General features: G+C 39.1%; 50 protein-coding genes (1 of these 50 running past the window's edge). 27 read left to right on the forward strand and 23 right to left on the reverse strand.

Going from position 1 to position 57,671, the window contains the following annotated elements; genetic code table 11:
* The 4 genes from CCY97_RS01365 to CCY97_RS01380 all read left to right on the forward strand — a co-directional run.
* The coding region (locus tag CCY97_RS01365) for a dihydroxy-acid dehydratase (RefSeq protein ID WP_258456804.1) at positions 1 to 776 on the forward strand (776 nt) is incomplete at its 5' end.
* 515 nt (positions 777 to 1,291) lie between these two features.
* The gene (locus CCY97_RS01370; RefSeq protein WP_258456834.1) at positions 1,292 to 3,001 is read left to right on the forward strand and encodes a DUF262 domain-containing HNH endonuclease family protein; all 1,710 of its coding nucleotides are present in this window, start codon (positions 1,292 to 1,294) and stop codon (positions 2,999 to 3,001) included.
* A 120-nt stretch (positions 3,002 to 3,121) separates the two neighbouring features.
* On the forward strand, positions 3,122 to 4,360 hold the full coding sequence (locus CCY97_RS01375) for an HNH endonuclease signature motif containing protein (RefSeq protein WP_112063706.1): 1,239 nt from the start codon (positions 3,122 to 3,124) through the stop codon (positions 4,358 to 4,360).
* A 91-nt stretch (positions 4,361 to 4,451) separates the two neighbouring features.
* The gene (locus tag CCY97_RS01380; protein WP_112063707.1) at positions 4,452 to 5,495 is read left to right on the forward strand and encodes a type I restriction endonuclease; all 1,044 of its coding nucleotides are present in this window, start codon (positions 4,452 to 4,454) and stop codon (positions 5,493 to 5,495) included.
* 200 nt (positions 5,496 to 5,695) lie between these two features.
* Here the strand turns inward: CCY97_RS01380 and CCY97_RS01385 are convergent, their stop codons facing one another.
* Entirely contained in the window at positions 5,696 to 6,394 is a 699-nt protein-coding gene (locus CCY97_RS01385; protein ID WP_146744486.1) for a hypothetical protein, read from the reverse strand.
* A 174-nt stretch (positions 6,395 to 6,568) separates the two neighbouring features.
* On the opposite strand from CCY97_RS01385, the gene CCY97_RS01390 reads away from it, so the two are divergent.
* On the forward strand, positions 6,569 to 6,907 hold the full coding sequence (locus tag CCY97_RS01390; RefSeq protein ID WP_112063709.1) for an AtpZ/AtpI family protein: 339 nt from the start codon (positions 6,569 to 6,571) through the stop codon (positions 6,905 to 6,907).
* Positions 6,900 to 7,340 carry a hypothetical protein gene (locus CCY97_RS01395; RefSeq protein WP_112063710.1) on the forward strand — a complete coding sequence of 147 codons (441 nt, stop codon included), beginning with the start codon at positions 6,900 to 6,902 and terminating at the stop codon, positions 7,338 to 7,340. Before CCY97_RS01390 ends, CCY97_RS01395 begins: the two co-directional genes overlap by 8 nt.
* A gap of 79 nt (positions 7,341 to 7,419) precedes the next feature.
* Here CCY97_RS01395 and CCY97_RS01400 read toward each other — a convergent pair whose 3' ends face one another.
* The gene (locus tag CCY97_RS01400) at positions 7,420 to 7,950 is read right to left on the reverse strand and encodes a phospholipase D-like domain-containing protein (protein ID WP_112063711.1); all 531 of its coding nucleotides are present in this window, start codon (positions 7,948 to 7,950) and stop codon (positions 7,420 to 7,422) included.
* Positions 7,951 to 8,043: 93 nt separating this feature from the next.
* Here CCY97_RS01400 and CCY97_RS01405 point away from each other — a divergent pair, with 93 nt between their 5' ends.
* The 10 genes from CCY97_RS01405 (at position 8,044) to CCY97_RS01445 (ending at position 21,947) form a co-directional block, all read left to right on the forward strand.
* On the forward strand, positions 8,044 to 9,276 hold the full coding sequence (locus CCY97_RS01405) for a hypothetical protein (protein WP_112063712.1): 1,233 nt from the start codon (positions 8,044 to 8,046) through the stop codon (positions 9,274 to 9,276).
* Positions 9,269 to 9,868: a guanylate kinase gene (gene gmk / locus CCY97_RS01410; protein WP_112063713.1), complete on the forward strand. Its 600-nt coding sequence runs from the start codon at positions 9,269 to 9,271 to the stop codon at positions 9,866 to 9,868. The genes CCY97_RS01405 and gmk overlap by 8 nt, the downstream gene beginning before the upstream one ends.
* 75 nt (positions 9,869 to 9,943) lie before the next feature.
* Positions 9,944 to 10,183, forward strand: a complete 240-nt coding sequence (locus CCY97_RS01415; RefSeq protein ID WP_112063714.1) for a twin-arginine translocase TatA/TatE family subunit — start codon at positions 9,944 to 9,946, stop codon at positions 10,181 to 10,183.
* Positions 10,184 to 11,821: an arginine--tRNA ligase gene (gene argS, locus CCY97_RS01420; protein ID WP_112063715.1), complete on the forward strand. Its 1,638-nt coding sequence runs from the start codon at positions 10,184 to 10,186 to the stop codon at positions 11,819 to 11,821.
* Between the two features lie 361 nt (positions 11,822 to 12,182).
* Complete coding sequence (locus CCY97_RS08145) at positions 12,183 to 12,575, forward strand: hypothetical protein (RefSeq protein WP_146744487.1); 393 nt, start codon at positions 12,183 to 12,185, stop codon at positions 12,573 to 12,575.
* A gap of 247 nt (positions 12,576 to 12,822) precedes the next feature.
* Positions 12,823 to 14,313 (forward strand): Na+/H+ antiporter NhaA, encoded by a 1,491-nt coding sequence (gene nhaA, locus CCY97_RS01425; protein ID WP_258456813.1) that lies wholly within the window; start codon positions 12,823 to 12,825, stop codon positions 14,311 to 14,313.
* A gap of 85 nt (positions 14,314 to 14,398) precedes the next feature.
* Complete coding sequence (locus tag CCY97_RS01430; protein ID WP_112063717.1) at positions 14,399 to 15,790, forward strand: TolC family protein; 1,392 nt, start codon at positions 14,399 to 14,401, stop codon at positions 15,788 to 15,790.
* A gap of 26 nt (positions 15,791 to 15,816) precedes the next feature.
* Positions 15,817 to 16,542, forward strand: a complete 726-nt coding sequence (locus CCY97_RS01435; RefSeq protein ID WP_112063718.1) for an HlyD family efflux transporter periplasmic adaptor subunit — start codon at positions 15,817 to 15,819, stop codon at positions 16,540 to 16,542.
* Positions 16,543 to 16,569: 27 nt separating this feature from the next.
* A complete protein-coding gene (locus tag CCY97_RS01440; protein WP_112063719.1) occupies positions 16,570 to 19,644 on the forward strand; it encodes an efflux RND transporter permease subunit in 3,075 nt (1,024 codons plus the stop codon).
* An 80-nt stretch (positions 19,645 to 19,724) separates the two neighbouring features.
* Positions 19,725 to 21,947, forward strand: a complete 2,223-nt coding sequence (locus tag CCY97_RS01445; RefSeq protein ID WP_112063720.1) for an NADP-dependent isocitrate dehydrogenase — start codon at positions 19,725 to 19,727, stop codon at positions 21,945 to 21,947.
* Positions 21,948 to 22,282: 335 nt separating this feature from the next.
* Here the strand turns inward: CCY97_RS01445 and kcuS are convergent, their stop codons facing one another.
* From kcuS to rpe, 12 genes are all read right to left on the reverse strand, one after another.
* The gene (kcuS, locus tag CCY97_RS01450; RefSeq protein WP_112063721.1) at positions 22,283 to 22,504 is read right to left on the reverse strand and encodes a KCU-star family selenoprotein; all 222 of its coding nucleotides are present in this window, start codon (positions 22,502 to 22,504) and stop codon (positions 22,283 to 22,285) included.
* A 71-nt stretch (positions 22,505 to 22,575) separates the two neighbouring features.
* Entirely contained in the window at positions 22,576 to 24,708 is a 2,133-nt protein-coding gene (locus tag CCY97_RS01455) for a carbon starvation CstA family protein (RefSeq protein WP_112063722.1), read from the reverse strand.
* Positions 24,709 to 24,904: 196 nt separating this feature from the next.
* Entirely contained in the window at positions 24,905 to 27,172 is a 2,268-nt protein-coding gene (locus CCY97_RS01460) for a TonB-dependent receptor (protein ID WP_112063723.1), read from the reverse strand.
* A 167-nt stretch (positions 27,173 to 27,339) separates the two neighbouring features.
* The gene (locus tag CCY97_RS01465) at positions 27,340 to 27,885 is read right to left on the reverse strand and encodes a hypothetical protein (RefSeq protein ID WP_181562782.1); all 546 of its coding nucleotides are present in this window, start codon (positions 27,883 to 27,885) and stop codon (positions 27,340 to 27,342) included.
* A 23-nt stretch (positions 27,886 to 27,908) separates the two neighbouring features.
* Positions 27,909 to 28,169, reverse strand: a complete 261-nt coding sequence (locus CCY97_RS01470) for a hypothetical protein (RefSeq protein WP_112063725.1) — start codon at positions 28,167 to 28,169, stop codon at positions 27,909 to 27,911.
* A gap of 166 nt (positions 28,170 to 28,335) precedes the next feature.
* Complete coding sequence (locus tag CCY97_RS01475; RefSeq protein ID WP_146744488.1) at positions 28,336 to 28,965, reverse strand: class I SAM-dependent methyltransferase; 630 nt, start codon at positions 28,963 to 28,965, stop codon at positions 28,336 to 28,338.
* Positions 28,966 to 29,117: 152 nt separating this feature from the next.
* A complete protein-coding gene (locus CCY97_RS01480) occupies positions 29,118 to 30,392 on the reverse strand; it encodes a metallophosphoesterase (RefSeq protein ID WP_112063727.1) in 1,275 nt (424 codons plus the stop codon).
* A gap of 9 nt (positions 30,393 to 30,401) precedes the next feature.
* On the reverse strand, positions 30,402 to 31,187 hold the full coding sequence (locus CCY97_RS01485) for a 3'-5' exonuclease (RefSeq protein WP_112063728.1): 786 nt from the start codon (positions 31,185 to 31,187) through the stop codon (positions 30,402 to 30,404).
* Positions 31,188 to 33,134 carry a methionine--tRNA ligase gene (gene metG, locus CCY97_RS01490; RefSeq protein WP_112063729.1) on the reverse strand — a complete coding sequence of 649 codons (1,947 nt, stop codon included), beginning with the start codon at positions 33,132 to 33,134 and terminating at the stop codon, positions 31,188 to 31,190.
* A 13-nt stretch (positions 33,135 to 33,147) separates the two neighbouring features.
* The gene (locus tag CCY97_RS01495; RefSeq protein WP_112063730.1) at positions 33,148 to 33,369 is read right to left on the reverse strand and encodes a hypothetical protein; all 222 of its coding nucleotides are present in this window, start codon (positions 33,367 to 33,369) and stop codon (positions 33,148 to 33,150) included.
* Positions 33,369 to 34,214: a class 1 fructose-bisphosphatase gene (locus CCY97_RS01500; RefSeq protein WP_112063731.1), complete on the reverse strand. Its 846-nt coding sequence runs from the start codon at positions 34,212 to 34,214 to the stop codon at positions 33,369 to 33,371. Before CCY97_RS01500 ends, CCY97_RS01495 begins: the two co-directional genes overlap by 1 nt.
* Before the next feature lie 41 nt (positions 34,215 to 34,255).
* Complete coding sequence (rpe, locus tag CCY97_RS01505) at positions 34,256 to 34,897, reverse strand: ribulose-phosphate 3-epimerase (RefSeq protein WP_112063798.1); 642 nt, start codon at positions 34,895 to 34,897, stop codon at positions 34,256 to 34,258.
* A 236-nt stretch (positions 34,898 to 35,133) separates the two neighbouring features.
* On the opposite strand from rpe, the gene CCY97_RS01510 reads away from it, so the two are divergent.
* Together CCY97_RS01510 and moaA are read left to right on the forward strand one after the other, a co-directional pair.
* Entirely contained in the window at positions 35,134 to 36,513 is a 1,380-nt protein-coding gene (locus tag CCY97_RS01510; RefSeq protein ID WP_112063732.1) for a glycosyltransferase family 2 protein, read from the forward strand.
* A gap of 125 nt (positions 36,514 to 36,638) precedes the next feature.
* The gene (moaA, locus tag CCY97_RS01515) at positions 36,639 to 37,604 is read left to right on the forward strand and encodes a GTP 3',8-cyclase MoaA (protein WP_112063733.1); all 966 of its coding nucleotides are present in this window, start codon (positions 36,639 to 36,641) and stop codon (positions 37,602 to 37,604) included.
* Positions 37,605 to 37,636: 32 nt separating this feature from the next.
* Here the strand turns inward: moaA and lon are convergent, their stop codons facing one another.
* Both lon and bamD read right to left on the reverse strand, forming a co-directional pair.
* A complete protein-coding gene (gene lon, locus CCY97_RS01520; RefSeq protein ID WP_112063734.1) occupies positions 37,637 to 40,000 on the reverse strand; it encodes an endopeptidase La in 2,364 nt (787 codons plus the stop codon).
* Between the two features lie 27 nt (positions 40,001 to 40,027).
* The gene (bamD, locus tag CCY97_RS01525) at positions 40,028 to 40,642 is read right to left on the reverse strand and encodes an outer membrane protein assembly factor BamD (RefSeq protein WP_112063799.1); all 615 of its coding nucleotides are present in this window, start codon (positions 40,640 to 40,642) and stop codon (positions 40,028 to 40,030) included.
* Positions 40,643 to 40,881: 239 nt separating this feature from the next.
* On the opposite strand from bamD, the gene fliW reads away from it, so the two are divergent.
* Genes fliW through CCY97_RS01545 form a run of 4 tightly spaced genes read left to right on the forward strand, consistent with a single transcriptional unit; the run spans position 40,882 to position 45,258 of the window.
* Complete coding sequence (gene fliW, locus CCY97_RS01530) at positions 40,882 to 41,331, forward strand: flagellar assembly protein FliW (RefSeq protein ID WP_112063735.1); 450 nt, start codon at positions 40,882 to 40,884, stop codon at positions 41,329 to 41,331.
* 45 nt (positions 41,332 to 41,376) lie between these two features.
* Entirely contained in the window at positions 41,377 to 42,237 is an 861-nt protein-coding gene (locus CCY97_RS01535; protein ID WP_112063736.1) for a pyrroline-5-carboxylate reductase, read from the forward strand.
* A gap of 3 nt (positions 42,238 to 42,240) precedes the next feature.
* The gene (gene ccoG, locus CCY97_RS01540; protein WP_112063737.1) at positions 42,241 to 43,647 is read left to right on the forward strand and encodes a cytochrome c oxidase accessory protein CcoG; all 1,407 of its coding nucleotides are present in this window, start codon (positions 42,241 to 42,243) and stop codon (positions 43,645 to 43,647) included.
* Positions 43,648 to 43,656: 9 nt separating this feature from the next.
* Positions 43,657 to 45,258: an ATP-binding cassette domain-containing protein gene (locus CCY97_RS01545; protein ID WP_112063738.1), complete on the forward strand. Its 1,602-nt coding sequence runs from the start codon at positions 43,657 to 43,659 to the stop codon at positions 45,256 to 45,258.
* 48 nt (positions 45,259 to 45,306) lie between these two features.
* Here the strand turns inward: CCY97_RS01545 and bioD are convergent, their stop codons facing one another.
* Positions 45,307 to 45,942 carry a dethiobiotin synthase gene (gene bioD / locus CCY97_RS01550; protein WP_112063739.1) on the reverse strand — a complete coding sequence of 212 codons (636 nt, stop codon included), beginning with the start codon at positions 45,940 to 45,942 and terminating at the stop codon, positions 45,307 to 45,309.
* Entirely contained in the window at positions 45,926 to 46,681 is a 756-nt protein-coding gene (locus CCY97_RS01555) for an outer membrane beta-barrel protein (protein WP_112063740.1), read from the reverse strand. The genes bioD and CCY97_RS01555 overlap by 17 nt, the downstream gene beginning before the upstream one ends.
* Before the next feature lie 167 nt (positions 46,682 to 46,848).
* On the opposite strand from CCY97_RS01555, the gene alaS reads away from it, so the two are divergent.
* Positions 46,849 to 49,512 carry an alanine--tRNA ligase gene (gene alaS / locus CCY97_RS01560; protein WP_112063741.1) on the forward strand — a complete coding sequence of 888 codons (2,664 nt, stop codon included), beginning with the start codon at positions 46,849 to 46,851 and terminating at the stop codon, positions 49,510 to 49,512.
* A gap of 15 nt (positions 49,513 to 49,527) precedes the next feature.
* On the opposite strand, the gene CCY97_RS01565 is transcribed toward alaS, so the two are convergent.
* The gene (locus tag CCY97_RS01565) at positions 49,528 to 50,130 is read right to left on the reverse strand and encodes an MBL fold metallo-hydrolase (RefSeq protein WP_112063742.1); all 603 of its coding nucleotides are present in this window, start codon (positions 50,128 to 50,130) and stop codon (positions 49,528 to 49,530) included.
* A 107-nt stretch (positions 50,131 to 50,237) separates the two neighbouring features.
* On the opposite strand from CCY97_RS01565, the gene CCY97_RS01570 reads away from it, so the two are divergent.
* From CCY97_RS01570 to CCY97_RS01585, 4 genes are read left to right on the forward strand one after another with little or no spacing between them, the layout of a single operon-like run.
* Entirely contained in the window at positions 50,238 to 51,344 is a 1,107-nt protein-coding gene (locus CCY97_RS01570) for a BatD family protein (RefSeq protein ID WP_112063743.1), read from the forward strand.
* Positions 51,341 to 52,531, forward strand: coding sequence for an aminotransferase class I/II-fold pyridoxal phosphate-dependent enzyme (locus CCY97_RS01575; protein ID WP_112063744.1), 1,191 nt, complete (start codon positions 51,341 to 51,343; stop codon positions 52,529 to 52,531). Before CCY97_RS01570 ends, CCY97_RS01575 begins: the two co-directional genes overlap by 4 nt.
* Positions 52,528 to 53,199, forward strand: coding sequence for a pimeloyl-ACP methyl esterase BioG family protein (locus tag CCY97_RS01580; protein WP_112063745.1), 672 nt, complete (start codon positions 52,528 to 52,530; stop codon positions 53,197 to 53,199). Before CCY97_RS01575 ends, CCY97_RS01580 begins: the two co-directional genes overlap by 4 nt.
* Positions 53,178 to 53,888, forward strand: coding sequence for a methyltransferase domain-containing protein (locus CCY97_RS01585; protein WP_181562783.1), 711 nt, complete (start codon positions 53,178 to 53,180; stop codon positions 53,886 to 53,888). The genes CCY97_RS01580 and CCY97_RS01585 overlap by 22 nt, the downstream gene beginning before the upstream one ends.
* On the opposite strand, the gene CCY97_RS01590 is transcribed toward CCY97_RS01585, so the two are convergent.
* The 4 genes in view from CCY97_RS01590 to CCY97_RS01605 are tightly spaced (at most 30 nt apart) and all read right to left on the reverse strand, a layout consistent with a single transcriptional unit that may run on beyond the window.
* On the reverse strand, positions 53,885 to 54,802 hold the full coding sequence (locus tag CCY97_RS01590) for a DMT family transporter (protein ID WP_112063747.1): 918 nt from the start codon (positions 54,800 to 54,802) through the stop codon (positions 53,885 to 53,887). The two genes, CCY97_RS01585 and CCY97_RS01590, sit on opposite strands and share 4 nt — an antisense overlap.
* Positions 54,803 to 54,832: 30 nt before the next feature.
* Positions 54,833 to 56,128: a (Fe-S)-binding protein gene (locus CCY97_RS01595; RefSeq protein ID WP_112063748.1), complete on the reverse strand. Its 1,296-nt coding sequence runs from the start codon at positions 56,126 to 56,128 to the stop codon at positions 54,833 to 54,835.
* Between the two features lie 11 nt (positions 56,129 to 56,139).
* Entirely contained in the window at positions 56,140 to 57,513 is a 1,374-nt protein-coding gene (gene hemN, locus CCY97_RS01600; protein ID WP_112063749.1) for an oxygen-independent coproporphyrinogen III oxidase, read from the reverse strand.
* Positions 57,514 to 57,528: 15 nt separating this feature from the next.
* On the reverse strand, positions 57,529 to 57,671 hold the 3' end of the coding sequence (locus tag CCY97_RS01605) for a DUF2603 domain-containing protein (RefSeq protein WP_112063750.1). It continues 310 nt past the right edge of the window; 143 of the gene's 453 nt are visible here — the last part of the coding sequence; its start codon lies beyond the right edge, outside the window; it ends in the stop codon at positions 57,529 to 57,531.

Below are 57,671 nucleotides of genomic sequence, written 5' to 3' on the forward strand. Positions count from 1 at the left end.
GTCAAAGGGGGGATAAGGGGAGCGACTTCGCAATTCAAGCCCCCTTGTCCCCCCTTGAAAAAGAAGCACAAGCAAGCGTTTTGCATCTTGACGCTTTAACAATCACCGGTGAAACACTTGGCAAGCGGATTAAAAACGCGCAAATCACCGATACCAAGATTATCCACACTAACGAAAACGCCTACTCACAAGTGGGAGGCTTGAAAATCCTCTTTGGCAATCTTGCAAAAGAAGGTGCGGTGCTAAAGGTCGCAGCTGTAGCAGAATCTATGAAAGAATTTAAGGGTAAAGCAATTTGTTTTAATTCCCAAGCTGAAGCATTAAAGGGCATAGCAGGTGGCAAAGTCAAGGCAGGAAATGTAGTTGTTATCCGCTATGAGGGACCAAAGGGGGGTCCGGGAATGCAAGAGATGCTAAGTCCTACAAGTCTTATTATGGGGATGGGGCTAGGTGAGAGTGTGGCGCTTATTACCGATGGGCGATTTAGCGGTGCAACTCGTGGCGCATGTATCGGACATGTGAGTCCTGAAGCGGCTGAAGGGGGGCTTATCGCGCTTATTGAAGATGGCGATGAAATCTGCATTTCTGTATCACAAGGAAGCCTAAAATTGCTTGTGGATTCTAAGGTTTTAGAATCTAGGCGGGCAAAATGGCTAGAGCAAGGCATAGCAAAGCAAATTATGCAGAATAAAAACATCACAAGCAAATGGCTCAAACGCTACTCCTTGCTTGTCAGCAACGCCGCAAATGGCGCAGTGCTAAAGACAGAGCTGTGAAGGGAGGAGTGAATGAATGGCGATCCTAGAGCAAAATATAAGTAAAAGAAATTTTGTCTACCTTATAAAAAAATAGTGCCAATTTTTTTCATCATAGCACTACTGCTTTACTTATATCTTAAACCAACTGTTAAAAAATACGAGATTGATGACATTGGTGTGCCAACTATCCTTTTTTAAAAGCGTACCAAAAAGCGAATGTTTTGAAATTTTAGACATAAAAACACAGCTTTAAAACACACATAATAAAGCATTTTTACAAAATACCCTTTTTAGCACGCTTGTTCTAATGAAGCGAAATGATATTTTGGGCGATTGAATAATCAAGGCGGTGCAAGGAAGAAGTGTATTTTAGCTGGATGTGTGGATTTTTGATTGCGGAGTATTTCAAAGAGGCAATTTGTGATATTTTTAGTGTGGATTAGAATCTAGATTCTAGCCTTATAACCCCTTGACTTACAAAAAAAACATTACAATAATCGGTAAAAAATTAGCAAGGAGTATTTGTGGCAGAAATGCAAGTAAATAAGCAAAGTGTGAGAGAGCTTTTAGCAAGCGGTAAAAGCTTTTTAGTCCCAGAATATCAGCGACCTTATAGCTGGAAGCAAGAGCAGTGCGAAACGCTGTGGGAGGATATAATGAACTTTTTTAAGAACACACAAGAAAACCAAGATTCTAGCGATGATGACGAGTATTTTTTGGGCAGTGTGGTGAGTTTCATTGATGAAAATAACAAAAATACCCTAGAAATTATCGATGGACAACAGAGAATCACAACCTTGAGCCTACTTTTTAGGGCATTGTATGAAAAGGCAAATGGGCAGGAGTATAAAAAAGACGAAACCAAAGGTTATATCAAGGCATTTGGCAAATGTTTATGGAAATATGATGAGGGGAGTGAGAATTTGGAATTTAAGAAGCCTCACCTCACAAGCCGAGTGGTTTTAGATTCTGATAATGAGATTTTGCAGCAGATTTTAAGCGAAAATATAGGTGATATAAAACAGAGTAAATCACTATATGCTAGGAATTTTATCTTTTTTTGTGAGAGAGTTGATGAATTTATATCAAGTAGCTTTGATATGTGGGGTGAGTTTTGTAAAACCATTTTAAACAAATTAGTGATTTTGCCAATTGAATGCAACAATCAAGAAAATGCGATGAGAATCTTTACCACGCTTAATGATAGGGGTATGCCACTTAGTGATTCTGACATTATCAAAGGCAGAATCTATGCAAGTATTCAAGATAAAAATGAGAAAGAAGCATTTGCTAGTAAGTGGAAAGAGTTAGAGTCTAAGCTTGTCATTGAAGATACAGGTGAAAAATACTTTGTTATGGATTTTTTGTTCGTTCAATATATGCATATCACAAGAGCTAGAAATCTGGATTCTAGTAATGAGGTTGGCTTAAGAAGATTTTATACCACAGGCAAATACAAAAATGTGCTCAAAGATTCACAAAAAGTTATGCAAGAAATTGAGGAATTACAAGAGTTGTGGCTTAGTATAGATAAGTTTGAAAATGAAAGATTAAATCTTCAAGCTACACAAATGTTTGATACACTATATTTTTATCCGAGCGATTATTGGAAAACATTAGTGAGTGTCTATTATTTTTATTGCAAAGATAAGGGATTAGACTTTTTTAGCGAGAAAAATATCTTGCCATTTTTGCGACACTATGTTGCAACCCTGTTTGTGCAGTATGTTCAAACTCCAAGTAGAAATAATATAAGAATCCTTATATTTAACGCCTATGTTAGCTTGTATAAAAATGGTTTATTAGACTTTGGGGTGGATTTGCAAAAATATCTTTCCGATGAGACTTTCGAGAATCTATTTTTTGAAAGACAAAAGATTTTTACAGCTTTTGTTACCTTGCATCTTTATGTTAAATATCCAGACCAAGAAATCATAGATGGAGAAATCGAGCATATCTTCCCACAAAAATGGCAAAACACCAACTATAATGGCTGGAATAAAGCAGACGCAAAAAAATATCTAGAGCAAATCGGCAATAAAATGTGGCTTGAGAAAAAAATCAATATCCAAGCGGGTAATGGCTACTTTGGCAAAAAGAAAGAAAAATATAAAAAATCTGGATTTTTGGAGGCTAGGGCATTGGCAGAATATCCTAAAGATGATTGGACAAAAGAAGATATTGAGAAGCGAAACGAGGAGATTTACATAACTCTTAAGGCATTTTTTGAAGAGAATGTGTAGGGTATCAAGGCAGGATATTGTTAAAAGATAAAATTGTGTGTGTTGGATTCTAGCTTTAGCAAGTATAAATGGCTTAATGAATGCATTATGATATGAAACTTGCTTTTTAAAGGAATCACAATGCCCGCAGACCCTAATCAAGACTTCACCAAAACCAAAGAATGTATCTATAAAAACGAACGATATTCAGTGCGGGATAATGGGGCAGTATTTCGCTATGCGAAAGAAGCCACAAAAATAGATAAAACAACACAAAAGAACACAATACAAAGTAACGCGACACAAGAGAAGCAACCCAAAGACAGCAAAACTCAAATTATAAAGACAAATGCAAAAAAACGCAAACTTGACAATCTTTGGACTTTTGGCACACCAAGTAAAAACGGCTATTTGCTTATCGGGGGAGAGCGTGTGCATAGAATCATAGCTTTAGCCTTTTTGGGAGAGCCACCTACAAAAGAACATATTGTAGACCATATTGACACCAATAGGCAAAATAATCGCCCAGAGAATCTGCGTTATATCACAAAGCTTGAAAATGCCCTGCTTAATCCCCTCACACGAGAAAAGATTATGTATCATTGCGGGAGTATAGAAGCCTTTTTGCAAAATCCACAGATTCTAAGGGATAAAGCTCAAGCAAATACAGATACAAACCTGCAATGGATGCGGAGCGTGACTAAGGAGGAAGCGCAAAACTGCCTTAAGAATCTAGAATATTTATTTTTACAAAAACCAAAGATAGAGAGTGCTAGAGATTCACAAGGTGGGGGCATTGGGGAGTGGATTTATAATAAGATAGATTTCAAGCAAAATACAGAATCTAAGCGAAATTTTGGATTCCCAAACTTTACGATTTATAAGGATTCTAGTTATACAGAATCTATGGAATCCACCCAAGCCCTTTCTCCCACAAACGCAAAACAACGAGATTGGAGAACACCAAGCAGCTTTCCCCTCTGCCCTACATCACTAAGCGACACGCCCTTAGAGAATTATGCCAAAGCTTTGAAAAATGGGGAGATATTTTCACAAAATGAGTATGGCAAATCGGTGATTATAGAATCTGCCCTAGTATCAGAAAATGCTACACAAGAAAGTGAAATGCAAAGAAGCGAAATGCGAAATAACCAAACGCAAGACAAAGAAAATCCAAATCACAAGGCAATTATTATCTTATCCAAGTTTGAACCAGAGGGCGTTAAGAAGTATGCCTTAGCTAAAGTAACTTTTGAGAATGCTCTCTTTATCCACGAGGCAATGGGGACATTTTTTACTATCGAGGGTGGCTATAAATATTTTACACTAGCACAAGGGCTAGAGTGGAGCGGTGGGGATACTTTTGATGATTATTGTTAGAAGCCATAAAATATACTTGTCTTAATTGTAATTTTTTTTTTTTTTTTTGATACACTATGGCTACAAACCGTAAAATTGGCAAGGAGTAGTAATGGATTTTGAAACCGAAATAAATAATATAGCTGATATAGTTATTGAAAGAAAGGCACTTGTAAAAACAGAAGAAGCAACAAAAATGACATTTATCATTCCTTTTCTCAAAGCTTTAGGGTATGATGTCTATAATCCAAGTATCGTTGTGCCTGAATATACTGCCGATGTAGGTATAAAAAAGGGAGAGAAAGTAGATTACGCTATATTTAAAGACGAAACCCCATTTATCCTGATAGAAGCAAAAAATCATTCTGAAAATTTGGATAATCACGGTAGCCAACTTATACGATACTTTAATGCTGTGCCGAGTATAAGATTTGCGATTTTAACAAACGGTATAGAATATCGCTTTTTTACAGACATAGAACAACCAAACATTATGGACACTCTGCCATTTTTGGTTATCAATCTTGAAAATTTGAGACCACGAGACTTGAAAGATTTGAAACGATTTATTTATGCAGAGCTTAATATTGATGATATTCTAGATATAGCAAAAGAGAAAAAATATTACCGTAGTATTCAAGAAATTTTTAAAACAGAAGTTAATAATCCAAGTGATGATTTTGTTATATTTTTTGCAAAACAGCTAACAAATCGTAGAATGACAAATGCTATCGTAGAGGAATTTCGTGCTTATATTAAAAAATCTTTTAAAGACATTATCAATGATTTAGCGTATGAAAAAATTTCAAGTATAAAAAATAATCTACAAAACTTAAATGACGATGAGGTAGATTCCAAAGATGAGAACGATGATGAAATTATCACAACACAAGAGGAATTGCAGGCTTTTTATATTGTGAAATCAATATTGGGTGGTATTGGTGCGGATTTAGAGCAAATTCAGTATAAAGATACCAAAAGCTACTTTGGTATTAATTTTAGAGGTATGGTTACTAAATGGATTTGTCGTCTTATGCTAAATGATAATAAAAAATCAATCACATTTCCAGATGGGACAACTCAAAAATTAAAAACAATAGAGGAACTTTATAGTTTAAAGGATAAAATCATAGAATCTTATCAAGCAAGACAATAGGTAATATTACCAAGTGTCAATAGATTGGTATATTAATCAAGATCACGGCTAAGTAGCGTGATTTATGGGTATATCGCATATACTACAGCCAAAATTTAAACTAAATTAAGGTGCATAATACATAAAATTATGTAAGCATTTTATACTCCAAAAACTACCAAAACCACATAAAATCATAATCCCCAAACACAATCTCGCTGTTAGCACAATATACTTTTAAGTTTCTGTACCAATAAGTCTTTTCTAGCCTCACAAAAGTCATTAAAAGATTCTAGCGACAAATCCACATCGGGTATCAAATGCCTTTCTAAAAAACCCTTTTTGTCATTGCTACATTGTTTTTCTACCCATTCTTGTAATGGCATAGCATTTTTAGACATATTCTCATTAGCATCAAGCATTTGTAAATTTGGCAAAGAATCATAATAGCGATACTCCCACACCTCAAGCCCTCTTTTTTCATTCAATCTTTTATATGCTTTATAGGCAGATTCTGGGTGCAGGTGGTCGATATGGAAATTATTGTTTTTATAATCTAGGTGTGGATACAAAAGTGAGAGTATTGCAAAGGTCTCTGGGCTATTTTTCCTACTATTCCAAATTATATCCTCTAAAAATTCCTCATTCATATCGCCTCTATAATTTGCCTCTTTTTCTATATCATCTAGCGGGAATGTATCTATAGTGCTATCAAAATATTTCTCGCTTCCTTGTTTAAAATCCTTGATAAAGACTCGCCTCATTCTAGCTAGCACCGCATCACCACTGCGACCAAAAGGCTTTAGAATTATCGTGCGTAAAAGCCATTTTTTTATGCTTTCTCTATTATCTTTTTGCCCCACAGAATCTACTATTGTTTCAGTAAGATTCTTATGATAGATAAAATAGAGAATAGGCAAAATGGCTAGAGCAAGGCATAGCAAAGAAAATTATGCAGAATAAAAACATCACAAGCAAATGGCTCAAACGCTACTCTTTACTTGTGAGTAACGCCGCAAATGGCGCGGTACTAAAAACGGAGCTGTGAATAAACATAAATAAATATTTCACAAAAACGCAAGATAAGGAGTTTTATGCAAAAAAAGGAACATGAATCTCTCAAGCAAGACCAAAAGCACCAACCAAGATTCCAGAAATTTATAGAAGGCGCGTATGACCTGAGTTTAGGAATCTCCATCATCGTGGCACTTATCTTAGGATTTTTGATAGGGCTTGGGTTAAAGAAACTCTTTGGATTTGAGTGGCTTCTATGGCTTGGGGTACTCTGGGGAATCTTAGCAGCACTTCTTAATGTCTATAAAGCATACAAGCGGCATAAAAAAGCATTGGATGAATTAGCACAAAACCCTCGCTACACAAGCAAAGAATTTTTGGAGCAAACAAAAGAGTGGGATAAAGAGGATGATGAATAGGATGCAATTTTTTATCTTTGCACTTATCTTTGCATGTGGTGGTGTTTGTAGTGCATATTTTAGTTTTGAGAGTTTTGTGAGTTTTATGTCTGGATTTGTGAGTTTTGCACTTATTTTATTGGGCTCTTTTTTGGGGATTTTAAAACAATCAAAAGAAGGAAAAGAGGATATTCCAAAACCCATAGACAACACTCTAAAATCCAAAAACATACCAAAGAGCGAAAACCATACCATATCTGACACTTCAAAATTTTTGACTGGATTAAAACTTAGCTTTTCCTTGCTGCGATTGCTCTGCTATGTTGGGCTTATCATCTGGGTGATTTTGCTTTTGGAATACAGAGTTTTTGATATTGGAGGATTTGTAGGTGGTGTAGGTGCAAGTGTCATCGCATTGACTAGTATTGCCATTATGTTTATAAAAAATGCCTAGAGCACTCCCTGTCTAGCAACAAACACATTACGTTCAAAAAGTCTGATTTTATACTTAGTATCGCGCACTATGAAATAGCTCAATATGGCTTACAATTCTTGTACATTATCTTAAAAGTCTTAAGAGCCTTGTCTATGAACTCTTTGTTTTTACTCACTAGCAAAGTTTCGTAATTATGTTCAAACGCGCTTTTGCTCCAGTTTGCCGAGCCGATAAATAATAATGACTTATCGATAATGGCCATTTTTTGGTGCATGATTCCGTTGTAATTTTTCGCACTTAAGCCTTCAAGTGTGCAAACAGAGATATTTTTGTATTTGGCTAAATATCCAATGGTTGAGGTTGTGTTTTTGAGGTTTGAGCTTTTGTCATAAATAATCTGTATTTTCACACCAGAGGAGGCTGCATCTCTTAATGCTTTGGCAATCTCTCTGTTTGTGAAGCTATAAATTGCAACTGCGATATGCTCTCTTGCGCCTTTAAAACTTTGTATAAGCGAAGCAAGGGCTTGCTTGTTTTCATAAGGCATAAAATACAGAGAATCTGCTTGTATATTCGCATGAAAACTTACACAAAAGACGATTAAAAGAAATAACTTTCTCGCAAACATTAAGTGTCCTCTTAAGGTACAAAAGGTTTTAGTAGGAGCTTTAGTTTAGTTATAATACAGACAAATGCTTAAAACAAAGGGTATTGCAAAAATATGAAAATACTTTTTATCAACACCAACCAAATCGTCCAAAAACTCATAGAGGTAACCGCACAAAAAGCCAATGTAGAGCTAGTAAGCATAAACAATATCAAACAAGCAACAGACATAGAGCAATATGACTATATCATCATCGATGATGATTGTTACAATACCGACAAAGATGCATTTGATGTTCTTATCGCTGGACGTAGGGCATGTCTTATCTATTCTAAATCTGATGAAATGCCCACTGGGTTTAGTGAATATGTCAAAAAGCCCTTTATTCCCACGCATATCCTCAATATCATGATCGAGGAAATCAGCAAACTACAGACCAAAGAAAGCTTCACCCAAGATTCTGCTACAGGGTCTGATTTGGATTCTACAGATTTAGCCCAATCCACAGAGAAAGATTCAGAGGAAACTCTAGCGCAAGTAAGCGAGGATACTTTGCTTGATGATTTGGATTTAGGTGAAATAGAGGAAGTGGATGAGCAAGAAGATGTATTGGAGCAAGACCTTGACAAAGAGCTTAACGATAGCGATGATTCCAACCAAGAGGACTTGGAAGACTTGCTTGATAAAGCAAAAGCACTCACAGAAACTCTTGATTCCCAACAACTAGAGCAAGCCAACGAATCTGAACAGTCAGATTCCAATACATCCACTCCACAAGTGCTTGATACTGAGCAGATTAACGAAGTGAGCGATTTGCTACACGAGATTGAGACTAGCTCACCAAAATCAACCAAAAAAGAGACACTAGAGCAAGAAATAGGAATGCAAGAGATTTCTCAAACGGATTTGGAACAGGATTTAGCACAAGATACGGCTAATGACTTAGCAATCGATGATTTCTCATTAGATACCCTGGATGAAGGATCCCAAGACTTAGACAATAGCATTCTAGATGCTGACAAAGCGCTAGATTCCAAACTCTCTGATGATGAGCTCTTTGATAGCATAGATAGACCAGATCCCAAAGATGATTTATCGCAACAAAAAGATGAGCAACTGCAAGATTTCCAAACTCTTAATGAAAGCCAGATACTCCAAGCTTTGGGCGAGACACCAAAAACCACTAATCCCAAAACTTTGGATTCCAAGTCTGAGGCGCTTGCTTCTGCACTGAGCCAATCTATCGAGCAAAGTCTTACAAACTTGCAAAACTCCGAGATAAAAACATTGCTTGATGGTATGGAAGTGACTATTAGCATTAACTTCAAAGACAAGAGCAATGCCTAAAGCTATACTTATCATCTCCGGGCCAAGTGGCTGTGGAAAATCTACCCTGACAAATGAGATTCTCAAACTCCCCAATGTGTATTTCTCAATCTCGACAACCACACGTCCAAAACGCGATGGTGAAATCGATGGAGTACATTATCACTTTGTAAAAAAAGATGAGTTTTTAAAGCAAGTGCAAGAAGGAAATTTTTTAGAATGGGCACAGGTACATAATAATTACTATGGGACAGGGCTAGAGCCCATTTTAAAAGCTTTAGATGAGAATAAACTGGTGGTGTTTGATGTCGATGTACAAGGTCATAGAGATATTAAGCAATATTTTCGTGACGATGCAAAATCTGTCTTTATCACTACAAAAAACAAAGAGATTCTCAAATCCCGCCTCAAAAACCGCCAGACTGATGATGATCAAACTATTGAATTCCGTCTTATGCAAGCATTTAATGAGATGCAACATTTACAAACATTTGACTACCTGATTATCAATGATGACATACAGACTGCTAGCAAGGCTATTGTAAGTATTGCTATAAGCCTCTTGTATAGGAACACAAACCAGAATCAAAAGCTCTTAGAAAATTGGAATTAGATTATTGCTTTTCTGCTATAATGCCTACAGTCACGCTATTACAGGCGCGTAAGAGAGTTGTTAAAAGGAGAAAAAATGACCCCAAGTCCATGGCAGATAATTGTTGTTTTGATCATTGTGTTATTGCTTTTTGGTGGGAAAAAGATTCCAGAACTTATGAAGGGTTTAGGAAGTGGCGTTAAGAACTTCAAAAAGGCTATCAAAGATGATGAGGAAGATTCTGAGATAAACAGTACTCCAGAAAAAATACTTGCACAAAAAGAGCAGAAAAATACCCCTGAGCAAACCAAGAAACAAGAAGATAAGACTATCTAAATGTATAGCCACACCAAGGCGCTTTGTGAAAATATTATTTATTCCAAAATACTCAATCCACACGGATTAGAACCAGTTGGAATCATCTTAGAGCGTCCTAAACAAAAAGAATTAGGACATTTTGCCACGCCTGTTGGATTTGTCCTAGCCAAATCTCTACACAAATCTCCAAATATCCTTGCACAAGAAATAGCACAGCATCTCTGTCAACAACAAGAATTTAGCAAGGTCATGGCTGTAAGTGGATATGTGAATCTCACTCTAAGCCCTAGTTTTCTTAACAAACTCTGCGAAAGCGCATTAGAAGGAAACTACTTCAGTGCACAGAGAAAAGTACAGCATTCCGTCTTGCTTGAATTTGTAAGTGCAAATCCTACAGGACCCTTGCATATTGGGCATGCTAGGGGTGCGATTTATGGAGATAGCTTGCGCAGAATCGGAGAATTTCTAGGCTTTAAGATTGTAAGTGAATATTATATAAATGATGCTGGGGCGCAAATTGAGACTTTAGGGCTTTCAGTCTTTTTGGCCGGAAGTGAGATTTTAGGCAAATCTGTAAGTTATCCTGAGCAGTACTACAAAGGATTGTATATCGTCGATATCGCTAAGGCAGCGATGGAAAAATTTGGAGAAAAAATTTTTGATGACAAAAAAAATATTGCCCTTTTAAGCGAATTTGCCAAAGACTTGATGCTGTTAGAAATAAAAAACAATCTCAAAGAAATCAATATAGAGTTTGAGAGTTTTGTAAGCGAAAAGGCACTTTTTTCGCAATGGAGCAAGACTTTAGAAACACTTAAGATACACCAAGGAATCCAAGAAAAAGAAGGAAAAACATGGCTCCTTTCCTCGCTTAAGGGCGATGAAAAAGATCGCGTCATCGTGCGTGAAAATGGTGAGCCTACTTACTTAGCGGGTGATATTATTTATCATAACAATAAGTTTTTGCGCGATTTTGAAAGCTATATCAATATCTGGGGTGCCGATCACCATGGCTATATCACAAGACTCAAGGCAGCGATTGATTTCTTAGGGTTTGATTCTTCGCGCCTTGAAATCTTGCTCTCTCAAATGGTAGCACTACGCAAAGGTGGTGAAAACTACAAGATGAGCAAGCGTGCAGGGAATTTCATCTTACTAAAAGATGTCATAGCAGATATTGGTGCAGATGCATTGCGGTTTGTTTTTCTAACTAAAAGCATAGATACGCATTTAGAATTTGATGTGGAGGATTTGCGCTCACAAGATTCTAACAATCCCATTTTCTATATCAACTATGCAAATGCACGAATCCACACGCTACTAGAAAAATCTGCCTTTGATAAAACAAAACTTCTGCAAGCAGATTTGGAAAAATTTTTACAAAAAGATTCCGAAGTTTCTTACAATCTGGCAAATCTTATTTTTCACGCACTAAGCCTAAAACAAGTATTACAAGTAAGCTTTACAACAAGAGAGATTCAAAAGCTATGCGAATATCTCAAGGCTCTTGCGGGTGATTTGCATAGTTTTTATAACACATACAAGATTTTAGATACGCCAAATGCAGCAGAGATTCTCAAAGCTCTTTTTGTCGTAAGCCAAAGCTTGACATTAGGACTACATCTCATCGGAATCACAGCTAAGACAAAGATGTAGCAAATTCTCTTGCAGTAAATCTGCTGACTAACTTTATGTTAGCAGTAGCAATACAACGCTAAGTACCAAGCAAACCCCACGCAGCACAGAAAGCTAAAAATAACCAAGAAACCCTGAGCTACAAACAAATACAAAGCTAAATACAGCCTGAACTAGCCCAAAGGCGAAGCAAAGAGCTTGAAGGAGCGGCAAAGTACTACATTGCCTCTACACTCATTAAGCCAAGCATGTCTCTGCTAGCTACTGCGATAAGACAAGAAAGTGCTTCTTAATAATTCATTAATCTAAATCTCACACCAAATGATCTACCCAAAAGAGTATGGGGTAAATAGTGTAACTCCTCTCGCAAAATCAAAGTCATTTGCGCTGTTTTCTCAAAGACAAAAGCCTAGAGTTTATTTCTGCAAATCTTAACTATGCTAGCTCAAGCTATGCGCTTAATGAGGTAGAAATTATAGGGCAGATACGAGTGCTGATTGCTCCTGTGTGTAAATATGTTAGATTTTGTGTGATTGGCTTTTACAAAGCATTTTATTCGCCAATCTCTCCTGCTCTCCTAAAAATACTCCTAGACGAGCTCTTGTGGCTCATTTTACAAAGACTGAGGGATACGACCTTTATCATTGATCTGATTGTCAGTTATCAAACCTGTCTTAATGGCTTTTGCTCTGTTTGTCTGTACAGCCGCATTTGCAACCAGAATCTTTCTTATAAATCTTTCTTACTATCAATATCACACATACTAAAACCGTAATTACACCAATAAAATCAACAAGTCCCATTGATAAATCCTTCAAAAATCGCTTTATAAAATTGCTTGATATTACACAGACCAAATGAATGTAAGTAAATCTTTAAAAATACTTAATTTTTTGAAATTTTTATGCAAATTTTACAATTTGTAAAAAATCTCCACAATCTTACCGATACAATTCACTTTAGGCTGTTATAATCCGCGCTTAAATTTATCCCCCAAAATGCTATTTACCTTAAGGAATCAAGTGCCAGATCAAAACCTAAATATTTCTCCCTTAAACATTGCTCCAAATCGTCGTTATTCTTACCTAAAAGATAAGCTCCAGAATGGCTTGCAGCGTTTTATTGCACACGAATCTTTTGGTGGGATTTTGCTTGCATTTTGTGTGATTTTGGCCATGGTAGTTGCGAACTCTCCGTACAAGGAATTGTATTTTTGGCTGCAAAAGATTGAGTTTGGAGTTGTTGTCCAAGAATTTGAACTCAAAATCGAACTTTTGCATTTTGTAAACGATGTGTTGATGTCATTTTTCTTTCTGCTTGTAGGGCTAGAGATGAAGCGCGAGATTCTCTACGGTGAATTGGCAGGGTTTAAAAAAGTAAGCTTTTCTGTCTTGGCAGCTCTTGGTGGGATTATAGTTCCCATCATGGTGTATATGTATTTCACCCACAATACCTCTTATGAGAGAGGTTTTGGAATCGCCATGAGTACAGACACTGCATTTGCGCTTGGTGTAATTTTATTGCTGGGTGATAGAGTTCCAAAGATTGTAAAAATCTTTCTGGTTACTCTTGCAGTCGCTGATGATTTGGGTGCTATCAGCGTGATTGCTTTGTTTTATTCAGAATCCATACAGATGTTTTGGGTATATCTTTCTTTGATAATTGTTATGGTCTTAGGATATTGCAATTTTCGAGATACCAAGCACCTATCGCTTTATTTTTTGCTTGGTATATTACTTTGGATTTGCGTTTATCTTAGTGGCATACATGTGACTATAGCAGCAGTTCTCTTAGCTCTCATCATTCCCGGTAGAACTCGTGTAAATCGCAAGTATTTTGCAAATATGTTCCATGAATTTGAACGTATCAAACGTATCACCAATAATGGTGCAGACATCTTGCATACCACAGAACAAAAACAAGGATTCTGGAAATCTACCTTTATCAATATCAAAAACTTTATGGCTTCTTCATCAGCTCACAACATCAATATGGCAAAGGCAAGTGAAATTGTTTATATGCTTGATACGATTGGCACATATTCTCGCTATGCACAAAATCCTCTTTTACGCCTCGAACATGCTTTACAGCCATTATGTGCGTATTTTATTGTGCCTGCTTTTGCATTTATGAACGCAGGAGTAGAAATTGACCTAGACACAACACATAATTTGCTAAGTAATGAAGTTGTACTTGGCACGGCTTTTGGACTTATTGTGGGCAAGCCTATTGGAATCTTTTTGTTTGCTTATTTAGGCGAAAAGCTCAATCTCTCTGTACGCCCTGAGGGATTAAGCAATGCGCATGTTCTAGCAGTTGGCATGATTTCTGGCGTAGGATTTACAATGTCAATTTTTGTAGCAAATCTTGCGTACAAAGATGACTTAAGTGCTATTGATCTCTCAAAAATCTCCATCCTTATTGCTTCTACAATTGCTGTGGTACTTGGAATCTTATTTATGAGTTTTGCCACCAAGCCACAACAAGATACTAAGAATAATACGGAATTTTGATTGTAATATATTATTACAATATAATTTTTATACTATAATTCGACCTCCTATTTTTAGAAAATACAAATTTCTACAAGGAGATGTTATGAAGCTTATAACTTTTGCACTGCCATTGTTTTTTGCATTTAGCATACTCTTAGGCGAGTCCAAACTACTCCAACCTGAAACTAAAAAAAACTACAATGATTTCAACAATCTTTCATTTAATGAGATACTCAATTTTTTAAGCACAACAGATAAAGGATTTACATTAAATGAACTGCTAGAAGGAACAAAAAATAACTATAATCTTGAAGCCAAAGAACTCGCCATTTTACAAGCGCAAGCCAATAAAATCGCTGCTACAAGAGAATTTTTGCCAACTCTTGATGGCAACTATTCTTTCCAAGACACCAACAATACCTACAGAAAAATCCAGAATCAAAGTGCTTCTTTGAAAGCAAATTGGGAAATTTTTAGCGGATTTAAAACTTACAACAAAATGCGCGAAAAAGATTCTTTATATCGTTCAAGCATTGCTGATAGAGCTTCTATGCAAGAACAGCTTTTCTTAAATGTAATAGAGCAGTATTATTCCTATTTCTCTAACCAAGCCCGATTTGTATCATTAGAGCAAAAACACCGACAGCTTGAAGTCAATATCAAGCGTCTTGAGCGCCTTTATAGATCTGGGCTTACTACCATCGATGATATAGAATCTCTACGCGCTGAGATTCTTACAACAGAACATGACATAGCAAACATTGTGCTTGAGATAGAGAAAAACAAGCTCGTCCTATCTTTGCTTACAAATCTTGATGTCAAAAATCTCACTCGCACAAGTATCAAAGCCCCAAATTTTACACTCCAAAAACGCCAAGATATCATTGCTTTAGAAGAGCAAGCCAATAGTCTAAGGTACCAAGTAAAGCAAGTAACCTATCTGCCTAGCATTACTATAAGTGATACTTTCAGTTGGAATTCTTTGGGTTCAGTAAGTTCAAAACCTGCTCTTGATGAACTTTTTGGTACTTCGGGGGCTGGAAGTGGTCTTGGTGGGAGTAATTTTATGAAAATGAGTTATCCACCAAGCCAAAATGTTATCGGCATAAGTGTGAATATGCGAATCTTTGACTGGCTAAACCTTGCAAAACAAAAGGAAGCCTTACGTTATGGAAGTATGAAACTCCAAAAGGAGCTTGCTTATAAAAAACATGAGCAAGAGAAAGATGAACTTTTGTATCGCAAAAGTTTAGAGATAGCCCAAGCGAAAATCAAAAGTGCCCAAGCGGCTTTGAAATCAGCTAGTGTGGGTTTTGAAAATGTTGCAAAAAAATATGACTCACAGATTCTCAATTTCACAGACTATTTGCAGTCATTAAGCAGGAAATTTGATGCGGAAGCTACCTACAACAAAGCTCTCAATGACTACGAGATAGAAAAAGCGCGGTATTTGTATTACAGCGGACAAGAAATTGAAGGAAATATTGAAAAATAGTAATTACATCTCTTAAGGAGGAAAGTATGCGATTCCCTGTTTCAGTATCCAAAAAGTTTTTTGCAATATGGTTTTTATTTTGTGCGTATAACGCATATTCAGAAAATATATATGCAATCTTTAATGCACAAGCTATCAAAGATTCTAATCTGAGTTTAGGTAATAGCGGGATTGTAACCCAGATCTTTGTTGATGTCGGAAGTGTCGTAAAAAAAGATGACACCCTGCTTGAGCTTTTTCATCAAGACCAACTCGCCCAAATAGAATCTATCCGCCAGCAATATGTTTTCAACAAAAAACAATATGAGCGTTACAAAAAATCTGGTGGAGCGGTAGATAAAAATACTTTAGAAAAATACTACGCAGATTACAAAAGATCTGAATCAGATCTTGCCTACCAAGAGGCTCTTTTGAGCAAAAGCATTCTTAAGGCACCTTTTGATGGAGTGATTGCCTATAAATATGTGGAATTAGGCGATGGTGTCACTGCTAATAATACAGAGCTTTTTAGACTTATCAGCAATAAAGTCAAGATTGTCTTGGAATTTGATTTTAAATACATAAATCAAGTAAAGGTTGGAGATACATTTGAATTTAGCATCGATGGGGCTAATTCCAAACAGATAGCAACGATAGATAAAATCTATCCAACTGCTAGTGAATCTAATCGCAAAGTAAAAGCTGAAGCCTTTGTAGAGGATATAATCCCGGGCACTTTTGGTGATGGCTATATCAAAACACAGCAAGAATAATGTTTGGACGAATCTAAGGAGTATGTAATGTATAAGTTTGCTATCACTCGACCAGTTACTACCCTAATGTTTGCTTTTGCTGTAATGTTTTTTGGTGTTTTAGCCGTGATGAAAATGCCTGTCTCACTTTTCCCTAATGTCGATTTTCCTATCATAACCATTATCACAACCTACAAAGGTGCAAGTGCTAGCACTATTGAAACAAAAGTTACCGACAAAATCGAGGAAGCTGTGCTAGGTATTGATGGAATCAAAAAGGTCACTTCTTCGAGTGTGCGTAATACAAGTATTGTGGTTGTGGAATTTGAACTTGAAAAGGATCTTGATGTCGCCGTAGCTGATGTGCGCGACAAAATAGGCACACTCCATCTTGAAAGCGGTGTAGATTCTCCTTCTGTACGTAAAGTGGATACTGGTTCAAGTCCTGTAATATCATTATTTCTGACAAGTGATAAAGTCCCACCATCGGAGATGATGAAGCATGCAGATAATGTAATCAAACCCATGCTACAAAAGATTAGTGGCGTAGGAAGCGTAGAAGTTCGCGGGTATCGTAAGCGACAAATTAGAATCTATCCAGACCCAACACTTATGAATAAATACAATCTCACCTTCTCAAGTCTTAGCAGACTTATTGGACAAGAAAATATAGAAATTGATGGTGGGCGATTGGTGAGCTCAAAAACTGAATGGGCACTTACAACCGATGCTAATAGTTATGATATTGAGGATATGGGAGAGATACGTATAAGCGATGGTGTAAGGCTAAAAGATATTGCAAAGATCGAAGATTCTATAGAAGAGGATAGGACTTATGCAAGCTATGATAAGACACCGGGCGTTATCTTTGAAGTCCAAAAAATCTCCGGACAAAATGACATCAAAATCGCCAAAGCTGTAAAAAATGCCTTCAAAGAAATTGAGCTAGCCAGCAGAGATTATGAAGTCCAAGTATTTAAAGACACGACTATTTATATTGAAGACTCTATTGCTGATGTGAGATTTGACTTGCTTTTAGGAGCAATTTTGGCCGTGAGTATTGTATTTTTATTTTTGCGTTCTTTTAGTATCACAATTGTTGCGGCACTTAGTTTGCCTATCTCTATCATTGGCACATTTGCACTTATGAATGCCTTTGATCTCACACTCAATATGCTCACTCTCTTAGCACTTACACTCGCTATTGGGATCATTATCGATGATGCAATAGTCGTTATTGAAAACATCCACAAAAAACTAGAATCTGGCTTATCTAAAAGAGAGGCTGCATATGAAGGAGTGAGGGAAATTGGCTTTGCTATCATTGCTATTTCTGCAATGCTTTTATCGGTATTTATCCCTGTGGGCAATATGAGCGGAATTGTAGGAAAATTCTTCCAAAGCTTTGGAATAACAGTAGCACTTGCTATTGGGCTTTCTTATATCGTGGTGATTACTTTTATTCCGATGCTAAGCTCGATTGTCGTTAGTTCAAAACGATCAAGGCTTTACCAGAAAACAGAATGGTTTTTTAATGGGCTTGACAAATATTATGTCCGCATTTTAGAGCTTGCTTTGCACAATAAAATTATCGTGCTTACTGCGGTTATACTGCTATTTGTAGGCTCTCTTTTTTTAGCAAAAGACTTGGGGTTTGACTTTATGAAAAAAGAAGACAAAGGAGAATACAACATTTTCCTAGAGGTCGCCCCGGGAATCAATATGGAAGAAATGAAGCATAGAAGCGCGATTTTGCAAGATATTGTGCTAAATGAAAAAACCACCAAATTTGCGACACTACAGATTGGCTATGACACACAAAAAAATATATTCAAAGCCCAAATCTATACAAAAATGCTTGACAGACAAGAACGTAAGACTAAAGAGCAATCCCAATTTGCCGTGATAGAAAAACTAAGAGAGACTTTGAAAGCTTCCCCCGCTGCCAAAAATATGACGATTTCTGTTGTGGAAGTTTCAGATATTGGTGGTGGTGGGGATAACTCACCATTCCAGCTTGCAATACTCGCGCCAAGTGATGAGATTTTGTACAAAAGCCAAGAAAATCTTTACAAACTTTTTGAAGAAAAACTTGGAAATAAAGTAACCGACTTGCATTTAAACAAAGCCGATGATAGCCCAGAATACAGATTCCATATAGTACGGGCAAATGCCAACAAATACGGAGTGAGCTCAGAGGATATAGGAAACACTATCCGAGCAGCATTTTCGGGTGAATATCCAATCGGCTACTACAAAGAAAACGGCAAGGAATATGACATAACCTTGCGCGTCCCAGATGAGAATAGACGCGTTCTTGAGGATATTAAACGTCTGCAAGTTAAAAATTCCAAAGGGGAATTAATGTTTCTGGAAGGACTTGTAAGTATTGAGGAAACCAAAGCCGCCTCAACTATCACACGTTTTAATAGACAAAGAAGTCTTACTGTATATGCCTCTATCAATAAATCTTCTGGTGCTTCTCTTGGTGATTTACTCTCGGTGGTACAAGATCCAGACAACCAATGGTTAGAACCCGGTGCTAGCTACAAATTACAAGGCGAAATAGAAAATATGCAAGCAACACTTGTAGCATTTGCTGTTGCGATTGCTACGGCAGTCATTCTTATTTATCTCATTTTGGCTGCATTATATGAGAGCTTCTTGCAACCTCTAATTATCATGATAACCTTGCCACTTAGCTTTTCGGGGGCATTTCTGGCACTGTTTCTTACAGGTGAAACCTTTAGCATGTTTTCTCTTATGGGACTTATGCTTCTTATGGGTATGGTCGGGAAAAATGCGACCTTACTTATTGACGTAGCAAACGAAAAACGTAAAGAAGGTATGGACATAATAAGTGCGATTATAAATGCAGGGGAACTTCGTTTGCGCCCAATCCTTATGACAACCATTGCCATGGTCTTTGGCATGCTTCCGCTTGCTATTGCAAGTGGCGCGGGGGAGGCGATGAAAAATCCCATAGGTATCGCTATGATCGGTGGGCTTATTATCTCAATGCTACTCTCGCTTTTGGTCGTACCAATCTTCTATCGCTTGCTTGCTCCACTTGATGACAAACTCTCAAGATTCTACAAACCAAAAGCCGGAGATTCCTTTTAATAGGCCTTTAGGCAGAAAATAGTTTTACTTAACTTTGTTATACTCCTTGCTCCTTTACCCCCATCTTGCAAGGAGTTTTTATGAAAATCACTTACACACTTACCGATGAGTCTCCAGCTTTGGCCACTTACTCTTTTTTGCCTATCGTAAGAGCATTTTTACGCCATGCAGATATAGAGGTTACAACTTCTGATATTTCATTATCAAATAGAATCCTCGCACAATTCAGCGATAAGCTTTCGTTAGGAATCAAAGATGAATTAGAGTTCCTAGGAAAGCTTGTAAAAGAAACAGATGCCAACATCATCAAAACACCAAATATCTCCGCTTCAATCCCCCAACTAAAAGCCACTATAAAAGAGCTACAGGCTAAAGGCTTTCCACTTCCAGAATACCCCGATGAACCAAAAGATGAGCAAGAGCAAGAAATAAAAGCCAAATACCAAAAGGTACTTGGTTCGGCTGTCAATCCTGTGCTAAGACAAGGAAATTCTGATAGACGCTGTACCAAAGCAGTGAAAGAATACGCAAAAAAGAATCCCTACAAAGTGACACCTTTCTCCAAAGATTCTAAAACCCGCGTGTCTTATATGCAAGAAGGAGATTTTTTTGACAATGAACAGGCCACATTGATGAGCAAAGACACAAGTGCAAGAATAGAGTTTGTAGATGGCAATGCCAAAGTCCATGTACTAAAAGATAATCTCAAGCTAGAAAAAAACGAAGTATTAGATGCTACCTTTATAGATAGTGCTAAGCTCAATAGATTCTATGAGGAGCAAATAGAAATTTGTAAAAAAGAAAATATCCTCCTTTCACTCCACCTCAAAGCCACAATGATGAAAGTTAGCGATCCTGTAATTTTCGGATATGCAGTAAGTGTATATTTCAAAGAGCTTTTTGCAAAATTTGGCACAGAATTGCAAAATCTAGGTGTTAATCCAAACAATGGAATTTCAGAGCTTTTGAACAAAATAGAATCAAGCCCTAAGAAAACAGAAATCTTGAGTGAATATGAGCGAATCTTAGAATCTAGCGCACCACTTAGTATGGTGGATTCTGCAAAGGGACGCACAAACTTGCATGTACCAAGCGATGTGATAGTCGATGCGAGTATGCCAGCTATGCTCAAAAATGGTGCAAAACTTTGGGATAAGAATGGCAATACATGCGATACAAACGCCCTTATCCCCGATAAGACTTATGCAACCATTTATGAGGCGGTACTAGAAGACTTGCGCGCAAATGGCACGCTTGACCCTTCAAAGCTAGGAAGTGTAGCCAATGTAGGTCTTATGGCAAAAAAAGCACAAGAATACGGCTCACATGATAAAACCTTTATCGCACCAAGCGATGGATTCTTCCGCATTGTAGATACAAGTGATAATAGTGTGATTTTAGAACACAAGGTACATAAAGGCGATATCTATCGTGTCAATCAAGCAAAGTTTGATGCACTTATAAACTGGATAGATCTGGGTGTAGAGCGCGCCGAGCTTACACAAAGTAAAGCGATTTTCTGGCTTGATACACTGCGAGCAAATAATAAGATTCTTATCAATCTTGTAAATGCAAGACTAGAGGAGCTCAAAAAACAAGGCAAAGATATTAGCAATATAGAGATTCTCGCGCCAAAAGAGGCTTGTTTACAGACATTAAAACTCATCCGCGAAGGCAAAGATGTCATCTCAATCACAGGCAATGTTTTGCGTGATTACTTGACTGACTTGTTCCCGATCTTAGAGCTTGGCACAAGTGCTAAGATGCTCTCAATCGTGCCTATGCTAAATGGTGGAGCGATGTTTGAAACAGGAGCTGGTGGAAGCGCACCAAAACAAGTAGAACAACTCATGGAAGAAAACCATTTGCGTTGGGATAGCTTAGGGGAGTTTTTGGCATTGCAAGCAAGCCTAGAATTCTACGCTCTAAGGACACAGAATAAAAAGGCTGGTATTCTCTCAATATGTTTGGATAATGCTATTAGCACTTGGCTTACAAACAACAAAACGCCTTCAAGAAAAGTCAAAGAGGATGACAATCGCACGAGCCATTTCTATCTTGCGCTCTATCTTGCACAAGCTCTTAGTACCCAAGACAAAGATTCCCAAATGGCAGCATTCTTCGCACCTATTGCAGAAGAATTGAGCAAAAATGAAGAAAAAATCAGATCAGAATTTTTGCAAGCACAAGGTGTAAGCGTAGATTTTGGCGGATACTACAAATTTGACGACAAAAAAGCAGAAGCTCTCATGCGTCCAAGCGCAACTTTTAACGCAATAATTGACAAAATCTCTAAACTCTAGAGATTTTACTCATCTCCCATACTTTTCTTCACCCCAGTAATACCCTACAAAGCAAGAGTAACTCGCGTCCTTATCTATCAAAAGTGTTCATTGCGGATCTATAAAGGAAGATATTGGAGCTTTGTAGTGGCGGGCTTAGGAGTGGAAACATGAACTAAAACAAACCAGGAACCCGCCACAATAAAACTCCACTAGAGGGAATAAATCGAAGCAACAGAGCTAATATTGGGCTGAATTATAAAGAAGCTTTCTTAATGGATAATTTTTATTGGAATCTATTTTCAAAATTTTTGGAGTAAGTTCTTGTTATCGCAAACCTTGCGAAAGTACTTCTATCAGCATTTTGTCCTTCCGACGCCATATTTGCTATTCATTGCTTCAGTAAAGAATTCTTTTTGCGTTTTTGGAATCTTATCTGGATGGTAGATTCTCATATGCTCGAGGTATTTATCATAGCTTGGCATACCTACGAGCAGATGAAATACCCTATCGCTGCGCGAATATAATATTTTCAGCCATACATAAACTCTATGGCAAACAACCTTTATCTTTTTCATTCCTTTTCCTTAAAATCAATAGCTTACTGCGACGGCTATCAACCCCGCCTTAGCCTGATAGCTATACCAGCTTAATGTACTCTTGCCATCTTGCCTTCATAATCACTTGCCTTGCGATAAGGTGTCTGCGCTAGAGGGATTGTATTTGTTCCTTGAGTGCATCTTAGGCAGATTCTCACACATTGGATAAGCACAAGACAGGTTACAAACATAAAAAACGCACACAAACACGCATTTATAAGATTATTTGTAGCAAGCGTTTGGAATCTCTCTACCAAAACCATATCTGGCATAGCCTTTGCAAGCTCTGCTGCTGCCTTCGCACTATTGTTCTGCCAAAGCGCTATATGACTTACTGCATCATGCACCCTCTCTCCATTAGCTGGCAAGAGTTTGAGCACGCCGGCATAAAGTGTGCTTATTAGCACCCAAGTAGCCGGGAGAATAGCTACCCACGCTTGCTTGCCCTTACCCATTTTGAACAACACGACTATCACTGTAAGCAGTGCCATTCCAGACAACATCTGGTTTGAGACACCAAAGAGTGTCCAGAGGGATTTGATTCCTCCTTGTGGGTCTGTAACACCTTGATAGAGGATATATCCCCAGCCTGCCACACAGAGTAAAGTCGCCACAATCCCCCAGCCAAGAGATTGGATATTGCCCATTGGCTTATAGACATTGCCTAATACATCTTGCACCATAAAACGCCCAGCTCTTGTACCTGCATCTACAGCCGTAAGAATAAATAACGCCTCAAAGAGAATCGCGAAGTGGTACCAAAACGCCATCGAACCCGCATTAAAAAGCGGTACTTGTGAAATGATAAGAGCCAAACCAATAGCAAATGTCGGTGCACCGCCTGTGCGAGAGAGTATATTCTCCTCTCCTATATCATTTGCCATACTTAAGATTGCCTGTGGCTCTATCACAAATCCCCAATTGCTGATAGTCTGTGCAGCGATTATCGCCGCTTCACCTACATCTTTAATCCCAGCAGTGCCAAGCCCAGCCGGTGCAACATTAATAGCAAAATAAAGCCCGGGAGTAAGAATCACTGCCGCAATAAGTGCCATCACTGCCACGGCAGATTCCATGATCATAGCTCCATAGCCTACCATTCTTGCATGCGATTCTTTCTCTAGCATCTTTGGACTCGTGCCACTTGAAATAAGTGCGTGGAATCCACTGATAGCCCCGCACGCTATTGTGATGAACAAAAACGGAAAAAGCTGCCCGCTAAATACAGGTCCAGTGCCATCGACAAACTTTGTAGTAGCGCTAAACTCTACCTCAGGTGCCACGATGAGAATCCCCCCAGCCATCAGCACAATCACACCGATTTTCAAGAATGTACTCAAATAATCTCTTGGTGCTAGCAAGAACCACACAGGCAAGATAGCCGCTACAAAGCCATAGACTATCATCACATAAGTAAGCGTTACAGGACTTAGCTTAAAAAAGCTAGAAAGTGTAGGATCGCTTGCGACTTCTGCTCCATAAATAAGTGCCAGTATAAGCAATACAAACCCTATAATGCTTGCCTCACCTATCTTCCCAGGACGTAAAAATCGCATATGGATTCCCATATAAATAGCTATCGGGATAGTCATAGTGATAGTAAAAAGCCCCCAAGGCGACTGGGCAAGTGCATTGACAACCACAAGAGATAAAATCGCAATAATAAGCAGCATAATCCCTAAGATGCCAAGCATAGCAATAGAGCCAACCCCTCTTCCAAGTTCAAGCTTGATAATCTCGCCCAAACTCTTTCCATTGCGCCTGGTAGAGATAAAAAGCACCGTGAAATCATGCACAGCCCCTGCTAGCACCACACCCACGACAATCCATATCATTGAAGGCAGGTAGCCCATCTGTGCGGCTAAAATAGGACCTACCAAAGGACCAGCACCAGCAATAGCAGCAAAGTGATGGCCAAAAAGCACGATTTTATTCGTGGGCACGAAATCACGTCCATCATTATTGACAACTGCGGGTGTAGCCCGAGTATCATCAAGCCCCAAAACCTTATATGCAATATATTTTGAGTAGTACCGATACCCTATGGCATAGATACATACTGCAGCTACTACAAGCCAAATAGCCGAGATACTCTCTCCTGTATGCAGTGCCAAAACACCAAAACAATACGCACCCAAAGCTGCTACAAATGCCCATAGTAGAATGCTCACTGTTTTACCCATAAGCTCACTCCTTGTATGAAATTTCAGATGAGCTTCCATTCTAGCGACTTTTGAGGTTTTCTTGTAGAAAGCTTAAGCAATATCAAGGACAAGCAAGCAAGATTGTAACAATCAAAACCATGTAAGAGATTTGTTTGTATGTGTAGGGGGGGTAAGCTAAGATTCTTAAACTCAAAGAATCTAGCCTGAGATAAATCTAAAACTCATAAGTAAGAGAGAGATAGTATCTCCTGCCTTCTCGTATATAGTTGTAGGCATTGGCATATTGGGTGGTGACCTTCCCATTGTTAGAAGCTTGGTATGCGGTGAAGTCCAAAAAATCCACATCAAATAAATTGTAGATAGCAAAATTCACTCTTATGCCTTTCATCTCGTTGAGATTTATCCCCAGATGCGTAAGATAGATTGGCTTATAAAACTCACCTAGCGCTGCAGCCGGAGTTAGAGCTACATTGGGATTGCCCCTGTAGATATGCGTCTTTATCTCCTGTCTTATGTATGCGCCAAAATAGGAGTTAGAGTAGTTCAACGAGCCATTAAAACTATGTCGAGGTACATTCACAAATCTTTCACCTGTATTGGCTCCAGAGCTTGATCGATTTTTTGACTGGGTGAATGTATATGCTGTGCTTAAGCCAAGATTTCCTATACCTATAGAGACAGGCTTTATATCAAGCGAAGTCTCTAGCCCATAGCTTACTGCCTGACCAACATTAACATACATAGTACATCCCATCTCAGCATTACACGTATGTCTACCGATCTGAGAACCATTACTTGTTCGCTGAGTACTAGTGATTTTATTTACGAAAAGTGAGTAGAAGCCTGTGAGCGCAAAAGAAAAGACATCATTTTCGCTGATAGCCGAAAGCTCGTAGTTAGTACTGCTCTCTGGCTTAAGGTTAGGGTCTCCATAAATAGGCACTGTGCCTTGGCGAGTGAGATTAGCCACACCATCTACAAGCTGTGAGAGTGCTGGAGATTTATAGCCTGTACTTACTCCACCTTTAAGAGTGAGATAATCTGGCACTATCTTATAAGCGACATATGCACGAGGAGATATATTGCTGCCAAATATCGAATTGAAGTTCGCTCTTGCACCAAGTGTGAGAAATACCCTATCCCAACCTATAAACTCGCCTTCACCAAAAAGAGCGCCAATATGCTGTATTTGCTTTGCTTTACCACCTGTAACTTGGAAAAGCTTATCATTAAATCTGTTATACCAATAGCGCGCACCAAGAGAGATATTTGCGCCAAAGGATTCTGAAAGATTGAGATAAGTATTGATTTTATGATCGAGGATAATATCTTCATTCTCTAACTCTCTGCTATCACCAGCTGCTACGCCGTTCCTAACTTTAGTGCCGCCTTTAAAAACTTCATTTGTGATAAATCTGTCGTGATTGGTCGTGAGGTTGTAAGTGATTGCACTATCAGTCTTGAATGTGCTAAAGAGCCCATCAGAATCCACATAACTCCCCTTATGAGCCAAGACAACATTAGACCGTGAGAAAACCATCCTCTCGGCATAACCAGCTTCTGCCTTAGCGTATTGGGGGTTTATAAATTTATTAAAAGTGCCAAGCAATCCTAGCGAGTTATCATAAGTCTGCCTTGAGTAATCCACATCCAAATACATTCTTTGCTTTGCCTCGCCTGCAACAGAATCAAGCGAGTGCCAACTGAGGCGAGAGCCGAGGTTATAGCTTGTAAAAGGCGCAAGTCCGACGATAGTGTTACGAAGTGCGCCATCAGCCAACCCTCTTGGCTGTCTCCCGCTTGCTAAGGAGACTTGCTTGAGATCTTCAGACTTCACAGAATCCCTATCATAGATTCTGCCTCGTAGTGTCAGCCCCCAGTTCTTTGCTTGATTGAGCGGACCTGCTGTGTAGAGATTAAAACTCTTGGTGTCACCAAAATACTTTTTCTCTTGCAATGTGTAATCCACACCAACACTTGCACTCCACTTCTCAAAACTATCTTTTGTAATGACATTCACCACCCCGCCTATAGCATCACTTCCATACAAAGTAGAGGCAGGACCGCGTATAACTTCAATCCTTTTGATAGCACCTAGAGGCGGCATGAAGCTTGTGATAGATTGAGAAAATCCATTTGGGAATAGACTTGAGTCTGCATTGACACGACGACCATCCATAAGTATAAGCGTGTAGTCACTAGGCATACCACGTATAGAGATAGAGTAGCCACCAGTCTTGCCTACACCATTATCTATACTCACACCCGGCACATTTGACAAGGCCTCTGCCAAATCACGCACGGGGCGCTTTTGTATCTCTTGCGGATCGACAATGCTTACACTCGCAGGGGCGACTTCAAGCTCTTGCTCTATACCACCTGCCGTAACGACGCTTCTTTGCAATCGCACATTTTCCTCTGTGTCATCAGCACCAACAAGCGAACTTATCAAAACAATTGCAAATATATGTTTTTGGGACATCCATTATCCTTTTTAAATAATTATGAGAATGATTACCTTATGAATAATCGGGGCTGATGCTAGTTTATTTGAGTTAATGTTTGGTAAAAATTAGCAAGAAATCTCATCAAAATCAGGATGCTCAGAATGTGGGGTTGAATAAATTGCTTGGTCTTGTTTTATGGATATTACTTTATGAGACACTTTAGAAGTTGTTTGGTTTTGGTTTTAAGAAAAGACAAAAGTTTTCTTGCTCTGCTAACTGTAGTAGCATCAGTGCTAACCACACCACGCATAAAGTCATGCCCACCGAAAAGATTCTTATCACGCATAAGAATCTTGCAGCTGTAAGGCAAAAACGGGTCAAAGTTTTGCGGAAAAGCGTAAGAAGCAGAGAGTATCTTATAGTCTTTATCCTCGACAAGATCAATGATGTATCTATTGATATGGGATTCATCGTGCCATTGAGCGATGATACCATTTGACAAATCTTTCTCAATACGCTCTTTCAAAACCTCTACAAGTTCTAAATAGGCTTGTGTCTTGCCACCATTCACACCACCACGCACATAATATTTACCAACACCATAAGGAATATAGGCAAGACTTAGGGGATTGCGCTCATAGGTGAAATCATCTACCCTAGCGCCTAAAAGCTTGTCGTTTATACCATTGACAAACACTAGATCTTGCTCTATTGGTAGAAACTCCTCGCCAATCTCTTCCAAAAACACAGCATTTGCATTAAAAAAATAGATTACCCCCCCCCCTCTAGTTGTTTTTTGATGCTAGAGAACATCGCAAAACGCATAAGCGTATTGTATGGCCAACCAAGATTTTCTTGGTGGATTCTATGTATGCGTGGGCATTGGGATTCGTAATACAGACTTGGTGCATCAGTGAAGACAAAATAATGTTTTTCATACTTTGGCAAAAATCTTCTCTCACAGCTTTCAAAGAAATCTTCCCAAAATACCGTGTATTTGCCTATACAGATATACAGAATGGATATTTTCATATTTTGCCTTGTGTTGATAAGCAGGATTAGGCTTTAGTTGAGAGTAAAAACATACTCAAAAAATATTTAAACAGAGATAAGAATCAAAACCATGCTTATTGCCCTAGTCTTGCTGGGTTTCTCTATACTTTTTTTAAGTTTTATCACTTGTGGAGCTGTTGGGGTTTTAGCAATACACAAATTCCAAAAACGGCGGTGGTGTTTTGGAATTATAAACAAGATGTAATCCCTGATTTAGTGAAAGAAAAGCATAATCTGCATTGACTCTTTTTGTGAGAATACTCAAACTTTGCGCGGTATGGATGGATATATGCCCATTTCGTGGAGCAATATACCACCAATTTATTCCAATATCTTGGATATTAGAAGGCAAAAGAAGCGTAGAAAACAAAGCAAGACCATTACTCCGAAGCAACCCTAACATTTCTTGGTGTGTTTGGAAGGGCATATGCGTATGTTCTATCACCTCAAAAGACATAATAAAATCATATTTTTTGTTGGGTTTTGATTTGTATTTGGTATCAAAACTATCATAACCATCAACCTTGTAGCCACTTTGACGCAGCAAATGCAGCATTGCTCCATTTCCGCAGCCAAAATCTAGCATTTCTAAATTCACACTAAGATGAAGATTCCTAATAAAACTCGCATTAGCCTTTGGTCGCTCTAGTACATAATCTGGGTCATAATCAATATATTCTTTGTTGTAGATTAATTCACTAAAATCTTGCTCTCTCCAAGAATCACAAACTGTTGTAAAAATAAATCCACATTGCATACAGCGATAATAATACACAGGAATACCACTTAACCCCCCCCCCCGTTAGATGATTCAAGCAATTCTTATTAAAATCACACACTCCCCACAAAAGTGCTTGACCCAAACAACACTTGCAGGCCGTTTTTTGAGGATAAACTGCATACATCAAAACAAACCCTTGGGTAAATCTAGCTCTTTAGTCGTATAAGGGTGATTTCAGATTCTGTCCCTACACGCATTGGAGGCCCCCAGTAGCCTGTACCTTGATTGATATAAAGCCAAGTTTTAAGGGATTTGCCCAAAGTTAGCTCAAAAAGCCCTTTTATATGCGGCTGTTGCAACAAAACAAGCAGTGAAAATGGAAAAATCTGCCCGCCATGTGTATGACCACTCAGAATAAGCGAGAGATTTTCAAGCAGCTGTGGCTGCTTGAAAGCAAGGGTATTGAGCTCATCTATAATCTTTGGTTGATGGGAGAGCAGAATAATTGGTATTTGGGAATCTTTCAACTCGCTTTCTTTGTAAGCACTCTTGGGATGGGGGTTTAAAAAGCTACTTAACATCTTAGCTTTGGATAATGCTTCTTTGAGATTTGGTTTGAGATCCAGATGCGCAAATGCCTCCCTCACACCTACCAAATCCCTTATACCCACAATAATTATCTCCCCACTTTGTGTCCGTACTTTTGATGCATCATTCTCAAGTACTACAAAACCAAAGCTTTTGAGTTTCTGCATTATAGCTTTGGCATCATGGAAATACTCATGATTGCCCAAGACATAATACACTCCATAGCGTGCAGAAAGATTTTTGAGCTCATCAACGGCCCCAAGCACATTTTGTAGTTGTGAATCTACAATATCACCTGTCAGGAAGACAAAATCAGGCTCCAATGCATTGCTGCTTGCAACTATTTGGCGCACATGTGTGGATTCTACAAGTCCTCCTATATGTATATCGCTAAGCTGAACTATTTTGAGCTCATCTTGCAATCCTTGTATCCGAAGGCTTATCTCATGCACTTGTGGATAGCGGGTACCGTTTATAATCGCATAGATGACAAACACAAGGGCCAAAACCCCCATAAACCTCCTAAGGTAGAATCTCGCCTTTGTGCGCGATTTTTTCACCTTCATAAAAATAATACCAAGCGAACAAAGCTGATAGAGCACAGTAACAACAAACAAGCAAAACACCACACCCACACTCAAAGACACTAAGAAATAAAGCGCTTGGGAAGCAATGCTTGAACGCATGAAAATAAAATACAAAATACAGCCAACCATATTCATAAGACTTATTACAAGCCAAAATGACCTAAAAAGCCTGCTTGTAGCTAGGCCTTTCAAAAATGCCTTATAAACATAGAGGTGTAGCAGTAAGCACAATAAAATTCCAAGCGCTGGGAAATAGAAATTTTGCATTTGCAATACTGGTATGGTCGTATCTGCTGAACTATCCATCAAAGCTCCTTATGTATGGTGCGAGCATCCCTTACTAAAATCAATCAGATCCTGCACGCTTATAAGAGAATCTGGAAAGTGCAATGAGGCTATCTTATAAATCTCTAGTGCAGTGAGCGCATCAGCATATGCTCTGTGGCTTATAGGGGTATTAATCCCTAAAAATTCATTCAAAAAACTCAGTTTGTAGCGAGGAGCAGGAATAGTCCTACGCGCAAGATCTATCGTGCATATCTTTGGGCATAAAAGCCCGGGGATTTTATGTTTGCTAAAAGCATTATCCAAAAACGCATAGTCAAAATCCACATTATGGGCTACAAAAATACAATCCTGCAAAAAGACTCTAAATTTTGTAAGTACGCAGAGACAAGAAGGTGCGTTTGAGAGATCCTCTTGGGTGATACCCGTAAGCTGTGTAATGTCCTCAGGCACAAAAGGTGCATAAACATAGCTCTCAAAAGAATCTATGATCTTGCCATTGTGGTATTTGATAGCGCCAATTTCTATAAGCTCGCCATCTTTTTTGATAGCACCGGTAGTCTCAATATCCACAAAGCATAATGTGGCATCTTGCAAAGACAATCTTTGCGTGCTAAGAAATACTTTATTTTGCTGCTCGATGATAGGGAATCCAAATGCGCGTAAAATCTCATACTGCACATTTATATCACCACAAAACCCATCAATACCAGAAAGATACTCTTCAAAAACCTGCTTATCGAGTGGGGAATCCTGCAGTTTGTCTAAAAGAGAGCCAACTTGTAGCAAAAAATTCCTCTCTCCTACATCTCTCATTTAAGAGATCCTGCTCCCAACGACTTTTTTATCTTCCACACCTAGTAGGCTCAAGCCAGATTCATCACTCACGCTTAAAATCATCCCCTCGCTTAATAGCCCCATAAGCTTCACGGGTTTGAGGTTTGCCACGACACATACCTGCCTACCTACCAAATCTTGTGGGTTATAAAACTTAGCGATTCCAGAGAGAATCTGTCTTGGCTTTGCTTCACCCAAATCCACCAAAAAGCACAGTAATTTCTCGCTCTTCTGGACATTTTTGCATTCTAAAACCACACCTACGCGCAAATCTAGTTTTTTAAATTCATCAATGCTAACTTGGGGCTGCTCTGTGTGCTGCTGTTTATCTTGCTTTTGGTTTTGTTCCTGTAGTTCCACTCTAGGGAAAAGCGGAGGAATCTTTATGAGGGTAAATTCTGACACCAGATTGGGTTGTAAAACAAACTGTCCAAAACTTTGCGCATTTATCTGCTTGCCTAGCGCATTTGCAATCTTCTCAGCAGACTTTGGCATTACAGGATACAGACAAAGTGCGACTTTGTATAAGATATTTGCTACCAATACAAAAAGTGCTTGGGCTACTTGTATCTTTCCTTCTTTGATGAGCTTCCAAGGCTCATAGGCGCTAATACTAGTATTTGCGAGACTAAGAATTTCCCAAAGCCTTTCTAATGCGCTGTGGGGCTGCATATCATTCATAGCATTCTCATACTGCACAAGCTTTTGCTCTAAAAGCTGCGCTTCTTTTGGATAAAGCTCTAAGATTTTTTCGCTTTCAAGCTTGAATGCACAGTATTTCTCGGCCATACCTTGCAAGCGATTGAGCAAATTCCCAATGTCATTGCCCAAATCAGAATTGATCCTTTCAACCAAAGCTCTCTTGCTAAAATCCCCATCTTGACCAAAAGGTACTTCCCTAACAAGAAAATAGCGCAAAACTTCTAAGCCATATTGTTCTGCTATATGTCGCGGATTTATTACATTCCCCACGCTTTTACTCATCTTGCTTCCCTCGCATAACCACCAACCATGCGCATAGATATGTTTTGGTAATGGCAAGCCAAGGCTGAGCAAAAACGCAGGCCAATACACTGCATGGAAACGCAAAATATCCTTTCCTACGATATGCGTAGCATTTCCCCAAAACTCATGAGCAAAACTGGAATCTGCTACCTTCAAGCCAAGCTCAGTTCTCGCACAAGATCTATCGCTACACTCCACACCATAGCCAAGCGCACTGATATAGCTTACAAGCGCATCAAGCCACACATAGAGTATATGCTTGCTTTCTGCTAATTCCTTTGGCAATGGCACGCCCCATGTAAAACTCGTGCGAGTGATTGAAAGATCGTGCAGACCAGATTCCACAAAGCGCACAACTTCATTGTATTTATGGATAGGCCTGATGACATCCTTGCAATCCCTATACCATTCTAATAGCTGCTCTTGGTAGCGCGAGAGAGCAAAAAAATAGCTCTCCTCCTCTATAATACTCACTTCCTTGCCACAATCTGGACATTTCTGCTCTACCACCTGACTTTTAGTGAAATGCGTCTCACACGAAACACAGTAATACCCCTCATACTGCCCCTTATAGATATCACCTTTGTTATACATCACCATGAAAGCACTTTGTGCACTAAGACAGTGTTTAGGATTGGTAGTACGCACGAAATAATCAAAATCTATCCCAAATTCCTCCCACAATCGCTTAAATTCAAGGCTTATAGAATCTGCAAACTGCTGCGGACTGAGATTGCGCTTTTTTGCAGAGAGCTCTATCTTCTGTCCATGTTCATCTGTGCCAGCCAATAAAAACACTTCCTCTGCATGCAAGGAACGAAACTTTTTGAGCATATCACAAAGGATTGTTGTGTAAGCATGGCCGATATGTGCCACATCATTGACATAATAGATTGGCGAGGTGATGTAAGTTTTTTTCATTCACTTTCCCTTATTAATTAAAATCAAAAGCTCCCTCTTGTCCTTTGCTCAGGCTCTCATATACAGCTTTTACATATTCTTTGCGCTTTGGGCACTCTAGAAATTCCGCGCAAGGCATACAAGAGCTTAGGGAATGCGCCTTTTGGCACTCTTGCAAACTTACACTTCTATCACGCAAAGCTTGCTCATAAATATCATCATTACCAGAATCTTGGATACTCTGCTCTTGTGTCATTATTTGCCTCCTGTATACATGCTTTTAAGAAATGCCATCTCATCATTGCTACCAAAAAAACATGGAGTAGTGTCATGGATATGCTCTACTTCTAAGTCCAAAAGTCGCCTCTCTCCATCGCTAGCACACCCGCCACTAAGCTCATAGATAAATGCGAATGGAAACACTTCAAAGAGCTTACGCAGCTTGCCGTTTTTCGCATCGCTTGTAGCAGGATAGCTAAACAACCCTCCGCCCTTTACAAGAATCTGGTGCAAATCAGGCACCATACCACCAGAATAGCGCAGTCTATAGCCTCTAGCAAACAGCGAATCTACCATTGTTTTATGCTTTGATTCCCAATTGGCTTGCGTACCACCGGGTGCATTTATCTTGCCGCTATTTTTTAATCTCAACTCCCCAATCTCTACCCACTCACCTCCGCAATAGCGAAAGTGCAAGACCTTCTTATACGCCAAGACAAGCTCTAGTCTTGGCCCATAGAGAGCATAGGCAGAGGCTATAAGGTTTCTGGCCGCTAGTTTCTCTTGGTAGATTCCAAAGATACTCCCCACGCTCAAATTACTATCCACCAGAGAAGAGCCATCAAGTGGATCATATGCTACTATCAAGTTCTGCGTGCTCTCTTTATATACAACCTCTTGCTTCTCTTCGCTACATACACCCTTCACACAGGCCAATGCCAAGAGATTATCCTCAAGCAATCTGTCTGCTTGCACATCCACTTGCAACTGTACATCACCACTAGAATTATGAGACTGAAGGTAGGCAGTTGAAGGATTTTTCAAAAGAGTATCAATTCCAACCACACTTCTCTTAAGTACTTCAAAGACTTTCTCAACCATAAACAACTTCCTCTTAGGCATTTGCCCGGGATTGTAGCAGGCTAGACCTTAAGACTAGCTACCGCACTTGCGTAATTCTCATGGCCAAAGATATAGCTCCCGGCCACGACAATATCTGCTCCGCTTGTTTTTAACAACGCGATGTTTTTATCACTCACACCTCCATCTACCTCTAGCAAACACTCTGGAGCTATGCAATCGCGCATTTTAGCAAGCTCAGATAGTTTTGTGGCTACATAGGGAAGAAAGCTCTGCCCGCCAAATCCGGGATTGACACTCATAAGCAGCACCAAATCCAGCTTAGGCAAGATATAGCGCAAGCTCTCAATATGTGTATGAGGATTTAGTACCACACCAGCCTTTATACCCTGTGATTTAATCAAGCCAATAAGCCTATCCAAATGTACCACCTCCTCGATATGCACGCTCAAAATAGAGGGCTTTAGTGGCGCAAACTGCTGGACGAAAAATTCTGTATTTTTTGTCATCAGATGTATATCTAGGGGCTTTGTAGAAATCTGGGCGATCTTTTCAACGACCAAAGGACCAATCGTAAGATTTGGCACAAAATGTCCATCCATCACATCAATATGCAAAAAATCACAGCCACTTTTGCATATAGCCTCGATTTCTTGCCTGAGATTCAAAAAATCCGCCGACAGTAGACTGGGCGCTACAAGCATTTTTTTCATGATTCTCCTTTATTTTTAGCAAACACCCTACATTGCTTAGCAAGGCTTGTATCTTGAGAGTTTTGATGATTTAGGATAGCTTGCAAGAGACACAGGGGTCACTGGCAAGAATATATAGCGCAATATGCCTTTGTGGGAAGTAAAAGCCTGCATTGTAGCAAATCTGGTAATATTTTTTCGTCCAATCCCTCTGCTCAAACAACCCAAACAAAAGGAATCTTTAGAATATGTCAAATAACCAATCACTTCAAGAATCTACAGCCTTCCATCAATCCATAGGTGTCGTCATCCCAATCTACAATGTAGCTCCTTACTTAAGAGAATGTCTTGATTCTGTAATCAATCAGACTTATAAGAATCTGCATGTAGTTTTAGTCAATGATGGAAGCACTGATGGAAGTTTAGAAATAGCAAAAGAATATGTTTTAAAAGATTCTCGCTTTGTCCTCTTAGATAAAGAAAATGGAGGATTAAGTGAAGCAAGAAATACTGGGATTGATTACTTTACCAATAAGTTAGATTTACATATAGGGGGGGGGGATAATAGAAACCCAAAATATATTTTTGGAAACAATACTTCTTTAGGTTCAAATAACGCTTTTAGGAAACCAAACACTTCCACACAATCAAATCCTTACAGAATAAAACAAATCTTTTCAGCACAAAGAGATTCTTGTAACCAAACCTCTTTGTATTCAGAATCTTTACAAGACAAGCACTCTGCTCCTCCAGAAATTGATTACATTATTTTTTTGGATTCAGATGATTATTGGAGAGAAGATTGTGTACAGGAGTGTCTCAAAGCCTTTGCAGATTCTAAAGCTCAAGGCAAGCAAGCAGAAGTTGTCATGATCAATTACTATAGTTTCTCTGGAGAGAAGCCCAATCAAACATTCTACACTTGGACTTGGAACCATCATATGGGCTTTACCCAGCAATGCACCATCACCCCCAGCCAATTTGTACAACATATACAAGGCCATTTTGCTTTTGGATGGCGAGGCATGATTGACTTTCATTTTCTACAAGAGATTGGACTTTACTTTTTAGCAGGCGTGCTTTATGAAGATACAAATTTTGGAATCATGCTGTTCTTACAAGCCAAAAATATCCACGTCATTATGGAAAAACTCTACTACTACAGAATCCGCGAAAATAGCATCACCACAAGTGTCACCACAGCCCCGAGCGCATATCTCAAAACACTGAGCGAAAGCTTTGATAATCCCAAACAATTTAACACTTACAAAAGTGCTAGCAGTTGGTTTTTATTGAGTTTACAGCTCATAGATTTCTGTGAGACTTTGCAAGATAAGATTCTTCGTGCACAGTTATTACAAAAGATATTTCCATACTATTTTTCTCAAAGCCTTTTAATCTTTGAATCCACAAGAGACCCTCTGCTTTTGCGAGAAAAACTACCACTACTTATTTCTTGTGCTAGAACCTGCAAACTTCCGCTATACCAAAGAATAATTATCCGCTATCCGTCCTTAGCACTCTTGATGATAACCTTGCAGAAATTCTACAAATCCATAACGATGCTTACATTCAGATCCTTAAGGTTAGCAAAGAGGATACTCAAAGCTCTGCTCAGACTAAAATAATTTCAAAATCAAATATAATCAATTCCTGTGTCCCAAAGAATTTTAATGAGTTTTTTGCCACGATATGTTGTATCATTCGCGCTAGATTCTCACACATGAACTAATTTCACACACAAAGGCTTTGGATGTTGGTGGATACATTCGGGCGTAAGATTGATTATTTACGCGTTTCGCTTACAAAGCAGTGTAACTTTCGTTGTGTTTATTGTATGCCTGATACTCCTGAAGATTTCTTTGACAAAACTGCGCTGCCGCTTCCCAAACTTTTAGAATTTATTAAAATTGCTCTTGATAATGGTATCACTAAGATTCGCCTCACCGGCGGAGAACCTCTTTTGAAAGGCAATATTACGGAGTTTATCGCTGGCATTTATGGGCATAACCCAAATACACAGCTCGCACTTACAACGAATGGATTCTTACTAGTAAATTTTGCAGAAGAGCTAAAGCAGGCAGGACTAAAGCAAATAAATGTTTCATTAGATTCTCTCAAAAGAGATCGCGTTATAACAATCTCTAAAAGAGACGCTTTGCCTCGCGTTTTGGAAGGGATAGAGCGCGCGCAAGAAGTGGGACTAAAAATAAAGCTCAATATGGTGGCGCTGAAATACACCCAAGATGAAATCTTAGATATGCTTGAATTTGCTAAGGCTCGCGGGATAACCTTGCGTTATATTGAATTTATGGAAAATGTGCATGCCAAAGAGAATCTTCTTTCGCTAACTGCACAAGAGATTTTAGAAATTATTTCCTCTCGCTACGATTTCACACCCGTAGAAAAAGAGAATGTTACTCCAGCAAAACTCTGGCAGATAAAGGGCAAATCTGATAAGAACTATGTCTTTGGTATCATTGCGCCACATGAGGATGATTTCTGTAGTAGCTGCAACAGAATCCGCCTCACTAGTGATGGGATACTTTGTCCTTGTCTGTTCTATCAGGATTCCATAAATGTGCGTGAAGCGATTTTAAATGGCGATAAAGCCGAAATGGAAAGACTGCTAAAACTTGGAGTATTTAACAAACCCGAAAAGAACCAGTGGGTAGAAAAAACCATATCACAAAGAGCTTTTTACTACACAGGCGGATAAATCCAATCTTTTAGTTCTATACCTAAAACTCCTTAAACCAACACTTTCTTGAGTACTTCTCTTATAGTTTTGACACCTATAATCTGCAGATTTTCTAGCACTTCCTTGTCCATATCCTCTAAATCGCGCTCGTAGTTTTTCTGCGGAATCAATACTGTTTTTATCTTTGCTTTGTATGCAGCTATGAGCTTTTCCTTCAAGCCGCCTATTGGCAAGATAGCTCCCGTAAGGGTGAGCTCGCCTGTCATAGCAATATCAGCTCTTACATAAGAATCAGAAAGAATGGAAGCTATTGCACAAGCCATAGTTATACCTGCGCTTGGACCATCTTTAGGCGTGGCACCTTCTGGGATATGCAAATGCACATTGTAGAGATTATAGATTTGCATGTCTTTGTCTATTGTTTTGTCTTTGGGCTGCAAGATTTTCTGATCAAAGAGCGTTTTAATCACAGAATGCGCGATTTTGGCAGATTCTTTCATCACATCGCCTAGACTTCCTGTGAGAGTAAGCTCGCCTTTGCCTTTGATCTTGATAGCTTCGATTTTAAGCACATCGCCACCTACTGTAGTCCATGCGAGTCCATTGGTGACACCTATCTTGTTTTGCTTATCTGCTTCCTCGATTTCAAAAACAATCTTGTCAAGGAATTGCTTGAGATTGCGCGGAGTAACGGTGATTTTTGAATGCTTACTAGAATCTAGTCTTACAATTTCTTTGGCACTTTTGCGCATTATCGTAGCAATCACTCTGCGCAAGCCTCTTACGCCTGCTTCTCTGGTGTATTTTTCGATAATCTGTTTTAGCGCTAGGGTGGAGATTGTAACTTCTTTGCGTTTTAGCGCGTGCTTTTCTAGCTCTTGGGGAATAAGATACTTACGAGCAATCTGGAATTTCTCTTCAGGTGTATAACTGGTAAGCTCTATGAACTCCATTCTATCGCGCAATGGAGCAGGAATAGTGCTTATATCATTTGCAGTAGCTATGAAAATGATTTGGGATAAGTCCAGATTGAAGTTTGTGTAGTAATCCCTGAATGCAGTATTTTGCTCGGGATCAAGAATCTCTAGCAGTGCGCTTGTAGGGTCACCTCTGTAGCTTTTGCCAACTTTATCGATTTCATCCAGCACGACGACTGGATTCATTTCCTTTGCTTCAATAAGTCCTTGTGTGATTCTGCCGGGCATCGCACCTATGTAAGTACGTCTGTGTCCTCGCAGTTCATTTACATCCTCTAATCCACCAAGGGCTATCCGCACAAGTTGGCGCTTCGTGGCTTTAGCTATGGAGTTTGCAAGGCTGGTTTTTCCCACACCTGGGGGTCCATAAAAGCATAGAATTGTGCCTTTGTGGTTTTTAGAATCTTTCTTGCGATGAAGCGCTAGTTCACGAACTGCAAAATATTCCACTATACGTTCTTTTGGTTTATGCAGCGAATAATGGTCAGAATCTAACTGCTTTTGCAAAGAGCTTATAGAAATCTTGGTTTTAGAGACTTTGTCAAAAGGGATTTCAAGACACCACTCGATATAGTTTTGCAACAAGTTTGCATCAGCGCTATCTTGGTGCATACGACTTAGGCGATCGATTTGCTTTTTTATCTCTTTGTAGGCATCTTCTCCCATAGAAGCTTTGAGAGATTCTATTTTGTCTCTATAGCGTTGAATCTCTTCATCTTTTGGGCTTTCACCTAATTCTTTTTGGATAAGTTTTAGTTGCTCCTTGAGGAAATATTCTTTATTGATTTGCTCCATTTTGTCATGGACTTTGGACTTTATCTCTTTTTGGATTCTCTGGGCTTGGATTTCCTCCATCACATATTCGATTATCAACTCCAAACGCTCAGGTATGCTGTCCTTAGCAAAAAGTGTGTAGGCGAGGTCTTTTTTTAATCGCATACTAGAGGCTACAAGATCGATGATTCTATTTGGCTCGTGGTTGTCTTCGATGGTCTTTAATAAATCTGGTGGAAAGCGCTGGCTAATATTTGCTAGAACTCTTACTTTTTCTCTGAGAATCTCAAGGAGTGCATTTGCGGTATTTTCCTCATAGGGCTTGTATGAGATGGTATCAATGAGTGCTTCTGTAGGATTGTCATTAGTTATTTTGAGAATCTTGGCACGATAGAGTCCTTGGAATAATAGTTTTGTTTTGCCATCAGGCATGGCGACTTTACGCATTATAGAGCCCAAAACACCCACATTATAAAGACTATTATCAGCTGTCTCTTGTGGCGAAGCTATGAGGATAAGGTCGTTGCCATTCATGGCTTTATCGACAGCCTGGATATTTTCATTATCGTTTATATATATGGGCGCAATCATAAACGGATAGATAAAGAGATCATCTTGCACAAGGATAGGCACAATAATGGGGAATTGGATATTTTCTTTCATGATTTAAACCTTAAAAGTTATGGTTGCTTACCAATTGAAGATTCTCACATACCAAGGCATATAAGAAGATTTGATTTTGATTCCTTCTAAAATCTCTCTATTACGTGAGAGATAGTCCTCCGCTGCTTCCTTCTTACCTTTGCGCTTATAGACACTGGCTATGGATTCGTTAAGTTCGTTTTCTCCAAGTTTGAATTTGATATAGACATATTCTACAAATGGTGTATAACGGCTTTTTGGGAATGTTTCGAGATATTCTTCAATGTCATCTATTGAGCGATAGACAAAATCTTGGTCTTTTGCGTAGTTTTTGAATCCATGATAGTTGGCAAGTATTTTCAAATACCCCAAGTAATCATGTTCATTGAAAGCAGAGAAACGTTTGGAGTATTCATCAAGATAAAAGCTTGCGAGCAAATATTCCTCTTTATCCACATGTGCTTGGGCTAGGATCAGCATAGCTTCAGGCAAAAGAGGCGAATTTATATGTTCAGATTGCAATGACGAGAAATAAGAATCGGCCCCTTCAAGATTCCCGAAATTGATTTCTTTTAATATACTCTCATACCAATACATCGCTGGCTTGTTATATTCGAGCTCTTTTTTTGAACATGCACTAAAGAGAAGCAAGCAGATAAACATGAGATTTATAGATAAGGATTTTATGAGAGTAGGGTTTATTACGACATTCATTGAGATTAAGGATTCCTTAGAGTGATAAAGTACCAAAGATCAGGCGCCAGAAACAAAAGCAGGCATTATACACAAAGACTATCATTTAACAAAACCAAAAAGCTTTTTGTGGTAGAATCGGCGCTCTTTGGAACAAGGGGTTTCAAAGACCTCTTAAGCCCATCTGTACGGATATACGAGGAGAGAGAATGCTTTTTGAAATCAAGTCACCCATTTTGGGATTTGAGCATGCCAAACAAATGAAGCTTGAGCGCATAGATGATGTGTTTCTAAAAATCAGTAATGCTAGCGATCAAGAAAATAATATCCCATCATTTACTTTGATAAACCCTTTTGCTCTGCGCGAATACGAATTTGAAATACCAACATCCCTAGAGCTTCTCCTTGATTTGCCAAATTGTAAAAATATGCTCATAGCAAACATTATGGTGCTTTCGCGACCACTAGAGGATTCTACGATAAACTTCCTTGCGCCATTGCTTTTCAACTTCGATAATAGGACAATGGCACAAGTCGTTTTGGACAGCATGCAATATCCACAATACTCGCTCGCAGAATCCTTTAAACTCTACTGTCAGCCAAATAAAGAAAATATGGAACTCAAAGATTTCAAACCCATCAGATCAAAGCAGTCATAAGCACAACTCCACCAGTAATGCTCTCATTGATCCCAAGGAACAAAGATGACTAAGATACTCGTAGTCGGCTATGGAAATATGGCACATGCCATTGTAAAAGCACTTTTACTTGCTAACAACAGACATATTTTTGTTACAGGACGCAATGAGGCAAAGGTGCTTGCGTTTTGTAATAGCTTTACTAGCACCCAAAATTTCGTTGTAAATCCTTTCAAAAACACGCGAGATTCTCAGCATAGAGAAGTCTTGGATTTAGAAACTTTTGATGAAGTACTGCTATGCATCAAGCCCTATGGGTTTAGCAGCTTTGTGTATCAGGGTGCAAGAGGGATTGTATATAGCGTGATGGCAGGTGTTTGCGTAGCACAGCTTAGAGATTATTTCAAAGAGGCAGAGGCTCTTGTACGGATTATGCCAAATATTGGGGCATTCAATGCACAATCCGCAAGCTGTGTCTATATAGACAATCAAAAACATCCCGCTCAAGATAAAAATGACAAAATACGCCAAAAAGTCGCAGGCTTTATCCAAAGCTTTGGGAACTGCGTATTTGTAGATAATGAAAATCTGATTAATGCTTCTATTGCTACAAGTGGGAGTTCTCCAGCATTTTTAGCGCTTGTCGCACAAAGTCTGATAGATTGCGGTGTATATAGTGGCCTCAGTCTTGAGCAGTCCCAATTACTTGTGAAACAGACTTTCAAAGGATTTAGCGCATTACTAGAAAAAAAGACTCCACAAAAAATTATAGAATCTGTCACAAGCCCTTCAGGCACTACTTCTCGTGGATTAGCTTGCTTAGAGAGACATGGTGTAAGAGGAATATTTATCCAAGCTGGGCTAGATTCTATTTCACGCGCTGAGGAATTAGCCAACACTTCAGAATACAAAGACACCAAGGAATAATTAATGAAAGAAATCTACTACCGCAAAAAGCGCTATCTTATTTATGTTTTAGCGGCAATTTTTTTTCTCACCATGCCCTTTATAACCATCAATGGCAACCATATCTTTTTGCTTTCTTTTGAAAAAGGGGAGTTCCATCTCCTAGGTACGCTATTTAATATGCAAGAGCTGTATCTGCTGCCGTTTTTGCTTATTTTGCTTTTTGTTGGGATATTTTTTATTACGACTTTAGCTGGGAGAATGTGGTGCGGCTGGGCGTGTCCGCAGACTATTTTTCGCGTGATATATAGAGATTTATTACAAACAAAGATTTTTGGCCTACGCAAAAAAATCGCCAACAAACAGCAAAAAATGGTACTAGATACTTTTACTAAGCGTATCAAGGCGACTTTGGCATTTATGATAATCATCTGCTTGTGTCTTATGGCAAGCGCTAGCTTGATGTTTTTTTTCACTCCGCCTAGTGATTTCTTTGTCTATATACAAAATCCTAGAGAGCATAATATTCTCATGTTCTTTTGGCTAAGTTTTGGGCTGTTTTTTGCGATAGATATTGCCTTCATCCAAGAAAATTTTTGTGTGTATATTTGCCCTTATTCTCGCGTGCAAAGTGTGCTTTATGATAATGATACGATTATGCCAATTTACAACTCCAATCGTGGTGGAACAATCTATACTGATGATGGTATGAAAATCACCCAGAAGCTGAAATGGAGCAATCCAAGTGCTGAATGTGTAGAGTGTGAGCAATGTGTGAAAGTCTGCCCCACGCATATTGATATTCGCAAAGGCATGCAGCTAGAGTGTATCAATTGCCTTGAATGTGTTGATGCTTGTACAGGCGTGATGGCTAAATACAATAAACCAAGTCTTGTGAGCTGGAGCTCTCCAACCTCTATAAACACAAATAACAGAGTACGCTACATCAGACTCAAGACTGTTGGCTATATGGTTGTTTTGCTTGCGACTTTTATAGCGCTTCTTTTTGTAAGAAGCAATAAAGAAGGGATGCTTTTGAATGTTAATACCACTGCTGAAGTTTATAAGATTAGGCCGCAGGGTGTGGATAATACCTATCGTGTACTTTTGAACAACACAGACTCCAAAGCCCACGAATTTTTCTTAAAAATAGAGAATCCCTCTGTGGATTCAGATATTGCCTCAAAGCTTGAAATTATCACTCCTAAAAAGCCGCTCAAACTCCAGGCGGGGCAAAAATCCATGCAAGTAGTTACAGTCCGAATGAAAGCAAACACCCAAGCGAGCCCAAAGGGTGATACAAACTATCCTTTCATTATCAAATCCTATGCTATCGATGATGAAGAATACATCTTTGCAAAACGCAAAGTAAACTTCATCTATCCTAGCAAACAGATAATAGACCAACATTTGCAGAAATCCAAAAATTAAGGAATCTTCATGCTCCAAACAATCAATCTAACAATGCGCTACCCGACAAAAAAGCTTTTTGAAGATGTCAGTATCACACTAGATTCCGGGAAACGTTATGGACTTATTGGTGCAAATGGCGCAGGTAAAAGCACTTTTCTGAAAATACTCAGTGGAGAGTATGAGCCAAGCAGTGGTGAGGTGGTGATACTTAATAACGCGCGCTTAGGAGTTCTAGGGCAAGACCAGTATGCTTTTGAAAGTCTTAGTCTCAAAGATGCGGTTTTGGTAGGCAATAAGCGGCTTTATGATGCCCTAAAGCGCAAAGAATGGCTGTATGCTAATGCAGACTTAAGCGATGAGGCTGTGAATAATGAACTCAGTGAGTTAGAGATAGTTTGCGCAGAAGAAGATCCACTGTATGAATGCGAGGTGGTGATTGAAAAGATTTTAGAGGATTTGGGATTCCCAGCGCATACGCACCAAGACTTGATGTCAAGCCTTACAGGCGGGGATAAGTTTAAAATCCTGCTTGCGCAAGTGCTTTTTCCAAAGCCTGATATTTTACTGCTTGATGAGCCTACCAATAACCTTGATTTGCCATCTATTGCGTGGCTAGAAGACAATCTCAAACGCCACGAAGGCACACTTGTAGTCATCAGCCACGATAGGCATTTTTTAAACAGCGTTTGCACGCATATTTTAGATATGGATTTTGGCGGGGTGCGTGAGTTTAGCGGGAATTATGATGATTGGTATATCGCAAGCACTCTTATTTCTAAGCAGCAAGAAGCTGAGCGCAATAAAAAGCTCAAAGAAAAAGAGGAGCTAGAAAACTTTATCCGTCGCTTCTCAGCTAATGCAAGCAAGGCAAAGCAAGCTACTTCAAGACAAAAGCAGCTAGAAAAGCTTGATATAGCAAGTCTGAAGGTAAGCTCAAGGCGCGATCCTAGCATTATTTTTAAGCCAAACCGCACCATTGGCAACGAAGCCTTAGAATGCGAAAATATCTCTAAAAGCTATGGGGACAAAAAGGTACTAGATTCTGTCAGTCTCAAAATCTTGCCAGGTGATAAAATCGCGCTTATTGGACCAAATGGCGTGGGCAAAAGCACTTTGTTACAAATACTAGTAGAGGAGCTCAAAGCCGATAGTGGCATGGTGAAGTGGGGTGCGACTATCCACAGAAGCTATTTCCCCCAAAATGTCAGCGAGCAGATAAAGGGGGAGGAGAGCTTGTATGAGTGGCTAAGAGGCTTTGATAAGAAAAAAGAGAGTGGCGAGATACGCAATGCGCTAGGGCGTATGCTTTTTAGCGGGGAGGAGCAAGAAAAGAGCATAAGTGCATTAAGCGGGGGCGAGAAGCACAGAATGGTGCTAAGCAAGATAATGCTAGAGGGCGGGAATTTCTTAGTGCTTGATGAGCCTACAAACCATCTGGATTTGGAATCTATCATCGCGCTTGGTGAGGCTCTGTATAAGTTTAGTGGGAATGTGATATGTGTAAGCCACGATAGAGAGCTTATTGATGCTTTTGCAAATCGCATTATCGAGCTTGTCTTAGATTCTGAGAATAATGGCGCTAAAGTGATTGATTTTCGCGGAAGCTATGAGGAGTATCTCAATAGATAGAGGAGATAGAATCTGAGCCAAATAGCTGCTATCTGCCAGAGAATCTCATCAAAAACCCTGCTTTATAAGAGAATCTTTCAATCTCAAGGCTTTCTCTCCAAAGTCTTGGCTAAATTCCTCAAAATGCGCGATTTTCACTCCACAATACTGCAGAATAAAACTATCAAACTCCTCTTTATACGGGCTACTACACCCACTCACTACAAGCCCTAGAAGCTTAATGTCTTGTGCTAATAAAGCTTTGGTAGTAAGCAAGATATGATTTATGCCGCCCAGATAATAGCCCCCCACCAAGAGCACAGGAAGCTTATGGTGCAAGAGAAAGTCAATCATGCAGTTTTGGGAATCCAGCGGTGTATAAAGACCCCCTGCGGTCTCTATAAGTAGTCTTTCATGGGATTCTATTTCTGGCAGTGCAATATCTGCCATAGCATAGTCTTTGTTTTCAAGTTTCTTAGCAATATGTGGTGAGAGAGGGTTGTGTAAAGTTATAGCATTTGGATATATCTTGGTGTGTGGGGAAAGGAGGGATATGGTATCTCTATCTTGTGGTGAGCCTGCTTGGATAGGCTTGAAGTATGAAAAATTAAAGGCAAAGCAAAGCGCAGCACACACAGAAGTCTTACCGACACCAGTATGTGCCCCGACTACTGCTATATAAGGGAGATTAGAAATTATAGACATAGCTCATATAAAAGCTATGTAGGCGTCTCATTGTGGTTGTAGTGGTCATAGGAGCTTGTGAAAGTTGCGCCGCCATACCATTAAATTTTGATAACAAAGGCGAAGGCCCGCTGCCTTTAAATATTTCAGCATCGAGTATATGGAATTTCACCCCAAACTCTACTCCATGACTTTGCTTGATCACGCCTCGGAATCCCAGGTTTATTATCGTTTGGAAATTAAACAAGGATTCTTGTCCGCTTGGCTTGTATTCCTTGCCATTTGCTATCCACGTTTCTGCTCCTATGCCTACGCCTACAAAGACACCAAAGCTATGGTCATCATTCACAACGAAGTTACGCAAAAAATCAGTACCTACCCCATAATCGACAACATGAGTGTAATATCCCTTCCCAGTGCCTATAAATATAGAATTTGTATCGATCTGTGGTTGTTGTTGGCCAAACCGTCTAAATGCATCTGCTTTGACATCTTGCATCTTGCCATAGCTGTATCCGCCATACAGATACCAGCGCATACCATACTTCTTGCTTTCACCAAAGAAAGTTTTGTATCCAGCCTTGAGCATAAATCCCGGCAAATTATTGCTCGCTAAGATTTTGCCTATTGGCTGAACGTCTTGCGTAAATTCTGTGTAAGAACTTCCTACATCAATCCCAATATACCCGCCTTTCTCTTCACTAAAAACACAACTTGTAATTAAGGCAAACAAACTAAAAACTCTCAAATAAGCTCTCATTTCTACTCCTTTTTTTAAAGATGGCTTATGTTTGGGCTATTTGATTTTATCAAAATCAATAAAAACCCGTGATTATAAGCAAATTTTTGAGGATTTTGTGTAATTTTTGGCATGCATTAAGATAAAATCCACGAATTTAATACATCACTAAAAGGCTCCTAGCATTAATGAATCTCCGTCAATCTTATCTTGAGTTTTTTGCAAAAAAGGGACATAAGATCTATTCTTCTATTCCATTAGTTCCAGATGATTCTAGTTTGCTTTTTACCAATGCGGGAATGGTGGGGTTTAAAGATATTTTTACAGGCAAGATTCCTATTCCCATCCCTCCTAGGGCCACAAGTGCGCAGTTGTGTATGCGAGCTGGTGGCAAACATAATGACCTAGAAAATGTCGGTTATACTGCACGGCACCACACACTTTTTGAAATGCTGGGGAACTTTAGCTTTGGCGATTACTTCAAAAGAGAGGCGATCGCCTTCTCATGGGAATTTGTGACAGAAATACTAGGATTTGATAAGAATGTGCTGTATGTCACAATCCATGAAAGCGATGATGAGGCTTACAGATTCTGGTGTGAGCATGTAGAACCAAGTCGTATCAAAAGAATGGGCGATAAGGACAATTTCTGGCAGATGGGTGATAGCGGACCTTGTGGTCCTTGTAGCGAGATTTATGTCGATCAGGGAGAGAAGTATTTCCATTCAAGTGAGGATTATTTAGGTGGTGATGGGGACAGATTCTTAGAGATTTGGAATCTTGTGTTTATGCAATATGAGCAGAAAGATGGTGTAAGAACTCCCTTACCAAAGCCTAGTATTGATACAGGCATGGGATTAGAGCGCGTCATAGCATTGCTCGAAGGTAAGCTCAATAATTTTGACACCAGCCTTTTTGCCCCACTTATGCAAGTGATAGAAAAACTTACCAATCTTAACTATTACCACGATGATATGCTGCTCAATAACACAGTAGCCCTTACTCCCTCCTCATTAGATGAAACAAAAAAGAGAATAGCGAGCTTTCGCGTAATAGCAGACCATGCTAGAGCAGTCACATTTTTACTTGCGCAAGGTGTGAATTTTGACAAAGAAGGGCGTGGTTATGTGCTTCGTAGAATCTTGCGTCGCGCCATCCGGCATGGGTATTTGCTAGGTTTAAGAGAAGCATTTGTGTATGAAGTCGTAAATGCAGTTTGCGAATCTATGGGGCAGCATTACACCTATTTGCTCGAACGCAAAGACTTTATCAAAGAACAATGCAAAACCGAGGAAGTACGATTCCTTGAAACCATAGAATCTGGTATGGAGCTTTTTAATGCTGAGTTGCAAAAGACGCAAAAAATCTTTAGCGGTGAGGTGGCTTTTAGACTCTATGATACCTTTGGTTTCCCGCTCGATCTCACCCAAGATATGCTTAAAGAGAGAAATCTCACCCTAGACACACAGACATTTAACTTGCATATGGACGCACAAAAATCGCGCTCAAAAGCAAGCTGGAAAGGCTCTGGTGATGACTCCAAACAAGGCGATTTTAAATGGCTTTTAAACAAATACAGCGGACTGGAAAATTTTGTAGGTTATGAACATACAGAGAGCGAAGTGGAAGTTTTGGAAATTTTGGATTCCCACTTCAAGCCCTTAGATTCGCTCCAGGCTCACGAACTTGGCTATGTGCTTTTAGATAAGACGCCTTTTTATCCCCAAAGCGGAGGGGCAATTGGCGATCAAGGAGAATTGCATAAAGGCAAGCTACACCAATTAAAAGATTCCAAACCTCTTGCTCAAATAAAAGACACACAAAAATATTTTGGACTTAATTTAAGTCGTATAGAACTACTGCAAGGGAATCTCAAAGTAGGAGATAAACTGAGTGCACTTGTATGGAAAGAAAGACAAGAGATAGCCAAGCACCATTCTGCTACGCATTTATTGCATTTTGCATTACGCAAGATTTTAGGAGAGCATATTACACAAGCAGGAAGCCTTGTAGAGCCTAACCGCTTGCGTTTTGACTTCTCTCACCCTAAACCTTTAAGCGAACAAGAATTAGAAAACATACAAGAACTCGTCAATCGCCAAATTTGCGCAAACCTGCCCCAAATCTGTGAATCTATGAGCATCACACAAGCCAAATCAAAGGGCGCGATGGCTCTTTTTGGCGAAAAGTACGGAGAGGTTGTACGAGTAGTGAGTTTTGGAGATTCTGTTGAATTATGCGGGGGGATACATGTAGAGCACTCTGCAGAGATTGGCAGCTTTTATATCACCAAAGAAAGCGGAGTGAGCAGCGGTGTGCGTAGAATTGAAGCAGTATGCGGTAAGGCTGCTTATCTCTATGGCAAGAGCGCACTAGATACAATCAGACTTGCAAAACAATCGCTCAAATCACAAGATTTACTACAAGGTATTCAAAAACTCAAAACACAAATTGAACAAATCAAATCCCACACAAACAAATCCAAAGCGAGTGTGAAAACTCTTGGATTCCAAGAAATCCAAGGGATAAAGCTTATTATCGCAAAGCTAGAGGACACATCTAATGCACAAGCAAAGAGTATGATTGATGAGGCCAAAAACCAAAACCAAAAAGTAGCCATTTTGCTTATTGCACAATCTCAAGACAAAATATCTTTAAGCGCTGGAGTAAGAGGCATAGAATCTCTAAAAGCTAATATATGGATCAAAGAAGTAGCACAGATTCTAGGTGGTAGTGGCGGAGGTAGAGGCGACTTTGCGACTGCAGGCGGAAAAGACATTACGAAAATAGATTCTGCTTTAAAGCTAGCAAGAGAAATAGCTTTAGACGCTTTCTCAACCAAAACGCTTTGATCTATAGGCTGAATCTTACAGCCAATTTTCAACATTTCTCTGTTCATCTCCTAGTCTGGTGCTTTTTCCATGTCCAGGATAGGCTAAGAGATTTTCAAACCTTTGGATATCTCTAAATCGCAAGAGTGATTCTCTCATATCCTGAGCGTTTGAATATGCAAAATCACTCCTGCCTATACAACCACGAAAAATAAAATCCCCGCTAAAAACACAATTATTAATCTCCACCATACAACAACCCGGCGTATGCCCAGGAAAATGGTGGAAGGTGATAAGAAGATCTGCTAGTTCTATATCTTGGGAGCTTTTGTCTGCTTGTATTTCAAAATCTGGCGTGCTTAGTGGCATTCCAAGTCCAAACACATCACTTTTAAGCAAAAAGCTATCTTTTTGGTGGCAAAAAATCTTAGCTTTTGGATAAAGCCTCTTTACTAAACTATTATCCCATATATGATCAAAATGCCCATGTGTATTTAGAATAGCTATCACATTATTGCACTGCTCTTGTATCCATTGGCTTGCTCCAACTCCTGGATCTAGAACGACTTGACCTTGAGCAAACTTTAAGATATAGCAATTGGTTTTGTATTCGCCAAAAGGTTTTTTGAGAATCTGCATAGAAAATCCTAAATAGTGAGATAGGGGATTCTAACACCAAAGATAGCAACAAATAAAAACCTGTTAGAATCCCACGTCCATACAAAAAAAGCACCAAAGATACAAATTTGAAACAACTACTTTATTCTCTTTTGGTATGTATTTGCACGATGTGGGGTGTGGATTCCCAAAAATTGCAAAACAGGTTTTTAAAGCATGTTTCTTTGCAAACAGAACTCACAAAAGATTCTCTGCAAATAGGAGAGCAAGCAGTCTATCGCATACGATTAGAAATCGACAAGGAATTTTTCCAATCCCTAGAAACACTTCATATATCTAAGCTGTGGCTCCAATTTGCTGAGGTCTATGAAGTCCAAAGGATAGAGGCCCAAAGCTTTATAGATTTAAATTCACACGAAAAAATACTTTATGAAATAAGCTATGTTCTCTATCCTAAAAAGGCTGGGGATTTTGAGATTGCACCTTTAAAAATTAGCCTAACTACAAAATCTCAAAGTTTTTCACTTGCTACAGACAAACTCCATTTCCGTGTCTTACCAAATGACCCTTTACTAGAAGCAATATCTGAAGATTCCATCGTGCTTGTAGGCAAAAGCTCACTTAGCTCACGTATCCAAAACAAAAATGATTCTGGAGAGATTGTGCGCTATGAAGTAGTTTTGGGAAGTTATGGTGATATTTTTGGGCTTGAGTTCATTCTTGGGATAGAAAATGCTAGTGTTTATGAAAATACATCTAAGCTCACCTCTGAGCGATTTGGCAAACTCTATTGGCATACCTTAAAAAAGGAATTTGACATTGTGGCAAAGGAGAGCTATGAAATCCCCAGCTTTGAGGTCAAATACAGAGAAGATTCTACTCTCAAAACACTCTCTACTTCGCAATTCTCCATCCATCTTTTAGAGCAGACAAAAGATACAACTATGATTCAAAAAAGCCACTCCTATATTCTCTTGCTTGTACTTTTGGTTATAGTAATTTTGGTTTGTCTTGGAATCTTGCTTAAAAAGAAAGATTACTTATTAAAATCTATAAAAAATGCAAACTCAAACAAAGAACTCTTAAGTCTATTGCTCAAAAATCGCGCACAGGATTTGAGAACAAAACATTTTGTTAGGATTTTGGAGGAAGAAATCTACAAAAATAAATCTCTAATCTATGACAAAGTAAAACTTACAAAACTTGCAAAACACCTAAAAATGGATGACAAATGAATAAATACCAGCAAAAACTTCTTGCTTTAGAATCCAGCGGAAACCTACGTGTATTAAATGACTTTGTGCATGAGGGAATCTATCTCAAGCCACTTACACCAAATGCGCCATATATCTTAAATTTCGCTTCAAACGACTACCTCTCGCTGAGCACACAAAGTCAGGCATTTCTAAATTCTACTCTTGCCAAAGAAAACATACGATTTTCTAGCTCATCTTCGAGGCTTTTAAGCGGTGGATTTGACATCGCACAGAAACTAGAAGCACTTCTAGAAAGTAAATTTGGCAAATCCTGCCTACTATTTAATAGCGGCTATAGCGCAAACATAGGACTTATGGAATCACTTGCCCGCTTGGAGCTTACACTGTTTTTACTTGATGAATTCGTGCATGCAAGTATTATCGATGGTATCAAGCTCTCAAGAGCGCACTTTAGGCGATATAAACATAATAATATGCTTGACTTAGAGACAAAGATTCAGCAGCTTGCGCACAAATACCAACAGGTTATTGTCGTAACCGAGGCGCTGTTTTCTATGGAAGGAGATCTTGCCTTTTTGTTAGATATTGTGGCACTCAAAAAAAAGTATAAAAACGTCAAAATCTATCTTGATGAAGCCCATAGTATAGGGGCTTATGGGAATCTTGGCTTGGGGTTAGCAAAAGAGCTAGGGTGTGAGATTGGAATCGATTTTATCATGCTGGCCTTTGGCAAGGCTATCGCATCAGTTGGCGCATGTATATTGTGCGAAAAAGATGCAAAGGAATATTTTGTCAATTCCGCTCGTAGTCTTATCTACTCCACTGCCCTGCCGCCGCTTAACATTGCATTTAGCTATTTTATTTTTCAAAAGCTTGCAGGTTTTAGCGCCCAAAGAGCGCGATTACAAGAGCTAAGTATGTATTTGAACAAGGAATTACATAGGTTATGCTCTGAATTTGAATCTTTGAGTGTTAGGGGTGATATGTACATCGTTTCGCTTATCTTAGAAAGCAATGAGCGCGTTCAAAATGCAAGCACAAAGCTCCTTTCCCATAATATTTATGCGCCCTCTATCCGCTATCCTACTGTCCCAAAAAATACTGCGCGCTTGAGATTCTCACTCAATGCAGGGATGGATAAATCCCATATCACACAAACACTTGAAGTTTTAGAATCATTCTTGCAACAAGAAAAACTTTCATGAAGCTCACCACTCTTTACAAAAACCCCACAAATTCCCAAGCTTTTGTGTTCGTGAGTGGATTTGGCTTTCTCCCAAATGCTTTTAGCATGTTAAGGATGCCTCATGGAGCAGATAGCTTCTTTCTCTTTGATTACACAGACTTTAGTAACACAGCTGAGATACAGCAGATTCTGCGATGCTATAAGAGTCTCTCTATTGTCGCTTATTCTATGGGTGTGTGCGTAGCACATAGAATCTTTAGCACTCTTAATGTGAAAAGTGCTACTGCAATCAATGGCACAATCTTTGGCATCCATGAGCATTTTGGGATCGCGCCAAAGATTTTCGCACTCACAAAGCGCAATTTCAACAGAGAGCAGTTCTTACAAGTTTGTTTTGAGAGCACACAAACTCCTAACCTTGAAATACTCTCTCCTATAGACACCCTAAAAAATGAACTTGATTCTCTTGAATCTTTTTGTAAAGAGAAAAATACTTCTACCATGAAGTGGGATAAGGTAATCATAAGTAGAACTGATAGAATCTTCCCTCTCAAAGCACAAAATGCAGCATGGGATATGTATAAAGAAAGCTACAAAAACTTGCAAATCCTCTACACAGATGCACCGCATTTTGTTTTTGACAACAAAGCATTATGGGAGGAACAATGCTTACACAAAGATTCCTAAAACGCGCACAAAGCTACCAAAACCACGCCATTGTGCAAAACAAAATGGCATCAGAGCTTATTGCGCTCCTTAGGCAAGTCTCTCATACAACAAATTTTGAGCGAGGTTTTGAATTTGGCGCTGCGCAAGGGGAATTTAGCAAGATCTTGCTTGAACATTTCACTTTCCAATCACTACTTTGCAATGACATCAACAACTATGCCCAAAGCTTTGTAGGGCTTACAAAAGTTGATTTTGCATGCTTTGATATGAATGATGCACCAAAGATTCTCAAAAATTTCACTTTTGACCTCATCACTTCTAATGCATGCTTGCAATGGCTCAAGCAAAGAGAGGTTTTGAGTTTTCTGCCTAGCATTTTGGAATCTGGAGGGATTTTAGCACTCTCGAGTTTTGGCAAACGCAACCTGTGGCAGATTAAGCAAATATGCAACGTCGGACTTGGATATCTTGAACTAGAGGATTACCAAAATATACTCGCACCTTGCAAAATACTCCATCTGAGCACACAGCAATACAATTTGCAATTTTCAAACGCGCTTGAAGCATTCAGGCATCTATCCTTAAGCGGTGTAAATGCAATAGAAAAAGGCTTTTTTCTGAGTAAAAAAATCTTACAAGAGTTTGAAGCCCGTTATAACAATACGCTTACTTATGAAAGCGTGCTAGTACTTGCACGAAAATACTAATTATCTGTCTTGCCAATTGCCCTAAAATCTCTCAAAAATATCGGCAATCCTATGCCAATGCCAGATACGATGACCAAAACCATTCCAAAAATCGTGGTGATACTCAAATAGTCTCCGAAAAAGATTCCAATAAATGCACTAAAAACGATACGAGTATAATCGATTGGAGCTACAATCCCAGCAGGAGCTAACAAAAAGGCTTTTGTGAGAAAATATTGCCCAAGAGTACCAAAGAGTCCTAGAAGCAGGATATAAAACCACTCCTGCATATTAGGCATAGCCCAAAGCATGCTCTGCTGTCCATACATACCAAACTCTACTAGCATAATAAGCACACTCACGACACTCATACTAATCCCAAAACTTAAGACAATCACATTACTATGGAAATATTCTCGCAAAGAGCTTAAAGTCATATATGCAAGAGCCACACTTAGCGCACTAAAGATTCCAAGTACGATATTTAGCGGTGGGATAGAATTCAAATGCGGATCACAAATAAACACAATTCCAACAAATCCTAAAAGAGTAAATAACAAAATATTTGCTCCTGTCTTTTCTTTCAAAAAGAACATCGAAATAAGCACAATGAAAATTGGGCTAGACTGCTTAAAAGTGCTTGCGACCCCTAGTGGGATCTCTCCGATATTGTAAAAAAATGCAAGCATGCCAAAACCACCAAAAAGCGAACGTAACACTAAATTTCCCCAACCACCTTTTTTATAAGTAGCAGTTGGTGGCTTATAAATCAGCATACTAGCCACAAGCACAGCCATCACAAAAGATCGAAAAAATATAATCTCAATAGAACTCATACTAGAAGAAAGCAATTTCACGCAGCCATTCATCAACGCAAAGAAAAATGATGAAACCAGCATGCTAAAGATTCCCATACTAAGATTTGAATAAACCACGATACCTCCTTACACAGGCGCAAGTGAGTGTTATTTGAGATTTTCTGCGATAAGCTCTAGGGGATGGATAAAATTCACATTTGATTTGATGGAATCTAGGGTATTTGTGATTTGCATTCTGCATGCGCCACACTCCGCACTCACTATCTGTGCATGTGTAGAATCTATGTCTTGGGCTTTTGGGATACCAGCTTTAAGAGTAAGCTCATAATTAGAAGCTTGCATACTAATACCACCAAATCCACAGCAGCGAGAAGAATCTTCCATTTCAACAAGCCTAAAGTTTTTACTCAACAGCTTACGCGGCTCTTTATAAATACCTAGTACCTTGCGTGCATGGCAAGGATCATGATAGGTTACAAGCTTATCTTGTACCTCATCGCGCAAATGCTCTCTTAGATTTGTGTTGCCTTCAAGCCAATGGCTTGCCATGAACACTTTTGACAAAAGCTTCTCTAATCTTTGTGCCCACTCTTGCTCGCCACTTAGCTCTAGGGCATGCTTCCAGTCGACCTTCAACATAGCTGCACAAGTGGCTTCAGGAATAAGCAGCGCATCAATCTCATCCCAAAAGCTTTCAAAATAGACAATATTTTTTTTGACCAAATGCAATACGGTTTGGATATCACCTGTAAAAAATGCAGGCGCACCGCAACACTCTTGAAACTTTGGCACAAAGTATGCAATCTCTAGCTTGTCTAAAATCTTGAGCAAACTCTTGCCTACATTGATGTAGTTATAGTTGCTAATACAGCCAATAAAAATCGCGACACGCTTTTGTGTAGATTCTTGTCTGGCTATAAACTCACTCTCTCCATAAAGCTGCAAAAATGACTTTTTGACAAAAGGGAAAATGCTGCGATTTTTTAAACCACTGAAACTAGGCAAGAAAAATCGCGCTCTAAGCTTTATCTTCTCACCCTTATAACTACTGCTTTTGAACGCACAAGGAGCCACAAATGCCACAAAGCTGAATACAAAGTCTGCGATTTTTCTGTGTCGCAAAAGAAAGAAATACGCTCTCTTGTACCAACTGATTCCATATTCTTTGGCAATCTCTACACGCACAGATTCTATGGCCAAGTCTGTAGGCAAGCTCGCAGGACACATACTCACACAAGTAGTACATAAAAAACAGGATTCAAAAATCTGCTTTGCATTAGAATCAAGCTCTAAATCGCCCTGTTTATAAGCACTAAGTAAATCCAAAAACCCACGTGGTGAAGTCGTCTCATCACGATTTACCTGATATATAGTGCAGCTTGGGATACACTTGCCACACTTCACACAAGAATCCGCTAATTTTTTAAGATCCAATAAGTGCACAAATTTGCCTTTTAAATCGTCTTGCTAAAAGTCTCTTTGCCTCTATTTTTGTGGAGATAAGAATCAAAAAGCATGGCGATATTACGAATAAGCATAGCGCCTGTAGGGCTTGTACTTAAACCCGTCTTGTCCTTTTGCACCAACCCCACATCAACGAAGGGCTTGAGATTATCTAACTCATCTGCAAAATATTCATGAAAGCAAATTCCAAATTCATACTCAAACTTTGCAAAGTCTAATCTAAGATTATTCATTAACTCCATAATCACACCTTTGCGCAATCTGTCATCTTTGCTTAACTCCACACCTCTCTCTGTAGGTAAAAGTCCGCTATCAAGAGCGCTCTCATACAAAGATAATTCCTTGAAATTCTGCGCATAATAATCCAAACCTTCGCTAATACTTGTAACGCCTATACCAATAGTTTGAGAAAATCCCTTGGTCGTGTAGCCTTGAAAATTCCGTCGCAAACTATTAGTTATCTTTGCCTTATAAAGCTCATCATCTTTTTTCGCAAAGTGATCCATGCCTATCATCTCATAGCCATTACTCGCAAGCTTTGTGATACTTTCTTGCAAAATATGGAGTTTTTCTTGTGGAGGCGGAAGTGTGCTACCATCGATTTTACGCATAGTTTTTTTGAGCCAAGGCACATGTGCATAGTTAAAAATAGCTAAGCGAGAAGGCTCAAGCTTTAATACAGAATCCAGCGTACGCTGAAAAGACTTGCGATTCTGAAAAGGCAAACCAAAGATAAGATCAAAATTGATAGAGGAAATACCAAAATCTCTTGCGAGATTTACAGCACTCTGCACAATTTCAAAACTTTGCTTGCGATTTATTGCCGCTTGCACTTGCGCTTCAAAATCTTGTACGCCAAAGCTGAGACGATTGAATCCAAAACTCTTTAGCACCTGCATTTGCTTATAAGAAAAATAACGTGGATCAACTTCACAACTTATCTCACAATCTGCTGTAAAGTTTGTAAAAACTGCTTGGACGAGCTCACACACACTTTGTAATTCTTGCGCATTAAAAAAAGTTGGAGTGCCACCACCAAAATGGAATTGCACAACCGGGCGCTTTGTGTCAATACTTTCCTTTAAAAGTGCAAGCTCTTTTTTGAGATATTGTATATAGCGGGCTTTTTTTTCCTCTTTGCTTGTATAGATGACATTGCAGCCACAAAAATAGCAAGCTGAACGACAAAATGGCAAATGTATATAAAGAGAAAGTGGGAGTTTCTGCTGCGCTATCTCGCTTCGTTTGAGTGCTTTTTTATACGAATCTTCTGTGAAATCGCTCCCGAATTCTACGGCAGTAGGATAGCTTGTATAGCGTGGTCCGGGCTTAGAATACTTCGCATATTTGTCAAAATCGATCATCTTTTCCTCTAAAAATCATTGCTTGATATTTTTTGCAAGAAATTCTTCAAAGTTAAAAAACAAATTTGGATACTGCTTTCTGAGATTGCGTGCGATTTTGGCCGGATTGAGCAAAGGCAATGTCCCATCATTTTTGCGTAAAGATTCTATATGCTGCA

It is taken from the genome of Helicobacter sp. 10-6591 (genome assembly GCF_003288805.1).
Lineage (GTDB): Bacteria > Campylobacterota > Campylobacteria > Campylobacterales > Helicobacteraceae > Helicobacter_F.

Bases quoted from the DNA above. Each gene is read 5' to 3' on its own strand.
- CCY97_RS01370 (WP_258456834.1), top strand. From the start codon at position 1,292: ATGCAAGTAAATAAGCAAAGTGTGAGAGAGCTTTTAGCAAGCGGTAAA.
- CCY97_RS01375 (WP_112063706.1), top strand. From the start codon at position 3,122: ATGCCCGCAGACCCTAATCAAGACTTCACCAAAACCAAAGAATGTATC.
- CCY97_RS01380 (WP_112063707.1), top strand. From the start codon at position 4,452: ATGGATTTTGAAACCGAAATAAATAATATAGCTGATATAGTTATTGAA.
- CCY97_RS01390 (WP_112063709.1), top strand. From the start codon at position 6,569: ATGCAAAAAAAGGAACATGAATCTCTCAAGCAAGACCAAAAGCACCAA.
- CCY97_RS01395 (WP_112063710.1), top strand. From the start codon at position 6,900: ATGAATAGGATGCAATTTTTTATCTTTGCACTTATCTTTGCATGTGGT.
- CCY97_RS01400 (WP_112063711.1), bottom strand. From the start codon at position 7,950: ATGTTTGCGAGAAAGTTATTTCTTTTAATCGTCTTTTGTGTAAGTTTT.
- CCY97_RS01405 (WP_112063712.1), top strand. From the start codon at position 8,044: ATGAAAATACTTTTTATCAACACCAACCAAATCGTCCAAAAACTCATA.
- gmk (WP_112063713.1), top strand. From the start codon at position 9,269: ATGCCTAAAGCTATACTTATCATCTCCGGGCCAAGTGGCTGTGGAAAA.
- CCY97_RS01415 (WP_112063714.1), top strand. From the start codon at position 9,944: ATGACCCCAAGTCCATGGCAGATAATTGTTGTTTTGATCATTGTGTTA.
- argS (WP_112063715.1), top strand. From the start codon at position 10,184: ATGTATAGCCACACCAAGGCGCTTTGTGAAAATATTATTTATTCCAAA.
- CCY97_RS01430 (WP_112063717.1), top strand. From the start codon at position 14,399: ATGAAGCTTATAACTTTTGCACTGCCATTGTTTTTTGCATTTAGCATA.
- CCY97_RS01435 (WP_112063718.1), top strand. From the start codon at position 15,817: ATGCGATTCCCTGTTTCAGTATCCAAAAAGTTTTTTGCAATATGGTTT.
- CCY97_RS01440 (WP_112063719.1), top strand. From the start codon at position 16,570: ATGTATAAGTTTGCTATCACTCGACCAGTTACTACCCTAATGTTTGCT.
- CCY97_RS01445 (WP_112063720.1), top strand. From the start codon at position 19,725: ATGAAAATCACTTACACACTTACCGATGAGTCTCCAGCTTTGGCCACT.
- kcuS (WP_112063721.1), bottom strand. From the start codon at position 22,504: ATGAAAAAGATAAAGGTTGTTTGCCATAGAGTTTATGTATGGCTGAAA.
- CCY97_RS01455 (WP_112063722.1), bottom strand. From the start codon at position 24,708: ATGGGTAAAACAGTGAGCATTCTACTATGGGCATTTGTAGCAGCTTTG.
- CCY97_RS01460 (WP_112063723.1), bottom strand. From the start codon at position 27,172: ATGTCCCAAAAACATATATTTGCAATTGTTTTGATAAGTTCGCTTGTT.
- CCY97_RS01470 (WP_112063725.1), bottom strand. From the start codon at position 28,169: ATGAAAATATCCATTCTGTATATCTGTATAGGCAAATACACGGTATTT.
- CCY97_RS01480 (WP_112063727.1), bottom strand. From the start codon at position 30,392: ATGGATAGTTCAGCAGATACGACCATACCAGTATTGCAAATGCAAAAT.
- CCY97_RS01485 (WP_112063728.1), bottom strand. From the start codon at position 31,187: ATGAGAGATGTAGGAGAGAGGAATTTTTTGCTACAAGTTGGCTCTCTT.
- metG (WP_112063729.1), bottom strand. From the start codon at position 33,134: ATGAAAAAAACTTACATCACCTCGCCAATCTATTATGTCAATGATGTG.
- CCY97_RS01495 (WP_112063730.1), bottom strand. From the start codon at position 33,369: ATGACACAAGAGCAGAGTATCCAAGATTCTGGTAATGATGATATTTAT.
- CCY97_RS01500 (WP_112063731.1), bottom strand. From the start codon at position 34,214: ATGGTTGAGAAAGTCTTTGAAGTACTTAAGAGAAGTGTGGTTGGAATT.
- rpe (WP_112063798.1), bottom strand. From the start codon at position 34,897: ATGCTTGTAGCGCCCAGTCTACTGTCGGCGGATTTTTTGAATCTCAGG.
- CCY97_RS01510 (WP_112063732.1), top strand. From the start codon at position 35,134: ATGTCAAATAACCAATCACTTCAAGAATCTACAGCCTTCCATCAATCC.
- moaA (WP_112063733.1), top strand. From the start codon at position 36,639: ATGTTGGTGGATACATTCGGGCGTAAGATTGATTATTTACGCGTTTCG.
- lon (WP_112063734.1), bottom strand. From the start codon at position 40,000: ATGAAAGAAAATATCCAATTCCCCATTATTGTGCCTATCCTTGTGCAA.
- bamD (WP_112063799.1), bottom strand. From the start codon at position 40,642: ATGTTTATCTGCTTGCTTCTCTTTAGTGCATGTTCAAAAAAAGAGCTC.
- fliW (WP_112063735.1), top strand. From the start codon at position 40,882: ATGCTTTTTGAAATCAAGTCACCCATTTTGGGATTTGAGCATGCCAAA.
- CCY97_RS01535 (WP_112063736.1), top strand. From the start codon at position 41,377: ATGACTAAGATACTCGTAGTCGGCTATGGAAATATGGCACATGCCATT.
- ccoG (WP_112063737.1), top strand. From the start codon at position 42,241: ATGAAAGAAATCTACTACCGCAAAAAGCGCTATCTTATTTATGTTTTA.
- CCY97_RS01545 (WP_112063738.1), top strand. From the start codon at position 43,657: ATGCTCCAAACAATCAATCTAACAATGCGCTACCCGACAAAAAAGCTT.
- bioD (WP_112063739.1), bottom strand. From the start codon at position 45,942: ATGTCTATAATTTCTAATCTCCCTTATATAGCAGTAGTCGGGGCACAT.
- CCY97_RS01555 (WP_112063740.1), bottom strand. From the start codon at position 46,681: ATGAGAGCTTATTTGAGAGTTTTTAGTTTGTTTGCCTTAATTACAAGT.
- alaS (WP_112063741.1), top strand. From the start codon at position 46,849: ATGAATCTCCGTCAATCTTATCTTGAGTTTTTTGCAAAAAAGGGACAT.
- CCY97_RS01565 (WP_112063742.1), bottom strand. From the start codon at position 50,130: ATGCAGATTCTCAAAAAACCTTTTGGCGAATACAAAACCAATTGCTAT.
- CCY97_RS01575 (WP_112063744.1), top strand. From the start codon at position 51,341: ATGAATAAATACCAGCAAAAACTTCTTGCTTTAGAATCCAGCGGAAAC.
- CCY97_RS01580 (WP_112063745.1), top strand. From the start codon at position 52,528: ATGAAGCTCACCACTCTTTACAAAAACCCCACAAATTCCCAAGCTTTT.
- CCY97_RS01585 (WP_181562783.1), top strand. From the start codon at position 53,178: ATGCTTACACAAAGATTCCTAAAACGCGCACAAAGCTACCAAAACCAC.
- hemN (WP_112063749.1), bottom strand. From the start codon at position 57,513: ATGATCGATTTTGACAAATATGCGAAGTATTCTAAGCCCGGACCACGC.